Here is a 57,671-nt window from a genome sequence, read left to right as displayed (position 1 = left end):
CGAACTCTAAATCACCCTATGATGGAATGCAACGGTTCCGTTCTATTAGGAGATATCACGATGCATCGCGTCGAGGGTCAGCGACCTCCGGCCGGCGCGGCCGTCCTCAGGCAGTCCGTCACCGCAGCGATCAGCGATGCCGCCTTCGCCGAGCTGGCCGAGGTCGGATACGCCCGCATGTCGATGGACGCGGTAGCGCGCCGGGCGGGGGTGGGCAAGGCCGCGCTCTATCGTCGATGGCGCTCCAAGGAGGCGATGGTCACCGACCTGATCGCCGAGACCATGCGGCGGCACGGGGTTGTATGCCCGGACACCGGCACGCTCATCGGCGACCTGGAGGCCTACATCCGCAGCACGCTCGGCCAGCTCGCCCATCCCCTCGTCGCGCGGATCGTGCCTGACCTCGTCGCCGAGGTGGCCCGCAGCGAGCCGCTGGCCGCCGCCGTACGCGAGTCCGTCGCCACACCGCGCCGCGAAGCCGTCACGGCCATGCTCCAGCGCGCGGTCGAGCGCGCCGAACTACCTGCCGACCTGGACTACCTGCTCGCCTACGACTTTCTCATCGCCCCTCTGAGCTTTCGCCGCCTGCTCATGAACGGCCCCGACGACGAGGAGTACGTCCACCGGCTCGCCGTCGCCACTGCCGCCGCGCTCAAGGCCGCCTGCACGGGCTGACGCGCCGCCCGCCCGCTGGAGGATGACGAACTGGGAACGACTCACGGCTGGCGGTGATGAATGGCGATCAACGCTTCGTAGCCGGCAGCACGTTCCGGCTCTCTGTCACCCCCGGACACCACGACCGTCCCTCGGCTCCTGGTCAGGCATCTTTGCCATGTGCTAAGCCGGGTCGCGTCCGAACCCCTGGCCCGCTCCGGTGACATGCGAAAAGGGTCACACGGTCGCCCGCGTGACCCCCTTCGCCATATACCTAAACGGCCTGGCGCTTGATCCGTCTGCGCTCTCGTTCGGACAGCCCTCCCCAGATGCCGAACCGCTCATCGTGCTCGAGTGCGTATTCGAGACACTCGGCACGGACCTCACAAGATCGGCAGACCTTCTTGGCCTCTCTGGTGGAGCCGCCCTTCTCCGGGAAGAACGCCTCCGGATCCGTCTGCGCGCACAACGCGCGCTCCTGCCAGCCGAGTTCTTCAGCGTCAAGCTGATCCTGTGCGATGACCGGATCGGTCACTGCACACCTCCCTGCCGCCCGCCCGCAATGGAGCCCCCCATGGACGCCTTCCTTATTACCCACCCACCGGAAGGCGTAACAACATGGTTGTAATTACACGCGTGCGCCGTAGCTGACGTCAAGCGGCATGCAGCTATCCGGGGAAAGACCAGAGCTCGCCCCGGTGTGCTTGGCATGTGATGTTCGCACCCGGCCAACACCCTTTGCTCTCGGCGTCGGCAAGGCTCCTTCAACGTGTCAGCGGTCCGAACCGTACCAGGGCGGGATAGACACCCGCCCGTTGCCCCACCTTCTCTCTAGCCGTTCATTGCCGGTCCGTTACCTGCGTGGCTCGTTGGGGGTGTATATGGCTGTTGGGTCGATCGGGTCGTCTCCCGGGCGGGTGCCGAAGTCGCCGCCGAAAGGTGCGGAGTCGAGCCGCATCGTCGCGTCTCCGCCGCCCTCCGTCTGGGGCCAGCCCGGCTGCTGCTGCTGTTGCTGGTGCGTGGGCTGGTACTGGCCCTGCTGGGGCTCGTATCCGCCGGGCGCGGGCTGCTGCGGGTGGCCGAACGGGTCGTCGTACGGCCTGGGCGCCTGGTTGGAGTAGTCGGGCACGTGCAGCTCGGGCTGGGTGCCGACCGTGGAGTGCTGGTACGTCTCGGCCTGCTGGTAGGCGTCCATGAGCTGCTGGGACCGCGGGTCCACGGGCGGTTCCGGCTCCTGGTACGGCGCGGCGTACTCGTGGCCGGAGTAACCGGTGAACGGCTGGCCGCCCTGCGGGTCGAAGGCGTTCTGACCGAAGTGCGGCTGCTGCTCGGCGGCCGGGGGGTAGGGGACGCTCGGAGCGGTGTCGGCCGGCGGCGTCTGGAATGCCTGGCCGGTGAAGGCGTTGGGCGGGGCGTCCGCCGGGGCGTACGGGTTCTGGTGATCCGGGGCCGGCGCGTAGGGGTTCTGGTGGTCGGCGGGCGGCGCGTAGGGGTTCGGCTGGTCCGCGGGGGGAGCGTAGGGGTTCGGCTGGTCCGCGGGGGGAGCGTACGGGTTCAGCTGGTCCGCGGGCGGTGCGTACGGGTTGGGCTGCTCGGCCGCGGGGGGCGCGTAGGGGTTGGGGCTCGGCTGGCCGTAGACGTTCGGCTGGCTGTCCGCGGGCACGTACGGGGCGGGCTGGTACTCGGCGGCCGGCGGGGTGTTGTAGTCCTGGACCGAGGGGGCCGTGTCGGCGGGGGCGTAGGCCGACTGGCCGAAGCTGGTCTGCGGCGAGTACGACTGATCTGGCTGGCCCTGGTCCGAGGGGGCGGCGGGCAGGGCGCCTCTGATCTGCTGCGTCTGGTACGGCTGCTGGGGCTGCGGCTCGGGGTGCTGGGGCTGGGCCGCCTGGGGCGCGGGCTGGCCGCCGAAGCTCGGCGGCTGGTGGCCGTACTGACCGGACGGGGGCTGCTGGCCGAACTGACCCGAATCGGGCTGCTGGCCGAACTGACCCGAATCGGGCTGCTGGCCGTACTGACCTGACTCGGGCTGCTGGCCGAACTGGCCCGACTCGGGCTGCTGGCCGAAACCGGGCTGCGAGACCGGCTGGGGCTGGCCGTACTCACCGGAGGGCTGCTGTGCGTAACCCGGCTGCTGGCCCGAATGAGGCTGCTGGGCGTAAGGGGGCTGGCCGTAGCCCTGCTGGGGCTGCTCGGGCTGGCCGAACTGCGGCTGCTGTCCGAAAAATGGGGGCTGCTGGCCGAACTGCGGCTGCTGGTACGGCTGCGCGGCGGGCCGTTCCGGGAGGACCTGCGGGAGGAGGTAGACGAGCGCGATGGCGGCCAACGCGACGTAGGGCACGCCCAGGAGCACCAGCTGCACCGTCACCCAGCCGCCGATCCCGGCGAAAAGGCCGAGCAGCAGCGACAGCGTGCCGAACAACGAGGCCAGCAGCAGCCCGCCCGCCGACACGTACATCATCAGCTTGGCCTTGGGCGACGGCTCGCCGACCTTGGTGGCCAGCAGCACGGCGCCCAGCAGCAGTGCCGTCACGACGGGGTTCGTCAGGTCCAGGGCGTTCCTGGCGGCGCGAACAGTCAGGGCCAACCCGGACGAGCCGGCCAGGATGTCGCCCATCGTCAGCAGTACGGTCAGCAATCCGGCGACGAGCATGATCCAGGCGGCCGGATCTCTCAGCCGCGCGACGTCAAATTTGCTCACAACTACCCCCAACCGACCCCTTTGGTCCGAAGGGAGTTTGCCACATCACTGACTCGCGCGGCGGGAGTCCCAGGAAGCTCCTACATCCCAATTCGGCCTACACCTGGCATTTCTCTCATAACAGGTCGGGTAAAACGCCACCCGCGAAGGGCCTGTCAGGGGCCGGTGGAAGACTGGTCGGCATGCACATCGTGTCACTCGCGGGCGGCATCGGCGGCGCCCGTTTCCTGCGTGGCCTGCGCGCGGCCGCGCCAGACGCCTCCATCACGGTCATCGGCAACACGGGCGACGACATCACCCTGTTCGGCCTGCGGGTCTGCCCCGACCTCGACACCGTCATGTACACCCTGGGCAACGGCATCGACGAGGAGCAGGGCTGGGGGCGGGCCAAGGAGTCCCACGTCGTCAAGGAGGAGCTGGCCGCGTACGGCGTGGAGCCGCAGTGGTTCGGGCTCGGCGACCGCGACTTCGCCACCCACATCGTGCGCTCGCAGATGCTCGAGGCCGGCTACCCGTTGTCGCAGATCACCGAGGCGCTGTGCGCGCGCTGGCAGCCGGGCGTGCGGCTGCTGCCGATGACCGACGACCGCTGCGAGACCCACGTGGTGATCGAGGACGAGCGCGGCAAGCGCGCCGTCCACTTCCAGGAGTGGTGGGTACGGCTGCGCGCCTCGGTCCCGGCGCAGTCGTTCGCGCTGGTGGGCGTCGACACGGCCAAGCCCGCGCCGGGCGTACTCGAGGCCATCGAGCAGGCCGACGTGGTGATCCTGCCGCCCTCCAACCCGGTCGTGAGCATCGGCACGATCCTGCAGGTCCCGGGCATCCGCGACGCCCTGCTCCCCAAGACCGTGGTCGGCGTCTCGCCGATCATCGGCGGCGCGCCGGTCAGGGGCATGGCCGACGCCTGCCTGACGACCATCGGGGTGGAGACGACGGCGCAGGCCGTCCTCGAGCTGTACGGCTCGGAGCTGATCGACGGGTGGCTGGTGGCGGAGCAGGACGAAGGGGTCGCGCTCGACGGCGTCCGTGTGATCGCCCGGCCGATCCTCATGCACGACGCCGACGCCGCGGCCGACATCGCCCGCACCGCCCTCGACCTCGCCAAGGAGCTCACCCGATGACCGACCAGGACGCCCGGACCCCGTCGCGGCTGGAAGTGATCGCCGTGGCGGGCATCGGCGAGGTGCGGCCGGGGGACGACGTGGCGGCCCTGCTCCAGGACGCCGGCCTGCGCGACGGTGACATCGTGGTCGTCACCTCCAAGATCGTGAGCAAGGCCGAGGGGCGGATCCGCCAGGCGCCCGACCGCGTCCAGGCGATCGAGGACGAGACCGAGCGGGTGGTGGCCAGGCGCGGCGACACCGTGATCTCGCAGACCCGCCACGGGTTCGTCATGGCCGCCGCCGGGGTCGACGCCTCCAACACCGAGCCGGGCACCGTGCTGCTCCTGCCCGAGGACCCCGACGCCTCGGCCAGGCGCATCAGGAAGGGCCTGCCCGTGCGCGCGGGCGTGATCGTCTCCGACACGTTCGGCCGCCCGTGGCGCAACGGGCTCACCGACGTGGCCATCGGGGCGGCGGGCGTGCGCCCGCTCGACGACTTCCGCGGCACGTCCGACGGCTACGGCAACGAGCTCAAGGCCACCGTCACGGCGCTGGCCGACGAGATCGCGGGCGCGGCGGAGCTGGTCAAGGGCAAGCTCGGCGGGGTCCCGGTGGCGATCGTACGCGGGCTGTCCCACCTGGTCACCGAGGACGACGGGCCCGGGGTCAGGCCGCTGGTGCGGGCCGCCGACGACGACCTGTTCCGTTACGGGTCGCGGGATGTCGTGTTCGCCCGCCGTACCATCAGGGAGTTCTCCGACCGGCCTGTCGATCCGGAGAAGGTGCGCAGGGCGGTGGCGGCGGGCATCGCGGCGCCCGCGCCGCACCACACGACGCCGTGGCGGTTCGTGCTGGTCGAGTCGCCGCAGACGCGGACCAAGCTGCTCGACGCCATGCGCGAGGCCTGGATCGAGGACCTGCGCGGCGACGGGTTCAGCGAGCAGTCGATCGCCAAGCGGATCAAGCGGGGCGACGTGCTGCGTAACGCGCCTTATCTGATCGTGCCATGCCTGGTGATGGAGGGCTCCCACACCTACAGGGACGATCGGCGCAACGCGTCGGAGCGGGAGATGTTCGTGGTGGCGACGGGCGCGGGGGTCGAAAACCTCCTCATCCAGCTCGCCGTGGAGGGGCTCGGCTCGGCGTGGGTGTCGTCCACGATGTTCTGCCGCCCGGTCGTCCGCGAGGTGCTCGACCTGCCCGGCTCGTGGGACCCGATGGGCTGCGTGGCCGTCGGGCACGCGGCTGCCCCGCCGCGTGACCGCGCGCCCCGCGACCCGGACGACTTCATCGTCACGCGCTGACGGAGCCGGGAAACCCCTTGTCAGCCGTCCGTTTACTCTTAGGAAAGTTTCCTTTACATTTGGAGCATCCCCCCATGTAAAGGAGCTCTTCAATGAGAAGGACTCTCACGTTAGTCGCCGTGGTGGTGATCGCCCTCGCCACCACGGTGTTCAACACCACACCCGCGTTCGCGCACGGCTACGTGAACTCCCCGCCCAGCCGGCAGGCCAACTGCGCCCAGGGCAAGGTGCCCGACTGCGGCAACATCATCTACGAGCCGCAGAGCGTGGAGGGCCCGAAGGGGCTGCGCAGCTGCCACGCGAACCTGCCGCAGTTCGCCCAGCTCAGCGACGAGAGCAAGCCGTGGCCCGCCGCGCAGGTGGGCACCACGGTGACCTTCACCTGGACGTTCACCGCCAGGCACGCCACGCTCAACTACGAGTACTACATCGGCAACACGCGGGTGGCCGTCTTCAGCGGCAACAACCAGCAGCCGCCCGCCACGGTCTCGCACACCGTCAACCTGTCCGGCTACTCGGGCCGGCAGAAGGTGCTGGCGATCTGGAACATCTCCGACACCACCAACGCCTTCTACTCCTGCATCGACCTGCAGATCGGCGGCGGTGGCGGCAACCCGACACCCACCCCCACCCCGACCGTCACTCCGACGCCCACTCCGACTCCGACGCCCACGCCCACGACGCCTTCGGGCACGTGGAAGGCGGGCACCGCGTACGCGGTCGGCAACGTCGTGACCTACAACGGCGTCACGTACCGCTGCATCCAGGCCCACACCGCGCTGGCCGGCTGGGAGCCGCCCAACGTCCCGGCGCTCTGGCAGAAGGCCTGACCCAAGGGGGCGCCTGAGGGCGCCCCCTTGTCATGGGTTCGGCTCGCAGGTGGGATGGCAGAGCCGGCGGGCCAACGCGGCGAGGAAGACGTCGATGATCTCCCCCGGCTCCTGGGCCTCGTGCAGGGAGCCGTTCGTGAGGGCAGTGATCTGCGACAGGCTGCCGCGATCGATCCCCTTGCCGAAGGCGATGATGATGACCTGTACGGGCTTGTCCGGGTTCCACTCGCGCCGCAGCGTGTCGAGGAGCTCCGGCAGCCTGGTGCCCTTGCCGTCGTCCTTGCCCGCCGTGATCACCAGGAGCGCGTTGTTCATCTCCTCGCGGTAATCGCTGGTGACCTTGCGGAAGCCCCTGAGTATCGCGTCGTAGAGCGAGCTGTCGAGCTTGGGATGGGCGGCGATGCCGCCGGTCGCCTCGACGAGGCGGCTCTTGCGGATCACCTGCCCCGTCTCGGGTTCACTGATCGAGCCGAGCCCGACGCGCTCCCGGTAGTTCTTGACGCCGTCCACCCGATGCGCGAACTCCCACAGGCCCATGTGCGTCGAGTCGGGGAAGAGCTGCAGCCCGATCTTGGCCGCGTCCAGTGCGATCCTGATCCTGGTGCTGCCGTTCAGGCCCTCCGCCATGTGCTTGGAGGTGTCGGCCAGGACGAGGATGTTCGTCGGCGGGGCCAGCCGGCTCCAGGCGCGCAGTGCCTCGTCGATGTCCTGCGGCGACACCGACGACCTGGTCTTCGGCGCCGTCGAGGGGATCTGCGGGCCGGGCGAGATCGGCCCCTGGGTGCCGTCGCCCGACCTGAACCCCGCCCGCCGCACGATCTCCTGCGCCTGCGGGCCCTTCAGCCAGTCGGCGAAGACCGTGGACGCCTCGGCCACCGTGGGGTCGCCGGCGGTGACGACGTACGGGTAGTCGAGGTTGATCGTGCCCTCGCGCGGGTGCAGCGCGACAACCGGGTCGGAGGAGGGGCGCAGGTTGTGGTCCCACACCGACTGCTCGGGGACGATGACGACCGGGCGCTGCCAGAACGTGTGGTCGTCCACGGCCGCCAGCATGCTGCGGTAATCGGGGGCGGAGCCGGCCTGCGCCCACCGGACGAACGCGGTCAGCGCCTTGTCCGCCCCGGGTCCCGTGCCGACGACGTCCCTGGCGGCGGCCACGGTCGCGATGCCTGCCCCGGCCAGTGACGGGTCCGGAACGCGTACGACGTCCGGCTCGTTCGCGTTGGGCCGCAGCCGCCCGCGCACGGTCGGCGGGAAGACCATCCGCCAGTTCATCTCGGTCCTGCCCACGGAGAAGCGCTGGGCCAGCGACGAGCGGGTCGCGAACACCAGCGGCGACGTCGCCACCACGCTCTCACCTGCGGGCAGCGCGTTCGCGCCCTGCTGGCGGGCCAGCCTGATCCACGCCGACGAGTCCGCGATCCACCCGTCCGGCCGCTCGCGCAGCACGCCCGCGCGGTCGCCGATCAGCGTGCGCAGGACGGTGGCCGGCTGCTGCTCGGTCACCTGGACCAGCACGCACCGGCCGCCCACCGCCGTCTTCGTCTCGTTGAAGCGCCCGGCGGCCTCCATGACCGCCGGTGCCACGTCGACTGCGGCCGCCACGCTGACCAGAACGGGCTCTCGCGTGCTGCACAGCACGCCACCGCTGCCGAACACCACGACGAGGCCACCGGCGACGATGGCCACGGCCGTGAGCCCGGCCAGCATCCCGCGCTGCAACGCCTTCCTACGGCGTTGCTCGGGAGCCGGCGCGGCACGGTGTCGACCCAAGCGCACGGTGAACCTCTCTCCAGGGGAGTGACGATTCTCGCAGCGCCTCCCACAGCGGGCGCAAGTCCTACTAGAACATGTTATAGCTACGCCATCGGCAGGACTCTCCTGACGCTCTTGCACACGCCGTCACTGGCCCGGGAGGCGTCCAGCCGCTCCTGGGTGGGAGTGCCGTACTCGGTGGTGCGCTGCCTGACCGGCCTGCCGGTGACCTCGACCATCTCCCGCAGCTCGCTGATGGTCTTGTAGGAGCCGTTCTCCGAGCCCGCCATCCGGCTGATGGTCTCCTCCATGAGGGTGCCGCCGAGGTCGTTCACGCCGCCCTGGAGCACCTGGCGGCACAGGTCGTCGCGGAGCTTCACCCAGGAGCACTGGATGTTCTTGATCGCGCCGTGCAGGAGGATCCTGGCCAGCGCGTGCACCGCCCGGTTCTCCTGCGCCGTGGGGCCTGGCCGGGCGACGCCCGCCAGGTAGATGGGGGCGCTGGTGTGCACGAACGGCAGCAGCACGAACTCGGAGAAGCCGCCGGTCTCCTCCTGGATGCGCCGGATCAGCTTGATGTGCCGCACCCAGTGCAGGTGGTTGTCGACGTGCCCGTACATCATGGTGGACGTCGTCGGAATGCCCACTTTGTGGGCCGTCGTGATGACCTCGACCCACTCCCTCGCGGGCAGCTTCCCCTTGGTCAGCACCCACCGCACGTCGTCGTCCAGGATCTCCGCCGCCGTCCCGGGCAGCGAGTCGACCCCTGCCTCCCTGGCCGCCTCCAGCCAGGCCTGGATGGACATGTCCGTCCGGCTCGCCCCGTTGATGACCTCCATGGGCGAGTACGCGTGCACGTGCATGCCGGGGGTCCTGGCCTTGACCGCCCTGGCCAGGTCGAAGTACGCGGTGCCGGGGAGGTCGGGGTGGATGCCGCCCTGCATGCAGACCTCGGTCGCCCCCGCCTCCCACGCTTCCTGTGCCCTGTCCGCCACCTGGTCGAGGCTCAGGGTGTAGGCGTCGGCGTCCGTCCTTCGCTGGGCGAAGGCGCAGAAGCGGCAGCCGGTGTAGCACACGTTGGTGAAGTTGATGTTCCTGTTGACGACGTACGTGACGTCGTCGCCCACGGTCTGCCTTCTGAGGTCGTCGGCGATGGCGGCGAGCTCGTCCAGCGCGTCTCCGTCGGCTTGGAGCAGCGCCACGGCCTCGGCGTCGGTCAACCCTGCCGGGTCCGCCGCCGCCCGCCTGAGCGCCTCCCGCACGTCACTGGGCGTCCCCGTGCCGGCGGCGGGGGCAGGGGTGAGGCGGTCGCGGAGGGCGTCCCAGTCGCCGTAGACGTGGTCGAAGTCGTCCCGCCGATCGTGGGTGCGCCCCGACGTGTCCACCTCCACGTGCAGGTCGACCCGCCCCGAAGACGCGAACCCCCCGTCCGGCTCCTGCCACGGCAACCCCCGCGGCGCCGCGTCCTCCCGGGCCAGCCCGGTGGCGGGATCCGCCAGAGCAGCCACGTGCGCGGACACCCGGGGATCGAGCCAGGGCTCGCCGGCCAGCACGTACTCGGGATAAATGGTCAGCCGCTCCCGGAGCGCGAACCCGGCCTCGGCGGTACGGGAAGCCAGCAGGGAGATCTGCGGCCAAGGACGCTCAGGGTTCACGTGGTCGGGGGTGAGCGGCGACACGCCGCCCCAGTCGTCGATCCCCGCCCGGATCATCAGCTCGTACTCCGAGTCCACCAGGTTGGGCGGGGCCTGGATGCGTACGCGCGGACCGAGCACGAGGCGCGCCACCGCGATGGTGGCCGCGAGCTCCTCCAGGTCGGCGTCCGGCAACCCCCGCATGGCCGTGTCCGGTTTGGCGCGGAAGTTCTGGACGATGACCTCCTGGATACCGCCGTACTCGCGGGCCACCCGCCGGATGGCGAAGAGCGACTCGGCCCGGTCCTCGACCGTCTCCCCTATGCCGATCAGGATCCCGGTGGTGAAGGGCACGTTCGTGCGGCCCGCGTCCTCCAGGACGCGCAGGCGCACGGCCGGGTCCTTGTCCGGTGACCCGTAATGCGCCTCGCCCTTCTCCTCGAAGAGCCGCCGCGACGTGGTCTCCAGCATCATCCCCATGGACGGCGCGACCGGCTTGAGCCGCTGCAGGTCACGCCAGCTCAGCACCCCCGGGTTGAGGTGTGGCAGCAGCCCCGTCTCCTCCAGCACCCGGATCGCCATGGCGCGCACGTAGGACAGCGTGTCGTCATAACCGTGCGCGTCGAGCCACGAGCGGGCCTGGTGCCAGCGGTCCTCCGGCCGGTCCCCCAGCGTGAACAGCGCCTCCTTGCACCCCATGGCCGCCCCCTGCCGGGCGATCTCCAGCACCTCGTCAGGGCTCAGGAACGGCGCCGGCGACTTGTGCGGCGCGGTGGCAAAGGTGCAATAGCCACAGCGGTCCCGGCAGAGCCGGGTCAACGGGATGAACACCTTCTTGCTGTACGTGATGATCCCCTCGCGGCCGGCCGCCCGTAGGCCGGCGTCACGTACGCGGGAGGCGTGTTCGAGCAGGGCGTCGAGGTGCTCGCCCCGGGCGTGCAGGAGGACGGTCGCCTCCGTGACGTCGAGGGCCTTGCCGTCACGGGCACGCGCGAGGGCGCGGCGGAGCGCGGAATCGCTGACGAGACTCATACGGGCACAGTACGACGGGCTGGGTTCGCCGCTCGCACCCAGGGGCGCGTCTCAGAACGATCTGTAGTCGCGCACCGGCATCCGAGGCCCCCGCGCGGGCGGGCGCAGGCCGGTGAGCCAGACCAGGACCGTGGCGCGATGCCGGTGCCCGTGGTAGGGCTCCAGCAGCCGCAACATCCCGGGATCGTCGGTCTTCTCCCCGGTCAGGGCATAGCCGACGAGCTTGGCCAGATGGAAGTCGCCGACGCTCACGGCGTCCGGGTCGCCGAAGGCACGCTGGCGCACCTCGGCCGACGTCCACACCCCGATCCCCGGCAGCGCGCGCAGCAGCCGGTCGAGCTCCTCGGTGGTGGCGGCGGCCTCCAGCTTGTCGGCGTGCCAGGCGGCGTTCGCGATCGTCCTGGCCCGCACCGCCTCCGCGCCCGCGCGGTGCCAGTGCCAGCTGGGGATCTGCCGCCACACCACGGGCTCGGGCACGACCCGCATGCTCTCGGGCGCGGGTCCGGGCGCGGGCTCGCCGTACCGGCTCAGCAGCCACCGCCAGGCCCGCCACGCCTCCTGCCCGACCACCTTCTGCTCCAGCACGGCCGGGACGAGGGCCTCCATGACCCGCCCGGTACGCCCGATCCGCACGCCCGGATATTTCCTGACAACATCCGCCAGGACCTCATGTTGGACGACAAATCCAGAAGTGTCGTCGAGCGCGCCCAGCAACGCCGGCAAAGCCTCCAGCGCCCACTCCGCGCCCGGCCCCCACGCCTGCCCGTCCACGGACCCGGCCCTGACGCTCACCCTGAGCGTGCAAGGCCCGTCGGGCGTCCTGGACGTCCGCCACACGGCCCCGTCACCGGTCCTGCGCCAGGTGGGATCGCCGCCGCCGCGCCGGTGGGGCTGCAACGCCAGCCCCACGTCCAGCGGCCCCTCAGGCTCCCATCGACGCTCCCTCACCCATCCAGTCTCGCGCGCCCGGCCCCTTGCTCGGACCCGCGAGCCTCACGTGCAGACGTTCTTCTGCTCGGACGCGGTGATGGTGCTGTTGTTGACGCTGTCGGGCAGCTTGGTCACCTTGACCGAGCCGAAGTCCTCGCCCACGACGAGCTGGATCACCGGAGTGCCCTTGGGCGAGGCGTTCGTGACGGGGGTCGCGGGGACGTACGGCTGCGGGTTGGTGGCCGTGACCTTGCCCGCCGCCGGAGCGGGCTTGGGCACGACGGCTCCGGCCAGCGTGTCCGCGTAGTCGGGGGCCGAGGTGATGGTCTTGGCGTAGTGGATCTCGCTCTTGGCCAGGCTCTGGCCGCCCGCGGCCTCGTAGTTGCCCACGCCGACCACGTTGAAGCCCTCCTTGGCCAGCTGGTCGGCGACCTCGCGGGCCTTGCCGAAGGTCTTGGTGCCGTTGAGCACCTGGACCTTCACCTGCTCGGGCTTGAGCGTGACCTTCGGCTTGGCGCTCGCACTGGCGCTCGCGGACGGCTCCGGGGCGGCGGGCTCGGTGTCGGTCTTGATCGAGGTGAACAGTTCGTTGGCGTCGGGCTGCTTCCAGACCACGCGGTTCTTGTCCTCGGGGTCGGGCGTCCACGGGATCGTCGTGAACTTGACGCCCCCGGCCGTCAGCTGCTTGGCGCTCATCGCGATGTTGATGAGCTGCTCGGTGTCGTTGGCCAGCTCGGGGTCCATGGTGACCGACCCTGCCGCGGCCGCGATGAAGTCCCTGAGCTTGCCGATGTCGGTGAGCAGCTCGCTGCTGGTGGCCTTGGCGACGACCTTGCTCAGGAAGATCTGCTGCCGCTTGATGCGCTGGATGTCGCTGCCGTCGCCGTAGTGGCGCAGACGCACGTAGCCCAGGGCCTTCTCGCCGTTGAGCAGGCTCTTGCCGGGCGGCAGGACCAGCTTGGAGGCCCTGTCGTTGACGCCGGACTTCAGGCAGATCTCGATGCCGCCGAGCGCGTCCACGATGTTCTTGAAGCCGCTGAAGTCGACCTCGGCGAAGTGGTTGACGCGGATGCCGGTGAGGGTCTCGATCGTGGAGATCGTGCAGGCGATGCCGCCGGCGTTGTACGCCGAGTTGATCATGTCCCGGCGCGGGGGCATCTCCTGCTTGGTGGTCTCGTTCTTGCACTTGGGGATCTGCACCATCGAGTCACGCGGGAAACTGATCAGGCGTGCCTTGTCCCGGTTGGGAGAGATGTGCATGAGGATGATCGTGTCGGTGCGCTTGCCGCCCGCGTCGGCCGTCCTGGAGAGCTTCTGGCCGTACCTCGCGTTGTCCTTGCCCGCACGGGTGTCGGAGCCGACGAGCAGGACGTTGAGCGCACCGGTCTCCGGGGGCCGCGGGTTGATGATGTCGTTGTTGACGCTCTTCTTCTTGATGTTGCCGAAGGCGTCGCGGTAGACGGTGTAGCCGGTCAGCGCCCCGGCCACCATGAGCGTGGTGACCCCGATGCTGACCCAGGCCAGGATGCGCATCTTGTTCTGGCCGCCGCCACCGCCGTTGCGGTGGCTGCGCGGTGGCCGGTCGTCGGGCGGGGGCGGCGGCGGCGCCGCGGCGGCTGCCGCTCTGCGTGCCATCCTGCTGCCAGGCTGGGTGGGGGCAGACCTGTAGTCCTGCCCGGAGCCGACTACCGGCACGCTCCTGTAGTCAGTCATACGTCCCCTAGCCTCACTTCTCGCGCCTGACGCGCTGGCTTCGTCGCCTCACGCCACGAGACGAGGTCACGTACGGCGTGCCAGGTGTCATGACCGCGGGGAACGGCCGTGACCCGGGCGTGATGTTTCCGCGGCAAAGCATACTCAGAGCCGGACATTGGGTGGAATATCATCGCCAAACTCATTATCGTCTCCGGGCTGTCTCAGCACGTCAGGCCTGGTGCTCAGGGCCGCCGCCAAACAGGCCAGGGGCACGGCCGGCAACACGTACCGGTAGTCGAACTCCGCCGCCGCAGCCGGTGTGACCAGCAGCACGATGGCCGCTGACCAGGGCACCAGCCAGACCGGGGCGCCGGCGAGGCGTCCTGCTCGGCGCCTGCGCGCGACGGCCGCCAGCGGGGGCACCAGCAGGGCCCCCAGGAGCACCAGGCCGGGCAGCCGCGCCATGCCCTGGTAGGCCCTCAGCCATCCGGCGTACGGCTCGACGATCTTTGTGCCGATCGCACCCTGCTCGTAGAGCTTGGCATAATCGGCGCCGACCTGTGCGGGATAGCGGCCAGGTGGTCCGGGCTCCTTCACCGGGAACTGGTAGTAGCCGTAGATCTCGGGATCGGGATAGACCGGGCGGCCCCAGGTGAAGGTGCGGCCCAGCTCGGTCAGCACCGAGGCGGCGTAGTCGAGCGGCTGCCTGGTGATCGCCAGCATCGCGAACCTGCCCGCCAGGCCGTCGTTCGCCTTCGTGAACGTGATGCCGGGCAGCTGCACGAGGGGGGATTCCCTCCCCCAGAGGTACTCCTGGGACGGCGGGCGCCGCTCCGGCGGGCGCGGGTCGCACAGGACCCTGAGGTCGGGCGGCGGCTCCATCTTGGCGCAGTCGGCGAACGACATCGTGCGGGCGTACAGGAAGGCGCCGTTCGCCCCCACGAGGCCGACGCGCTGGTACGTGGCGTAGAACCAGCCGCCGTACGCGACGACCGGCACGAGCGCGGCCGCGACCAGCACCCCGGCCAGTCCCGCCCGCCTGCGCAGCACGAACCACGCGGCGAACAGCACGATGAGAGGCTGGCCGATGGTCCTGGTGAGGGTGGCGGCCGCCAGCAGCAGCCCGATGGCGACCACCGTGGCCCGCCGCTCCGTCACGCACAGCGCCACCGCCGCCACGACCAGGAACATGAACAGCGTGTCGGAGACAAGCAGGTGCTCCAGCTCCACCTGGTACGCGTCGAGCAGCACCGGCACGGCGGCCAGCGTCGCCACCCACCTGGGCGCACGTCTCGCGACCCGGTAGATCAGCACGCCGGTGGCCAGGCCGAGCAGGTGCTGCGCCGCCACGACCATCCCGAAGCTGTGGAACGGCTCGAGCAGCTTGACGAACATGGAGTAGCCGGCCGGTCTGACCAGGTCGGGGCGCGGTCTGAAGACGGTGACGACGTAGGTGTAGGAGTCGGGGAACCACAGGGCCGGCCGGTAGCCCAGCATCGCCAGGGCGCGCAGGGCCGTGCCGAGGGCGAGGACGGCCAGGAACCACCGGTGCCGCTTCCACCAGGACGGATCCGTGACCCGCGCGAGGCCGCCCCAGCGGGGCAGGTCGCGCGGCATGCGGCGCTTGCCGCGGCCGGTCTTCGCGGGCTCATCGGCGCGAGCCTCCGCCATCACCCGCACGTCCTCCCGCTTCACTCCGGCACGTCCCGCGCTGCACAATCCGCTGCCTGCGTACGCTACCCGCGATTGTGTGAAGCCTGTGCCATCGGCGCCGCGCCCGCGCGCTCGTCGAAGTGGCCTCTCCGGTTGGATACGCTCGCTCACCGATGGAACTCGATCGACCCGGACGGGTGCTCTCCGCGCTCTCGGTGGTGCCCGCTCTCGCCGTGGCGGGCTGGCTGCTGGCAGGGCTGCCACTGCTGCTGCTCGGCTGGTTCGCGCCGTTGCCGGCCGGGCTGCTCGGGCTGGCCGCCGCCGCCCTGCTGTGCTGGGCGGGCACGCGGCGGCCGGTCAAGCTGGAGGCCACGTGGCGGCAGGTCGCGGGGGTCGTGGCGGTGGCCGGGGCGTCGGGCGTGTTCAACGTGGTCATGCACGCCGAGCAGGTCATCGTCCGGCGGGATCCGGCGACGTACGCGCAGTACGCGGCCTGGATCGCGCGCCACGGCTCGCTGCCCATCCCGACGCAGGCCGCGGCGTTCGGCGGCGCCGATCCCGCGCTGGTCTTCAGGAGCGTCGGGTTCTACCAGGTGGACGGGGCGGTGGTGCCGCAGTTCATGCCCGGGCCGCCCATGTTGTTCGCGGTGGGCGACTGGCTGGGCGTGCCGTTCGCGGTTCCTGGCGTCCTGGGCGGGCTGGCCGTGCTCGCCGTGGGCGGGGTGGTGGCGCGGCTGGCGGGGGCGCGCTGGGCGGTGCCGGCGTCGGCCGCCTTCGCGGTGAGCATGCCGGTCCTCTACACCTCGCGCAGCACGTTCAGCGAGATCCCGTCGCTGATCCTGCTGTTCGGCGGCCTGGCCCTGGCGCACGACGCGCTCGCCCGGGTGGGCGCAGCGGGCGGGACGGGCCACGGCGGGCTGAGACCTGACAGTTCGGGCTGGGGGCGGGGGCTGCTGGCCGGGCTGGTGTTCGGGCTGGCCGTGCTGGTCAGGGTGGACGGGCTGCGTGACGTGCTGCCGGTGCTGGCGTTCGCGGGGCTGCTGATCGCGATGCGGCGCTTCGCCAGGCCGCAGGGGATGCTGGGGCTGCCGCTGCTGGCCGGGCTCGTCGTGGGCGCCGGCGCCGGCATGCTCGCCGCGTACCTGCTCGCCCGGCCGTACCTGTCCTACCTGTCGGGCTCGGTCAATCCGCTGCTGCTCATCTGCGCCGCCGTCCTCCTGCTCACCCTGGCCGGCACGGCCGCCGCCCCGCTGCTCGCCAGGATCCGCCTGCCGGAGTGGGCCCCCACGGCCGGTGCCGCGCTGGTGGTGCTGCTCATGGTCGGCCTGTACGTCCGCCCGTGGCTGCAGACCGTCACCAGGATTCCCACGACGCTGGACGACCGGCGCACGGAATTGATGATCGAGCAGACCCAGCAGGTCAACGGCCTGCCCATCGACGGCACGCGGCTCTACTTCGAGAACTCCCTGCACTGGGTGATCTGGTACATCGGCCTGCCCGTGGTCGTGCTGGCCACGGTCGCGGCGGCGGTGCTGGTCGGGAGGCTGCTGCGGGACGGCAGGCCGTTCGAGTGGCTGCTGCCGCTCGCGGTCGTCGGCTGGACCACCGTCACCACGCTGGTGCGCCCCGAGATCACCCCCGACCACCCGTGGGCCGCGCGCCGCCTCGTCCCCATCGTGATCCCCGGGCTGATCCTGCTGGCCTCGTACGGGCTGGCCTGGCTGGGCGAGCAGACCCGGCTGCGGGACCTCGCCGTACGGCGCGGTCCCGCCTGGGTGTCCGGCCCCGGGCTCCGGCGCTGGGGGACGGCGCTCGCGGTGCTGGCCGTTGTCGTGCCGCCGGCCGTCACCTCGATCGGGACCGCGTTCGACCCGGTCGAGCGGGGGGAGGCGGCGGCTGTGGCGGCGATGTGCGCGAAGATGCCGCCCAACGCGTCGGTGCTGATCGTGGAGCGGGTCACCAGCGACCGGTTCACCCAGCTCATGCGCGGCATGTGCGACCGCCCGGCGGCGGAGGTGGTGCGGGAGAAGGGATCGGACGTCGCCCCTGAGTCGCAAGTGCGCCGCCTGATCGAGCGCGTGCGCGCAACGGGCCGCGTGCCCGTCGTGCTGGCCGCCGAGGCCGGCCAGGTCTCGCCGTACGGACCCGCGTCCCAGGTGATGGCGCTGGTCAGCCGCCAGGACGAGCGCTCACTCGTGGACGCCCCGAACGGCACCTGGTCGCTGCGGATCAACGCCTGGATGGCCCTGCCCTGACCGCCCGGCGACCCGGGGCGATCTTGGAAGTAGGGGCTCCCACTGGGCGCACGTGGACTCGGCTTTGAGTTGGGCAGAGTAACCTCAAGCCCCGTGAGCACGCTTGAGACCCCCAAGAGTGGACCTGCCGTGGAAGAAGCGCCGTACGTCACCATCGTCCTGCCCTGCTACAACGAGCAGGATCACGTCATCGACGAAGTAGAGCGCATCACGAGGGCCATGGACTCGAGCGGCTACACCTACGAGCTCGTGGCCGTGGACGACTGCTCGACCGACGAGACGCTGGCCAGGCTGCACGAGGCCGCTCCCCGATTCCCCCACCTGCGCATCCGCGCCTTCCACCGCAACGGCGGCGCCGGGACCGTGCGGCGCATCGGGTCGCAGGAGGCCAGGGGCGAGATCGTCGTCTGGACCGACGCCGACATGACCTACCCCAACGAGCGCATCCCCGAGCTGGTGCAGATCCTGGAGAAGGACCGCACGATCGACCAGGTGGTGGGCGCGCGGACCAGCGAGGAGGGCTCGCACAAGTTCCTGCGGGTCCCGGCCAAGTTCGTGATCCGCAAGGTGGCCGAGCAGCTGGCCGGGCAGAAGATCCCCGACCTCAACTCCGGGCTGCGGGCTTTCCGCAGGACGGTGGCCAAGCCCTACCTGCGGCTGCTCCCGCCCGGGTTCTCGTGTGTGACGACGATCACGCTGTCGTTCCTGTCCAACCAGCACGACATCTACTACCTGCCGATCGAGTACGCCAAGCGGGCCGGGAAGTCGAAGTTCAGCTTCGTCTCCGACGCGTACCGCTACATCCTGCAGGTGCTGCGGATGATCATGTACTTCAACCCGCTCAAGGTGCTGATGCCGCCCGCGTTGTGGCTGGTGGGCATCGGGTTCGTGAAGGGGGTGTGGGACATGGTCCAGCACCCGTTCTATTTCCCCGCCAACACCGTCATGATCTTCCTGTCCGGCATGCTGATCGGGTCCGTGGCGCTGCTTGCCGACCTGATCGTGCGGTCGCGGGGAGAGTAGGCGCGTGCGGATCGCGATCGTCGGCCCGAGCTATCCGTACAAGGGGGGCGGGGCTCAGCACACCACCGAGCTGGCGCACCGGCTCGCGGCCCAGGGGCATGACGTGGTGATCGAGTCGTGGCGGGCGCAGTATCCGTCGTTCCTCTACCCGGGGCAGCAGACAATCTCCGCGCCCGAGGGCACGCCCTTTCCGAGCACCGTGCGCAGGCTCGACTGGCGAAGGCCCGACGGGTGGGTTTCCGCGGGCAAGCGGCTGCGGTCGGCGGATCTCGTGGTGCTGGCCGTGCTGAGCCCGGTGCAGGTTCCCGCATATTTGGGGATTTTGTACGGGATAAGGCGAAAAGTCCGGACCATTGCCCTCTGTCACAATGTGCTGCCCCACGAGCGCAAGCCGTACGACGAGCCGCTCATGAAGGCGCTGCTCAAGCGGGTCGGCGGCGTCCTGACCCACTCCGAGCAGCAGGCCGGACTGGCCAGGGGGCTGACGGGCAAGCCGGTCAGCGTGGCGGCGCTGCCGCCGCACCTGCCCTCGACGAATGCCGAAAAATCCACTCAAGTCCATCGTCGGCTGCTGTTCTTCGGCATCGTGCGGCCGTACAAGGGGCTGGATCTGCTGCTCAAGGCGCTGCCCGAGGGGATCGGGCTGACGGTCGCGGGTGAGTTCTGGGGCGGGCTCGACGGGACGAAGGCGCTGATCGAGGAGCTGGGCATCGGCGACCGGGTCGAGCTGCGCCCCGGCTACGTGGCCGCCGCGGACGTGCCGAAGCTGTTCGCCCAGGCGGACGCGCTCGTGCTCCCCTACCGGAACGCCACCGCCAGCCAGAACGTCTGGCTCGGCCACGAGCACGGCGTGCCCGTGATCGCCACCCGCGTCGGCGCGCTCGCCGACCACGTCACCGACGGGGTGGACGGGCTGCTGGTCGAGCCGGGCGACGTGGGGGCGCTCCGCGCGGCGATCGAGCGGTTCTACGCCTCGGGCGAGCCGGAGAGGTTGCGGTCGGGCGTCAAGGCGGTCGATCCGGAGCCGTTCTGGTCGGCGTACACGGGGGCGCTGCTCGGCGCCTGACGGCCGAGCACGAACGAGACGCCCGCGGCGGTCGCGTCGGCCAGCGTGAACGCCAGCCGTGACACGATCGCCACCGCCAGCGCCGCGGGGGCGCCGATGACGGGGCCGAGCACGAGCACCAGCGCGCCCTCCCTGACCCCGACCCCCGCCGGGACCACGACGGTGAGGATGCCCGTCGCCCAGGCGAACGCGTAGGCGCCGGTCGCGACGAGGTAGAGGTCCCACCGTCCGGCGATCAGCCAGATGTGCAGGCCGTACACGAACCAGCCGAGCGCCGTCCACGCGGCGGCGACGTACACCGTGCGGCTGGACAGCACGCTCTCCAGCGGCTCCTTGCGCGCGATGCGCAGCGCCAGGTTGAGACCCCAGGTGAGCACTTTGGGGTGGAGGCACACGACGATCACCGGCACGAGCAGCACCAGGTACCACGCCCGGCGCACCGCCTCCAGCTGGCTCAGCGTGGCCGCCGCGATCATGATCGCGACCCCGAGGTTGATCACCAGCCCCAGCGAGATCGTCGCGAACGTGCGCCGGGGCGGGCTGCCGTGGTCGCGCCCGAGATCCATCATCGCCGCGTACGCCCAGACACCGCCGGGGATGTACTTCCCGAGCTGGCCCACGAACATGATCCGCCCGGCGATCCGCAGCGACACCTGTGTGCCGAGCCCCGCCAGGATCTCCCGCCAGGCCACCAGCATGAAGAACTGGCCGAGCAGCACCGCGGCGAACGCCCCCAGCACCGCCCACGGCGACATCGCGGCGACGGCGCCGATGGTCTCATCCCAGTTCTTCGCCAGCCCGTATCCCAGGAAACCGAGTGCGACGAGGGCGAGGGCGACGCGCAGCAGGCGACGGAGCATTCGCTCAGGCTACGTGCGGGCCGCCAGGTAAAGCCAGACGACAGCGCCGATCAGCACCGAAGCGGCGAGCACCGCGAGCGCGATCTTGACCGCGCTGTACGGCCGGTCGCCCTGGACCTCGCCGTTCGCGCCGTTGATCAGCACCTGGTACGTCTTGCCGCTGAACAGGTAGTTTCCGGCCCAGACCGGCAGCAGAACCAGCTTGAACATGACGTTCGAGTAGTGCGTGTCGACCGAGAAGACGCGCTGCACGTCGCCGCCGATGTCCCTGCGGCAGTCCTTTTCGATGACGTCGCGCATGATGACCTTGGCCTGCTCCAGGCCGACCGGCGGCTCGGTGTCGTAGCGCAGGCTGTGGTGCCCGGCCACGTAGTGCGGGTGGAACGGCACCGCCTGCTTCAGCGGCCAGGGCTGGAGCTCGTTCAGGTCCTCCACGTCCACCTGGGTAGTGGCGGGGACCAGGACGTCGTCGAAGTCACGCGCCACGCGACCGCCGGCCGGGTACCAGCGGGTCCGCCGCTCCCTCCGGGTGCGCCTCTGGCCCTTGCTGTCGGTGTAGGAGGTGGTGATCCAGTAGTGCTCGCCGCGCTGGCCGACGTAGTCGGAGACGGTGCCCGTGTCGAACGTCCAGTGCGGCAGGTACGTGCTCTTCATCGACTCCGCCTCGGTGACCTTCTTGAGGCGGTTGGGGGCGAACCAGCGGCTGCGCACCCAGGTGCGGAGCGCGCTCCTCGCGCCGTCGCGGTCGAGCGCGAAGGGGAGCACGGCCTCGGGGGCGATCTGGCTGTCGTTCGCGGTGTCGGCGACCAGGACCGTGCCGCAGAACTGGCACGTCCGGGAGATCGCGTCGCTCTCCGTGCGGGCGGCGCAGCCGGGGCAGGTGAACTGGTTCGGGGCGAGGGTCTGTATGCGGGGCTTGGCCAGGAACGCCTCGTAGGAGAGCTCGCGTACCTGGCGGGTGGGCGCGGCGATCTGCTGCTCGAGGCCGCAGTACGGGCAGCGCAGGGCGGTGGTGCCGGGGGCGAAGGCCACGCTCGCGCCGCAGCCCGCGCACGGATGGGCGGGGGTCCGGGTGGGGGAGGTCACGTGAGGTCCTTCAGGCGGGCGGGAAGGGGGGTGGCGTGTCGCGCAGGAGTGCCTGCAGCTCGGGGACGTCGCGGGCGGGCGCCCACTGCGGCATCCCGGACTTCCACACCAGCGCGTCCTGGGTGAGCCCGGCGGCCGGCAGCTCCGCCTCGTCGAACGGGCCGCGCCGCTCGCCGTCGACGCCGAGGTACCACCGCTCTGGCTGCGGCAGCGGCGGCGGCCCGCTCTGGTCCTGGCTCAGGGCGGCGGCCATCTGCTGACCCGCCGCGATGCCCATGCCCAGGCCCATGCCCTCGGCCGCCCCGCCCGCGTTCTCCAGGGCCTCGGCTGCCTGGAACCGCGCGTACTCCCCGAGATCCCCGACGACGCCCATCTGCGAGCGCTTGTCCACCGCCTGCTCCACCTCGGGCGGCAGTGAGATGTTCTCGATGGTGAAGTTCGGGATCGCGATGCCCACCGCCGCGAGGTCGGCCGTCAGCGCCTCGGCCAGCCGCCGCCCCATCTCGTGCTGGTTGGCGGCCAGGTCGAGCACCGGCACCCCGGCCGTCCCGAGCGCGTGGGCGAGCCGGCCCACGACCATCTGCCGCAGGTAGCCCTCCACCTCCTCGGTGCGGAACTGCGGGTCCGTGCCGGCCAGCTCCCGCAGCAGGGCGCGGGCGTCGGTCACCCTGGCCGCGTACGCGCCGAACGCCCGCAGCCGCACCGGCCCGAACTCGGGGTCGCGCACCATGACCGGGTTCTGCGTGCCCCACTTGAAGTCGGCGAACTGGCGGCTGCTGACGAAGTACACCTCCGCCTTGAACGGCGACTCGAACCCGTACTTCCAGCCCTTCAGCGTGGACAGGATCGGCAGATTTTCGGTCTCCAGCGTGTACGTCCCCGGCCCGAACGCGTCGGCGATCTGCCCCTCGTTGACGAAGACCGCGACCTGCGACTCGCGGACGATCAGCCGGGCGCCCATCTTGATCTCGTTGTCGTGGCGGGGGAAGCGCCAGACGAGGGTGTCGCGGCTGTCATCCAGCCATTCGACGATGTCGATGAACTCCCCACGGATCTTGTCGAAAATAGTCAATTGGCCCCCGTCCGGGTGGGTTCTGCCAGGTCGGCCACCGTACCAAAGGCCCTTTGGGTACTGTGGGTCCTCGTGGGTAAGCAACGGGTCGCGCAGCTCGAATACTCGGAGTTCCAGTCCGCCATGCTCGACGAGGGCAAGCGGAGACGGAAGGCTGCGAAGATCATCGCGGTGCTCGAGCACTTCCGCGGGCCGCTCGGCGGGCTGACGGTGGGCGACGTGGGCTGCTCCGCGGGTTTCATCGCCGACGAGCTCGCGCAGGCCGGGGCCAAGCACACGCTGGGCATCGACATCGACGTGCCGGGGCTGCGCAAGGCCGCCGACCGGTTCGGCGAGCGGGTGGCGTTCGTCTGCGGCGACGGCACGGCGCTGCCGTTCCCCGACGGGTCGATCGACGTGCTGGTGTTCAACCACATCTACGAGCACGTGGTCGACCCCGACGCGGTGGTGGCCGAGATGCACCGCGTGCTGTCCGACGACGGGGTGCTCTACCTGGGGCTCGGCAACCGGCTCGGCGTCATGGAGCCCCACTACAAGCTGCCGTTCCTGTCCTACCTGCCGCCCGCGCTGGCCGACCGCTACGTGCGGGCGTCCGGGCGGGCCGACCACTACTACGAGCGGTTCAGGACGCGGCGCGGGCTGCGCAAGATGCTGAGGGCCTTCCACGTGTGGGACTACACGTTCCCCGTGCTCGCCACGCCCGGCCGGTTCGCGGGGGGCGAGCTGTTCCCCGGCGCGCTGGGGCGGATCGCGCAGGGCGTGCTGGCCCGCACTCCTCGCGAGGTGCTCCGGCTGCTGCTGCCGCTCGTGCCGACGTACCTGTGGGTGGCCACCAAGACCCCGCGGCGGCCCGCGGGCGCGGCGTTGCCGCAGCCGCCCGAGCGGGTCCGCCCGATATGAGTCAGGGCACTGTGGAGCAGCGTGACAGCACGGAGGCGCCGCCGTCGCGGCCGCTCCTCCGCAGAGTGGTCCGGTACGCGTTCCTCGCGGTCGCGCTGGGCTTCGGCGGCTACGCCGTGGCGAAGCAGTGGGACGCCGTGGTGGCCGGGTTCGCCCGGTTGTCGCCGGTCGCGCTGGCCGGGTCGCTGGCCGCGGTGGTCGCCGCGCTGCTCGGGGCCATGTTCACCTGGCGCACTCTCCTGGCCGACCTCGGCTCCCCGCTGCCGCTGAGGCCCGCCGCCAAGGTCTTCTTCGTGGGCCAGCTCGGGAAGTACATCCCCGGCGCCGTCTGGCCGGTGATCGCCCAGATGGAGATGGGCCGCGACCTCGGCGTGCCGCGCTCGCGCAGCGCGGCGGCGTTCTTCCTGATGATGCCCATCCAGCTCGCCACCGGCCTGCTGGTCACGCTGGTCACGCTCGGCTGGGACAAGTACGGCTGGCTGCTGCTGTTCATCCCGTTGCTCCTGGTCCTGCTCGAGCCCAAGGTCATCAACGGCCTGATCGGGTACGCCCTGCGCAGGCTCAAGCGGGAGCCCCTCGAACGCCCGCTCACCAGGCGCGGCATGCTCACCGCGCTCGGCTGGGCGCTGGCCGGCTGGCTCTCCTACGGCGTGCACCTCTACTTCGTCGCCCCCCAGGGCGGCCTGCTCTTCGCCGTCGGCGCCTTCGCGCTGTCGTGGTGCCTGGGCATCCTGACCTTCGTCGTCCCGGCGGGCGCCGGGGTGCGGGAGGTCGCGATGGTCGCCGTACTTGCGCCCCAATTGGACAGCGGTGCCGCTATTGCGGTGGCGCTTTCGTCCCGCATTGTCATTGTTGTGGGGGATCTGATCTGCGCCGGCTTGGCGGGAATCGCGGCGCGGCGCGACTCGGTGTGATTTGGCCCACGATTTAGGGGAGGCTGGTCATAAGCTGAACTTGAGAGGGGGACGACCAGTCCCACGTGGATCTTGAGGGGAGAAGATCTTCGTAATGCCTCGAGTGCTCGTCGACGCGGCGGCGGTCCCCGCGGACCGTGGCGCGTTGATCAGATATGTGGACGGGCTCGTGGCCGCGCTCCACCGGGCCGGCGCAGACCTCGCAGTGGTCTGCCAGCGCTCCGAAGCTGAACGGTACCGGCGCCTCGCGCCCTCGGCCCTGGTCATTCCTGGACCCGTCGCGATCTCTAACAGGGCCGCCAGGCTCGCCTGGGAGCAGACCGGACTGCCGCTGCTCGCCCGCCAGGCGGGGGCGGACGTGATCCACGCTCCTTACTACTCCATCCCGCTCCGCTCGGGCCTGCCGACCGTGGTGACGATCCACGACGCCACCTGGTTCACCGAGCCCGACCAGCACGGCTCGCGGTCCTCGTTCTTCCGCTCCGCCACGCGCATGGCAGTGCGCCACGCCCAGCGGGTGATCGTGCCGTCGAAGGCGACCAGGGACGAGCTCGTCCGCGTGCTCTCCGCCGATCCCACCCGCATCGACGTCGCCTACCACGGGGTCGATCTGGCGCAGTTCCACCCGCCGAGCGAGGAGGAGATCCGCCGGGTCGCCTTGAGGTGCGGGCTGCACGGCCAGCCTTATGTGGCGTTCCTGGGCGCCCTCGACCCCCGCAAGAACGTTCCCAACCTCATCCGCGGCTTCGCCACCGCCGTGAAGCAGCTGCCCGAGCCGCCCGCGCTGGTGATCGGCGGCGGCGTGCACGAGGACGACGTCGACGCCGCCTGCCGCGAGGTGGAGGCCACGGTCAGGGTCATCCGGCCCGGCTACCTGCGCGCGCCCGACCTGCCCGGGTTCCTGGGCGGAGCGCTCGTGGTCGCCTTCCCCTCACGCGGGGAGGGGTTCGGGCTGCCGGTGCTGGAGGCCATGGCCTGCGGCGCCCCCGTCCTGACGACACACCGCACCTCGTTGCCCGAGGTCGGCGGCGACGCGGTGGCCTACACCGAGCCCGACGCCGACAGCATCGCCTCGGCGCTGGGGGACCTGCTCGGCTCCTCCGCCCGCAGGCGGCAACTGCGGGAGGCGGGGCTGGCAAGAGCACGCGAATTCACCTGGGACGCCTCGGCAGAGGCACATCTCAGCTCCTATCAACGCGCGATCGAATAGTTCGGTAACCTCACGGAGTGATGGAGAGCTCGTTGCCAGACCTCGAGGCGATTCTCCTGGTCGGGGGGCAGGGCACCCGCCTGCGTCCGCTGACACTGGGCACGCCGAAGCCGCTGCTGCCGACCGCCGGGGTTCCGTTCCTGGCACACCAACTCGCCCGCGCGCGCGCTTTCGGCGTGCGCCGGATCGTGTTCGCGACCTCGTACAAGGCCTCGATGTTCGAGCCCGCCTTCGGCGACGGGTCGGCGTTCGGGCTCTCGCTGGAATACATCACGGAGGAGACGCCGCTGGGCACCGGCGGCGCCATCCGCAACGCGGCCGAGGCGCTCACGTCCGGGCCCGACGACCCGGTGCTCATCCTGAACGGCGACATCCTCTCCGGTCATGACATCGGCGAGCAGGTGCGCACTCACCTCGCACGGCAGGCCGCTGTAACGCTCCATTTGACAGAAGTGGACGATCCCTCGCGATTCGGGTGCGTGCCCACCGACGAGACGGGGCGGGTGACCGCGTTCCTGGAGAAGACGCCCAACCCGGTGACGAATCGGATCAACGCCGGCTGCTACGTCTTCAGCCGGTCGGTGATCGACTCGATCCCCCGGGACGAGGTCGTGTCGGTGGAGCGGGAGACGTTCCCCGGGCTGATCGAGTCGGGCGAGCTGGTGCTGGGCTTCGCGGACCGCACGTACTGGCTCGACGTCGGCACTCCGGCGGCGTTCGTGCAGGGGTCGCGCGACCTGGTGCTGGGGCGCGTGTCGTCGCCCGCGCTGCCCGGGCCGACGGGCGAATACCTGGCGCTGGAGGGCGCTCGGGTCTCGCCGGAGGCCAAGGTGCAGGGCGGCACCGCGGTCGGCGCGCGAGTCGTCATCGAGGCGGGGGCCACGGTGGTGGGCTCGGTGCTGACCGACGACTGCGTCATCGAGGCGGGCGCCTGCGTGACGGACTCCGTGGTGGGCAGAGGGGCGCGGGTCTGCGCGGGCACGGTGGTGAGCGACGCGGTGATCGGCGACGGCGCCATCGTGGGGCCGGGCAACGAGCTGCAGAACGGCGTGCGCATCTGGCCGGGCGTCGAGCTGCCCGAACGCGCGATGCGTTACTCGAGCGACGTCTGACGCCCCGACCCGCCCTGAGCGGCGAGGTGCGGAAACCCGAACAGGCAATCCCAAGACGCTCCAAGTTCCCTGTGGAATCGCTCCTTCTCCGCCCGCGCGAGGGACAGGAGCCGTGCGGGCGGGATAGTCTGTTGCGGGTCGGCGACGCAGCGCGACACGGAGCCGAGAGGCCATCCGTTGATCGTGCTGTCGTCGTGTTCCCCGGCCCCGAGCGAAGCTGAGCGACTCCCCTGTGTCTGACACCAGATTCTCCCCACCGGTCACGACTCCGCGGAGCCCCGAGGAGGAGGCCGGCGGCCCCGCCCAGACGGGAGCCCGCTGGCCGCTGCCGGAGGAGGCGTTCTGGAGCGAGGCGGCCGATCCCCACGGGATCGCGCCAGGTGAGCTCACCGAGCCTCAGCCCGTGGTGAAGGTCGACGAGCCGCGGCAGGCGGCGCACGAGCGCCCTGAGCCGCAGCTGCGGACGGCGACGCAGGACCGGCCCCAGCAGCAGCCGGTCGAGCGCCCTCGGCAGCAGCAGAAGACGGTCGAGCGTCCCCGGCAGCAGCCGCAGGAGGCGGTCGAGCGCTCCCGGCGGCAGCCGCGGACGACGGTGGGCGACACGCCTAAGCAGCAGCCGCAGCCGCAGCTGGAGCCCCAGCAGCCCAAGCGCAGGCGCGACCCGTTCCTCGACAACGTCAAGTTCGTGCTGATCGCGCTGGTGGTCATCGGCCACTCGCTGGTGCCGACGCTCTCCGCCGACTCCGCCAGGGCCCTCTACATCTTCATCTACACGTTCCACATGCCGCTGTTCGTGCTGATCAGCGGCTACCTGTCGCGAAACTTCTGGAACTCCAACGCGAAGACCAACAAGCTGGTCGACACGTTCCTCGTTCCCTACGTGATCGTCGAGGTCGGCTACGCCCTGCTCCGCGTCTCCGTGGGCCAGAAGTGGAGCCTGACGATCATCGACCCGGCGTGGCTCAACTGGTACCTGCTGGCGCTGCTGTTCTGGCGCCTGTCCACGCCGGTGTGGAAGCGGATGAAATATCCCGTGCCGGTCGCGATCGCGATCTACCTCTTCGCGGGGTTCTCGCAGATCGAGGGCGACTTCAGCATGGACCGCTTCTTCGGCCTCATGCCGTTCTTCGTGATCGGCCTGGTGATGCAGCCCGAGCACTTCGAGATGCTCAACCGGCGCTGGCTCAAGGTCGTGTCGGTCTTCACGATGCTCGGCGCGGCGGCGGTGGCGATCTACGTCGCGCCGAAGGCGCCGCTCGACCCGTTCTACTTCAAGGCCAGCTTCCAGGACCTCGACCTGTCCTGGTACATGGGCCTCGGCCTGCGCGCCGGGCTGCTGGTGTGCGCGCTGGCCATGTGCTTCGCCGTCCTGGCGCTGGTGCCCAGGGGGGAGACGTGGTTCTCCGACCTCGGCACCCGCACGCTCTACTGCTACCTGCTCCACGGCATCCCCGTGCTGGTCGCCAAGGAGATGGGCTGGCTCGAGCTGCCGTGGCTGTTCGGGCCGCTCGGCGTGCTGGCGATCGCCTCCAGCGCCTTCGCGCTGGCCATCGTGCTGTGCCTGCCGGAGACCCGTACGATCTTCAAGTGGGTGCTTGAGCCCCGCCTGACCTGGCTCTATCGCCGCCCCTCACGAAGTTAAGCGACCGTTTCACCTGCATTTACGCCTTTGACCTGGTAAGCGCGGAGCATCGACACATGCGCGCATGTGTCGCCACGACCGTCCATCATCCCGAGGACGCCCGGATCATGCACCGGCAGATCAGGGCGCTGCTCGACGCGGGCCACGAGGTCACCTACGTCGCGCCGTTCACGTACTTCAACGTGACCCCCGCCATGGGGCTCACCGCGATCGACGTGGCGCGGCACGCCTCGTACGGCAGGGCGCGCGCGGCGCTCAGACGCGGCGTGAAGGACGCGGACCTGCTGATCGTCCACGAGCAACGGCTGCTGCACGCGCTGCCCTACAGACGCCCGCCGGTGGTCTGGGACGTACGCGAGCAGATCACTCCCAAGCAGTTCGCCCGGGCCGGGAGACGGCACCAGGTGATCACTCCCGTGGAGGTGCCCGAGGCGACCCTGGTGTCCTCCAGCCCGCCTCCTCCCGGCGACACCAGGGTCGTGCACATCGGCCGCCTCTCGGCCGAGCGCGGCGTGTCGGAGCTGATCGGGCTCGCCGAGCGGCTGATCCCGCACGGCATCAGGCTCGACCTCATCGGCGCCGCCGCCCACGACGTCCGGCCACTCCTGCGTGACGCGCAGCGGGTGGGGCTGCTCGACTGGTTCGGGTACGTGCCCAACCGGCACGCGCTGCGGATGGCCGAGGGGGCGCTGGCCGGTCTGTCGCTGGCCGACGACACGGTGCGGACGTTGCCCACCAAGATCATGGACTACATGGGACGCGGGCTGCCGGTGATCACGACGCCCCAGGGGGCCGCGCTGGTCGAGGCCACCGGGTGCGGGCTCGTGGTGCCGCGGGACGTGGATGCCGTGCTGAACGCCGTACTGGACCTGAAGGACGACTCGGCACGGCGGGTCCGGCTGGGCGCGCTCGGCCACGTGGAGGCCCGTCTGCGCCACCACTGGCCGGACCACGCGGCCGCCTTCGTACGCCGCGCCGAATCCTGGGCCGGCCTCCCCGCCCACGCCCTGGCGGTCTGACCACCGCCCCACGGAAGGACATCGGGGGCGTGAATGGCGACAGGACCGACGGGTTGATGTACTGGGAAGCATGGCAACGCATCTCATCCAGGGCCGCACGGTGGCCATGCCGGTGCGGGTGCGGGACGCTGAGGTCTGCAGCGCCTCCTACGCGGTACGCGCCGACGCCGCCAGGGCGGTGATCGCATATTCCGGACTCGACGTGGCCGAGGTCATGCCCGGCAAGGCCGTCTGCGTGCTGCTGTTCGTGGACTACCGCGACGGAGACCTCGACCCCTACCACGAGTTCGGCATGGCGTTCCTGGTGCGCCCTCCAGGCGTTTCAGGGACCCGCGGGCTGCGGGACCTGCGGCATGCCGGGGTGTTCGTGCACTGGCTGCCCGTGGACCAGCCGTTCACGCTGGAGGCCGGGCGGACGCTGTGGGGGTTCCCGAAGGAGCTGGCGGACATCGAGCTGCGGCTCGGCTCGGCGTACAAACGGTGCACCCTGCGCAGGGACGGCAGGCTGGTGCTGGACCTGCTGATCAAGCCGGGCATGCCCGCGCCGGGCGCCACGGTCATGGCGCCGCTGGACGCCTACACGCACCGCGACGGGATCACGCGGCGCATCCCCTGGTCCGTACGTGCCCGCGGCGCCAGGATCCGCCCCAGCGGCGCGCTGATCCGCCTGGGCAACCATCCCATCGCCAAGGAGCTGAGCGAGCTGGGGCTGCCCAAGCGGGCGATGTTCACCAGCACGATCGCGCGGGCCGCGATGTCCTTCGGGGAAGCCGTGGAAGTCTGAGTCAGACGATCGGCGGGCGGCCGAGCTTGACCATGCGCCAGGCGGTGCGCCAGGCCATGGGCCGCCGCTCCCCCGCCGGAGTGCGCAGCCCCTCGAAGAACCCGGCGAACCACGCCTTGAGCGCCTCGCCCGAGCCGCGCTCGCGCAGGAGGGTGAGCACGACCCAGTTGGTCAGGTAGAGGAACGCCAGCGGCCACGGCAGGTTGCGCCGCGCCAGCCAGACCCGGTTGCGCGCGTTGAGCCGGTAGAACTGGGCGTGCCGCGTCGGCGGGACCTGCGGGTGGTACATCACCGTCTCGGCGTCGTACTCGATGCGGTAGCCCTCGCCCAGCAGCCGCCAGGCCAGGTCGGTCTCCTCGTGGGCGTAGAAGAACCGCTCGGGCAGTCCGCCCACCTGGAGGAACGCCGAGCGCCTGATGGCCGAGGCGCCCCCGAGGAACGTCGTGACCGGCGAGGAGCGCTGCGGGTCGCCCGCCCGCAGGCGCGGGACGTGGCGCCGCTGGCCGATGCCGCCGTCGGGGTCCATCACCCGGAAGGAGATCACGGCGAGGTCCGGCTCGGTGGCGAAGCGGTCGCGAACGTGCGCGACGACCTTCTGGCTGGCATACCAGCCGTCGTCGTCGAGGAACAGCACGACGTCTCCGGAGCACTCCTCCACACCCCGGTTACGGCCTGCGGGAATGCCCGTGTTCCGGTCGAGCCGGATCGCTTTCACGACCGCGGCCGACCCCTCGGGTGGCGTCGCCGACAGTTCGGGCACGTCGGCGCCGTTGCCCACGATCACCACCTCGACGTCGCCGTCGATCTGGTTGAGCGCGGACTCGACTGCCCGGTTCAGCTCCGCGACCCGGTTGCCCATGGTGAGGATGACGCACGAGATCTTCAACGAATCACTGTCCTGACGCGCTGAGAACACGGGCGGAGCATTCTTTCATGATCACCGAGTCTGCTGGTCTGCATGTAATGGAAAGGCTGGAGCTAAGCGTATCGGAACCGGCAGTGAACCCCCACCGAACGGCGGACGTCCGATCAATACGACGGACGGGGACCTCTTCCGGTTCCGACATGAGATCACGCCAGCCGCTTCGAGGCGAGGATGCTTACCAAATGCAGGACAACCTGTAGGCATGCCGCGACGAAACAGGCGACGACCAGCACCCGCGTCGCCGTCAGGCCGTCGGTGAACGGGTCGATGACCGCGGCGGCCAGCGCGAGCAAAGACAGCTCGATCGGCTGCACGATCCGGTGGAACTTCGTCGCGGACAACACCCGCCTGCCCAGCCCCAGCAGCCCGGAGCGGAACTGCCCCACGGACGCCTCGGTCGCGGCCGACAGACCGCCCTTGGCCCGCGCCACCTCCACCAGGTCGGTCTCGGCCTTGATGAGGATCGCGCCGAGCGCGCCGGCGAAGCCCAGCACGGTGTACCAGTCGGGCAGGACGGCCGACGCCCGCCAGCCCAGGCCGACGAGCACCGCGGCCTCGGCGAAGTAGGCGCCGACGCGGTCGAGGTAGACGCCCACCAGCGAGGTCCGCCCCGTCCAGCGGGCCAGCTCGCCGTCGGAGCAGTCGAGCAGCAGGTAGATCTGGATCAGCAGGGCGGCGGCCACGGCGGCCCACAGCCCCGGCAGGGCGAGCACGACCCCGCCCGCGATCCCGGCCACCGTCATCACCCAGGTGAGCTGGTTGGGGGTGACGGACGTCTTGGTCATGAGCCAGGTGACGTAGATGGACAGCTGGCGCATGTAGAGCACGCCCGCCCAGTGCTCGCCGTTCCTGCGCTCGAGGTGGCCGGCGGGCTGGGCGACCCGCCGCAGCTCAGCTACCGAAGGCCCGGACATAGTCCCCCACCCGATCGTGGATCTCGGAGTCCTGCATGCGCAGGTGCTCCAGGATCGTGTAGCGGCCGGGACGGGTGCTCGGCGCCAGCGCGACCGCCTCGGCGAACTGCTCGCCGCTCAGCCCGATGTCGGCGGGCACGACGGGCAGCTCGTGCCGGCGCAGGCAGTCGACGACCTGCGCGACCCGGGCCTCGTCCTCCCTCAGGAAGAAGCAGAAGGCGGCACCGATCCCGGCGAGCTCGCCGTGGTTGGAGGTGCCGGGGAAAAGCTGATCCACGGCATGAAGGATCTCATGATCTCCACCGCTCGCGGGCCGGGAGGAGCCCGCGATCACCATGGACATGCCGGACAGGATCAGGGATTCGGCCAGCACGGTCAGGAACGCGTCGGACTCGATGGAGTCGCTGCGGCCGATGAGCGCCTCGGCGGCGGTGCGGGCCATCGAGCAGGCCAGCCCGTCGATGGGCTCGCCGCGCTCGATGTTGCCGAGCTGCCAGTCCTCGATGGCCGACAGGTTGCTCACCACGTCGCCCACGCCCGCTCTGACCAGTGACTGCGGCGCGTTGTGCACGAAGTCGAGGTCGACCAGGATCGCCAGCGGCATCGGCACCCCGAACGTGCCCTTGCCCCCCTCGTAGATCAGGGAGGCCGTGGGAGAGCAGATGCCGTCGTGGGAGAGGTTGGTGGCCACCGCGACCATCGGGATGCCGGCCAGAGAGGCGGCGTATTTGGTGGCGTCGATCGTCTTGCCGCCCCCGACGCCGATCACCACCTCGTAGGCGCCCTTGCGCAGGTCGGCGCCGAGCGAGACGGCCGCGTCGACCGAGCCGTCGGCCACCCTGAACACCTCGGCCTCGTCCAGCTGGGGCGCGATCAGGCTCTCGATGTGGTCGCCCTGCCCGGGGCCGACGGCCACGGCGACCCGGCCCGAGGTCGCCACGCGGCTGTCGGCCAGCAGGGCGCCGAGCTCCGCCACCGCGCCCCGCCTGACCTGCATGGTCAGCGGTGCCGGCAGCATCCTCGCTAGAAGCGGCATCCGCGCCCCCTCAGTAGCGAACGGCTATGGTGCGAGCCTTGGCCAGGTCGTCGTGGTTGTCCACCTCGACCCAGTCGACCTCGCCGATGGGCGCGGTGTGGATCACTTCGCCGCGCTCGACCATCTCCTGGTAGCCGTCCTCGTAGTAGAGCTGGGGGTCGCGCTCGAAGGTGGCCTGCAGCGCGTCGGCCAGCCGCTCGGCCGCGCCGGGCCTGATGAGGGTGGCGCCGATGTACTCGCCGTACGCCTCGGCCGGGTCCATCAGCTTGGTGATGCGCCGCAGCGCGCCCTCGGGCGAGAGCGTGACCTTCATCTCCTCGTCGGCCAGCTTCTTCACGTTGTCGACGGCCAGCAGGATGTCGCTCGTCTCGGGAGCGGACAGCAGCGTCTTCTCGACCGAGACCGGGTGCACGGTGTCACCGTTGACCAGTAGCGCGCCCTGGGAGAAGTAGTCGCGGGCGCACCACAGGGAGTAGGCGTTGTTCCACTCCTCGGCCTTGTCGTTGTGGACGAGGGTGAGCTTGACGCCGTGCCGCCGCTCGAGGGCCTCCTTGCGCTCGTGGACGGCCTGCGCCGCGTAACCGACGACGACCACGACCTCCCGCAGGTCCACCTCGGCGAGGTTGCGCAGCGAGATGTCCATGATCGTGGTTTCGCCGTCGACCGGCACGAGCGCCTTGGGCAGCGTGTCGGTGTACGGCCGCAGGCGTCGTCCGGCTCCAGCGGCCAGAACCATTCCCAGCAACGTGCACTCCTAGGTCGAGCATGACTTCGTGGGTCCAAAGAGTATTCGTCTTTTGACCCTCTGCGGGTAATCCGGGGTTAGTCTTGCGTTCCCGCCTCGGCCGCTTCCACCCCGGACCGGGGCGCGGCCAGCCAGCACGTCAGGCTCTCCCAGCCGAAAAGCGCCCACAGGTAGAGCGCGAGCAGCACGTAGCCGGCCGTCAGCCAGCCGGACAGGGCGATCAGCGAGACCGCCATCATCCGCCCGTCCCAGCCGAGGCCGAACGTGGCCAGCCACGGCGGCGGGTAGACGCGCTGCCGCAGCCGATAAACAAGATCATAGTGGTGGAACGCCAGCGCGCCGAGCACCAGGAAGATCAGCACGGGGTGCAGCCCGTGCGCGAACCCGCACGCCGCGACGAAGCTGTACTCGATCAGCCGCAGGATCGGCGGCACGAGCCAGTCGAACCTGCCGTCGTGCGCGTGCGTGCTGCCCGGCCCGGCCAGCAGCAGCGTCACCGCGGGCGCGAACACCGCGAGCCCGTCCGTGCCCGCCACGCCCAGCATCAGCAGCACCCCGGTGACGAACGTGCCCGCGATCACCGGCGGCAGCGGCGGCAGCTGCCCCGCCACGAGCAGGCCCATGGCGCGAGAGAGGGGACCGTCGTCGCGGTAGGCCACGACCGTGCCGCTGGGGACGGGGTTCATGTGGGTCGAGGTCACCGTGCCGACCTCGCGATCCGCCCGCCGAGCTGGTAGAGGACCGCCACGCCGCCCCAGCAGAGCAGGGACAGGAACGTGACCCTGGCGTTCCAGATCGCGGCGGTGACCGCGATCAGGGCCGTCCGCTCACCGATGGGCAACACGATGATCTTCTTGAGCCAGCGGACGACCGTGTCACGCTCCATTCTCTGGGCGAACCGGAGCACGCCCTTGGCCCGCCCGCCGTCGGCCGGCTCCAGCAGGGAGCGCGCGGGACGGCCCCACAGCGCGCCGACGCGGGCCGCGTCGGCGGCGGCCCCCGCGTACGCGAAGTAGACGGCGTGCCGGACGACCTGGAGGACCATGGCGGCCACGGCGAGGTGCCAGATGCCGGCGCCGCCGAAGCCGAAGGCCAGGCCGACGTAGACGACGTATTCCTTCAGCCGGTCGGCCATGCCGTCGGCCCAGGCACCGAGCGGCGAGAACGTGCGCGTGTAGCGGGCGAGCTGCCCGTCGAGGCAGTCGAGTGCGAACGACAGGCAGAGCAGCAGCGCCCCCGCCAGCCGGCCGCCCTGCGTGCCCGCCGAGAACCACACGGCGGCCAGCCCGGCCAGGCCGATCGAGGCGCCGGTGACGGTGTTGGGGACGACCTTGAGCCGGACCGCCGGCCTGATCAGGTGGCGCGTCCAGGTGGAGACGAGGAAGGTGGCGAAGAAGCCGTCGTTCTCCTTGACCGAGAGGTCGAGCCTGACCCTGGCCTCGTCCACCTCGGCCAGCCTGGTGACGGCGGCGTCGGCGGCGTTCTGGCCGGCCACCCGGTCGGCGTGCAGCGGCCCGAGCCCGGCCGCGCGTACCGCCACGCCCGACCTGACCAGCCCGACCAGCAGCAGGTCGACCGCCTCGACGGGGGTGACCGGGCCGAGCTTGCCCGTGTCGGCCAGCTCGGCCAGCTCCTCCGCGATGTCGGCCAGCGAGGCCAGGTCGGACTCGCCCGCCTGCAGCACGCCTCTGAACGTGGCGTTCGCCTCTGGGACGACGTGGAACGAGCTGCCCGCGGCGACGATCCTGCCGCCTTCCACGCGTACGGGCGGCCGCATGGGCGCCGCGGTCGCGTCGTGGGAGACCAGGGCCGCGGTGTTCCGGGCGGGATGGTCGAGCAGCAGCGCCAGCGCCTCGGTGTGGGCCACCAGGTCGGCGGGGAGCACGGCCACGGTGCCGGCGGAGATGCGGGCGATCTTGGCGATGCCCCGGAGGTCGGCTCCGAGGCCGCCGCCAGGGGTGACCACCTGGATCTCGTGTACGGGCAGCGTGGCGAGCTGGTCAGTGACGCGGTCGAGCAGCGTGCCGCCGGCACAGGAGAGCTTGCATGCCGGGGTCGTGGCGAGCAGGACGGCCGACGTGGCCGCGCTCTCGCGGGTCAATGAGTCGGGCAAAGCGCAGGTCTCCTCCCGGTCGCACGGGAGCCGCGTGGCTTGGGGGTGCGTGCGTAGGCACAGCGTAGCGACAGGTCAAGCCGATATCACGGAACGAGACCGTTACGCGTAAGAGTGGCGCGGCGGCCGGGGTTCGCCTGCGGGGCCGGAGCTTCAGGAGGTGCGCTCGAGCCGGCCGACTCCGCCGAAGAGGGAGGTGGTGCGGGGGGAGCCGTCATCCTCCGGGTGCCAGTCGCACGGGCGGACCAGACCGGGTTCGACGAGCTCGTAACCGTCGAATATGCGGTGGATCTCCTTCTCGCTCCTCAGCACGAGGGGCACCGTCGCACCGGCGAACCCGGCATGCCACCCCTCCTGCTCCTTCTGCGACATGCCGTCGGTGGTCAGGTGGGAGATCGCCACGTACGAACCCGGCGCCTGCCGTTCGCGGAAGGCCGCCACGATCCTGGAGGGGTCCTCTGCCGGGGTGACGAAGTGGAACACCGCGACGAACAGCACCGCGATCGGCTCGCCGAAGTCGAGGAACCCGTTGACCCGGGGGTTGTCCAGGATGGTCTCGGGCTTGCGCATGTCCGCGGTGACGATCCTGGTGGAGTCGTCGGCCAGCAGCGCCCTGCCGTGCACGGCGACGATCGGATCGATGTCGACGTAGACGACCCGCGAATGGGGGTCGGCCTCCTTGGCGATCTGGTGGGTGTTACGTGCGGTCGGCAGCCCCGAGCCGACATCGAGGAACTGGCGGATGCCGCACTCCTTCGACAGGTACCGCACCGCGCGTCCGAGGAACCGGCGGTTCTCCAGGGCGGTGGAGCGCACCCGGTCTTCGCCGATCACCTGGTAGAGCTTCGCGTTGGCCGCCCTGTCCACCTCGAAGTGATCCTTGCCGCCCAGCGCCTCGTCGTACATGCGCGCGGCGGTGGGGACACCAAGCGGGATGTTCGGGGTGCTTTCGGTCGTCATACGATCTCCTCGGCGCGGCCGCACAAATCCAAGATCACGATAGCAAACCGGACAGCGCCCGTTGACTCTTGCCCGGCCGACCTGGCTTACGCTGCCGATATGGATTCACGGTTGCGGTCGGTCGGGGTGCTTCTCGCGGGCGGCGTGGGGCAGCGGATCGGGCTGGACAAGCCCAAGCAGCTCATCGAGGTCGCGGGGAAGACGATCATCGAGCACTCGCTGGCGGTGTTCCAGGAGGCGCCGGAGATCGACGAGATCGTGGTGCTGATGACGCCGGGTCACACCGACCGGATCCGCGAGATCGTGACCAGGGGCGGATACGACAAGGTCAGCAAGGTCGTGGACGGGGGCGCGAGCCGTACCGAGAGCACGTGGCTGGCACTCCAGGCGCTGGGCACCGAGGAGTGCAACGTGCTGCTGCACGACGCCGTACGCCCCCTCGTGGAGCCCAGAATCATCACCGAGTGCGTCAAGGCGCTGGAGACGCACCAGGCGGTCAACGTGGCGATCCCCAGCTCCGACACGGTCCTGGTCGCCGTCCCCACACCCGACGGCGAGGTGATCGGCGAGGTGCTGGACAGGGCGGTGCTGCGGCGCAGCCAGACGCCGCAGTGCTTCCGGCTCTCGGTGATCCGCGAGGCGTACGAACGCGCGCTCGCCGACCCTGACTTCGCCGCCCGCCCGGCCACCGACGACTGCGGCGTGGTGCTGCGTTACCTGCCCGGCGTGCCGATCCACCTCGTGCCCGGCAGCGAGCACAACATCAAGGTCACCCACCCCGTCGACCTGCGGATCGCCGAGCTCCTCTTCCGGCTCACCTCAACTCCGTCGATCTCCGACTTGCCCTGATACGTCGCAGACGTTCGCGTGGACGGCGCTTGACCCGCCGATTGTTACCGTGCGATCACATGAGGAGACTCATCGCGATCGCGGCCCTGCTCGGCGGCTACCCCGTGCTGCTGGTGTCGGCACTCTGGCCGGCGCCGGCAGTGTTCGGGGTGGTCGCCGCGCTCTCCTATGTCGTGGAGTACGTGGCCGCGCGCGCCGCCAGGCCGCTGCCCGACGTGCTCGACCGGCTCCATCTGGGGGTCACGCCGCGCTTCGCGGCCAGGGAGACCATGGCCCTGCTGCTGGTGGCGCGGACCGCGGGAGTGGACTCGCCGTGGTTCGTGGCGCTGGCGGCCGGGATGTTCGCGATCCACGTGGTGCGGGCCGGGCACACCGGGCTGGCCCTGCGGCTCAAGGGCCTGCTCAGCAGGATGCCGGTGACCACCCGCAACCTCGACGTCTCGGCGCTGCGCATCCCGAAGATGCCGCCCCCGTCGCTGCGCGACAGCCGCAGCATGCGCTTCCTCTACCTGGACGCCCTCCCGGTGCTCGGCGCGGCCTCCGGCGCCGAGCCCGCCGCGATCGGGGCCGCTCTGGCGCTCGTGCTGGGCACCGCCGGGGTGCTCGCGCTCCTCCCGTACGTGCGGCGCGCCGCCCCGCTCACCGACAAGGCCAGGGTGCTGGCGGTCGTCGGCGAGCAGGTCGAGAGGTACCGACCCGAGGTCATCCTGTACTTCTCCGGCGCCACCGCGGCCGCCTACCAGGCCAGGATGTGGCTGCCCACGCTCGAGCGCATCAGCCGGCGCGCCATCGTCGTGCTGCGCGAGCGCGGCATGGCCAGCCACCTCGACGCGACCACGCTGCCGATGGTGTGCATCCCGTCGTCGGCCGACCTGATGAGTTTCCGCGCCCTGTCCAGCGCCAAGCTCTGCCTGTACGTCTCCAACGTCGGCAGGAACGTCCACATGCTGCGCATCCCCAACTTGCGCAGCGCGTTCCTCAACCATGGCGACAGCGACAAGGAGGCCTCGTTCAACCCGTTCTCGCGGGTGTACGACGAGGTGTGGGTGGCCGGGCCCGCGGGCCGCGACCGCTACCGCCGGGCCAGGGTGGGCGTCAGGGACGAGAACGTCCACGAGGTCGGCCGGCCGCAGCTGGAGGGCATCTCGACGCGGGGGCCCGGGCTGCCGTACCGCACCGTCCTGTACGCCCCCACCTGGGAGGGCTGGAACGACGACCTGTTCCACACGTCGCTGATCACCATGGGCCCGCGCATCGTGCGGGCGCTGCTCGACCACCGGCCGCGGCTGCGCGTGATCTACAAGCCGCACCCGCTGACCGGCCATCGCGACAAGCGCGCGACCCGCGCGCACAAGAAGATCGTGGCCATGATCGAGGCCGCCGAGCTGGCCCAGTCGAAGGACAGGCACCCGTCGCGGGCGTCCGGGGAGGCGCCGCGGATCGAGCATCTGATCGTCGCAGGGCCCGAGCCGCACCTGTACGACTGCTTCAACCAGTGCGACCTGCTGATCAGCGACATCTCCAGCGTCGTGGCCGACTTCCTGGCCAGCGGGAAGCCGTACGCGGTGACGAACGTCGCGGGCCTGCCCGAGCCGGCCTTCCACGAGCGTTACCCGAGCAGCGAGGCGGGCGTGCTGCTCGGGAAGGACCTGGCCGGGCTCGCGGACTTCCTCGACGGGGAGGACACGCTGGCCCGGGCCAGGGTCAAGCTGAGGAGCTATCTGCTCGGCCCGGAGTCCCCGGACGCGCTGACCCGCTTCAACGCCGCCGTGGAGCGGGTGTTCGCGGGGTCATGAGCCGGGCGGCCTGGCCAGCTTCTTCGGGCTCGTGAGGAAGCCCCAGCCCCAGGAGCAGTGCATGGTCGCGTACACGACGGGCAGCCGCAGCAACGCTCCCGCGGGCAGCCCGCCGCCGGTCAGCACCGAGCCCGCCGCTATGGCGGCCACGTAGCCTCCCGGGACGATGAGCGACCAGGGGAAGAACGGCGCGACGACCAGCCCGAGCAGCATGGCCAGCACCGCGGCGGGGGGCGCGAGGTAGCGCAGGTTGATCGTGCCCTCGTGGGTGCGCGAGACCACCCGCCGCCACCGGCCGTAGTGGAAGTACTGCTTGGCCAGCGCCTTGGCGTTGGGCCGGGGCCGGTAGGAGACCCGCATGCGCGGCTGGAACCAGACCAGGCCGCCGCTCTGGCGGATGCGGTGGTTCATCTCCCAGTCCTGGGCACGCTGGAAGTGCTCGTCGTAGCCGCCCACCCGGTCGAGCGCCGAGCGGCGGAAGACGCCGAGGTAGACGGTGTCGGCGGGGCCGGGGGTGCCGCCCACGTGGAAGGCGGCGGCGCCCACGCCGATCTTGGAGGTCATGGCGCAGGCGACGGCCTGCTCGAACGGCGTGATGCCCTCGGCCGCCATGATGCCGCCGACGTTGTCGGCGCCCGTCTCCTCCAGCGTCTCGACCGCGACGCGCAGGTAGTCGGGTGGCAGCATGGCGTGGCCGTCCACCCTGGCCACGATGCCGTTGCGCGAGGCGCCGATGGCGGCGTTGAGCGCGTTGGGCGTGCGGCCGGTCGGGTTGGGCACCACGATCACCCGGGGGTCGGCCGCCGCGATGGCGTCGGCGACCTCCTGGGTTCGGTCTTGGGACGGACCCACGGCGAGCACGACTTCTATCTCACCTGGGTAGCTCTGGGCGAGTACCTGGTCGACGGCCTCGCGGAGGTGCCGCTCCTCATTGAGGACCGGCATGACGACGGAGATGGGGGGCCAGGCGCGCGTTGTCTCCGCGGGCGCCTGCGGCGAGTCGGGGAACTGCTTCATGGCGGGGCTCACGCTACTGTACGACCAGGGGAGGAGGGCAATCGAAAGCCCGATCCTCCGGGTGACAAGAGGGGGACGGCATGCGCGAAGGGGGAGGGCAGGTAACGGGCGAGGAGGACGCCGGTGTGCTCGTGGGCGGCGACGCCTACGGCGGCGTCAGACTCCCGCCCACCCGCCCCCGCAAGCCGCTGAGGAGCGCCAAGGCCCGCCGGCGCAACGTGCTCGTCGCCGGTTTCCTGTCCACCGGGATCCTGGTCACCACCGGCGTGGTGTGGGCGACTCCGCGGCAGATCGGCACCGTCGACGCGGGCGTGTCCGCGCCCTCTGCCCGCGGCGCCGAGAACATCCTGCTGGTCGGCATCGACAAGCGCGACGACCTCACCCGCCAGCAGCAGAACCAGCTCAAGCTGGGCCGCGAGTCCGGCCAGCGCACCGACACCATGATGGTCATCCACCTGTCGGAGGACCACAAGCGGGTCACCGTGGTGAGCCTGCCGCGCGACACCTGGACGACGATCCCCGGCAAGGGCGACCACAAGATCAATTCGGCGTACCAGCTCGGCGGGCCCAAGCTCACCAAGCAGACCGTCGAGGCCGCCACCGGGCTGCAGATCAACCGCTACATCGAGGTGAACATCCTCGGCTTCATCGACGTAGTCGACTCCCTCGGCGGCGTCACCGTCTGCACACCCGTGCCGATCAACGACCCCAAGGCCGGCCTCAACCTGCCCGCGGGCACCCACCAGCTCCAGGGCGTGCAGGCTCTCGGCTACGCCCGCACCCGCGCCACCGCCCGCTCCGACCTCGACCGCATCGACCGGCAGCAGCAGGTCATCTCGGCCCTGCTCAACCGGGCGCTCAGCGCCGACACGCTGGCCAACCCGGCCAAGCTGGCCGCGTTCGTCAACTCCACGCTGAGCACGGTCAAGGTCGATCCCGACGACGGGCTGCTCGGCCTGGCGACCCAGCTCAGGGACGTCTCGCTCGAAGACGTGAAGTTCGCCGACGTGCCGCTGACCAACGTCGACTTCAAGGCGCCCACGGGCGAGTCGGCGGTGCTGTGGGACAAGCAGGCCGCCCGCGACATGTTCACCAGGATCAACGCGGACCAGGACCTGGCCAAGCCAGCCACCCCTTCGCCCTCCCCCAAGCCGACGAACACCGCCATCGCGCCGAAGAGCGTCACGCTCAAGGTCAAGAACGGCACGCTCATCACAGGTCTCGGCGCCCGCACCAAGGCGGCGCTGGTCGCGTACGGCTTCAAGGTCCCCGGCGAGCCGGGCAACACGACCAAGAAGGACTACAAGAAGACGATCATCCGGTACGCCGCGGAGCGTGAGGACGCCGCGAAGCTCGTGGCCGCCGCCATCCCGGGGGCGAAGCTAGAGAAGGCGGACATCCAAGGCATCGAGGTGATCATCGGCAGCGACCAGCCGAAAATCGCCAAACCGAAGACGACCTCCATACCATCCCCCAAGCCGAGTGTTACAAGTACGACCAAGACGGCAATGGAGAACATATGTAAGCAATAACTATAACGATCGGCGTTTCGGGCAGGTGACGGCCCATGGTGGTCAGGTCGTGGCGGGAAGACCCCTGTACGGTGCTGCACGTGGTGGGGGACCTAGATGTGGCGGGGGCGCCCCGATTGCGGGCCGAGCTCGACCAGGCCATGGCGGCCGCCGACCCGCTCAACCTCGTCGTCGATCTGACCGAGGTCCCGTTCTGCGACTCCGTGGGCCTCGGCGTGCTGGTGGCCACGCTCAACCACGTCCAGCGCGTGAAGGGCCGTCTGATCCTCGTGCTCGCCCCCGGCATGATCCGTCACCTGCTGACGATCACCAACCTCGACCGGCACTTCGAGACGAGCGAATCCCTCGGAGAGGCCCGCTCGGCCTTCGGCAACGCGGCCTGAGCCTGGCGGGGCGGCCCGGCTGACCGGAGCTGTGCGAGAACATGGTCATGTCATCGTGGGCACCCCTCGCACGGCCGCATGAAGTCGTGGGAGCGCCCCCTCAGGTGCGGAGGCTTTCACGTTGTTCGACCAGTTCCCCGAGCCAGGGCGCTCCCAGCTCGCGGCCGCCTTCGACGAGGGCAGGACCCGGCCTGAGTGGTGCTTCGTGGAAGGGCAGGCCCGCCTCGCGTTCTGGGCGCCCTTCGCCGGCTCGGAGCCGGTGATCATCTGGCAGTTCGATCCGGGCCCCGACCCGGCCGCCGCGGCCGAGCTGCTGCGCCGGAGCCTGCGGACGATGGGGCTGAGCAAGATGATCCACGACATCGCGCTCAAGCCGGGCCTCGATCCTGTCGTCGATCGCGCCGTCGAGCACGAGGCCCTGACGCTGGCCGGGTTCGCCATGGAGGTCGAGCGGCTCATGCTGGAATGGGTGGCAGGCAGCGACATCCCGCCCGACCCCGGCCGCCTGACGTACCACCCGGCGCGCCGCATGGACAGGGCCGAGGTGATCGACATCCTCGTCCGCATCTCCGAGGGCTCGCTCGACTACGACACGCGGATCGAGGTGGCCACGGCGGGCGCCGAGCGGGAAGCCCGATGGATGTACGACGACCTGATCAGCCGGAAGGCCAAGCCCGACTGGTTCGTCATCGGTTATCTGGGCGACTCCCCCGTCGGCCTGGTGGCCCCCGACGACCACTCGATCGCCTACATCGGCGTCGTGCCCGAGCATCGCGGCCACGGCTACGTCAACGACCTCCTGGCCAGGGGCACCCGCACCCTCGCCGAGGCCGGCCTGCAGCGCATCGTCGCCGCCACGGACGTCGCCAACGTCCCCACTGCCGACGCGTTCCTGCGTGCTGGATACTCGGAGGTCGGCCGGTTGTTCCGCTACTACTGGAGGGCATCGTGAGACTTGGAGTCATGTTCGACCGGGACCTGCCGCCCGAGCAGCTGATCCCCTTCGCCAAGGCGCTCGACGAGACGTCCGTGGACGACCTCTGGGTGGTGGAGGACCTCGGGTGGACCGGCGGCATCTCGGCGGCCGCCACCGCGCTCGCCGTCACCTCCCGGCTGCGCGTCGGCATCGGCATCACGCCCGCCCCCCTGCGCAACCCGATGCTGCTGGCGATGGAGCTGGCCAACCTGGCCCGGGTACATCCCGGCCGGCTGGCCGCCGGGATCGGGCACGGCGTGGGCGACTGGATGCGCCAGGTGGGGGCCGCCCCGCCGTCGCCCCTGGCCCTCCTGGAGGAGACCATCACAGCCGTACGCGCGCTGCTGCGCGGCGAGACGGTAACCCTGCACGGGAAGTCCGTGCATCTGGACGGCGTGTCCCTGGTGCACCCGCCTGCCGTGCCGCCGCCCGTGCTGGCCGGGGTGAAGGGGCCGCGCTCGCTCGCGCTGTCGGGCCGGGTCGCCCAGGGCACGATCGTGCCGGAGGGCGTCGGACCCGCGCACCTGCCGGGGATCCTCGACCAGATCGGCGCGGATTCCGACCACGAGCTGGTGGTCTTCACGTTCCTGCACACCGGGGCCGACTTCGAGGAGGTCACCCGTCCGATGGTGGCGGGGCAGGCGGGCTTCCTCGGGGTCGCGCCCGAGGAGGTGGTGATGGCCGCGGGCTCTGCCGAGGCGGCGGCCGAGCAGGTCAAGGCGCTCTGGGCGGCCGGAGCCGGCACGGTGGCGGTCCGGCCGCTCGGCTCGGACCCGCTCCAGCACGTCACGGCGCTGCTCGCGGCCCTCTGAGAGCCCTCGGCCGCCCTCCAATGGCCGAATGGCCGAGGGCGGGCGGCCGGCGCTCGGCCGGATGGTCGATGGCGAGCCGCCGGTGCTCGGCGACGATCGTCCCCATGAGACGAATCGTGGTAGCACTCGCTGTTGCGTTGGCGGCCACCGGATGCGCGGTGGACCTGGAGGCAGAGGAGGTCCACTCCGCCCAGTCGTTCGCCTTGACCGGCACCGCTCTCAAGATCAGGTCCGCCCTGGGCGGCGTGCGCGTCCTCCCTGGCACCGCGGGCCGGGTCGAGGTGGAGCGCTGGGTACGCGGCAAAGCCGCCGACGACGGCAACGCCACCTGGTCCCTGCGCGACGACACCCTCCGTCTGGGCGCCGACTGCACCATGGTCTTCGGCGACTGCGGCGCCCGTTACCACGTCAAGGTCCCGCCCGGCGTGCGGCTGTCGATCGACGCGGCGGACGGCGTCATCCTGAACGGCCTCACCCAGGAGGTGGACGTGTCCAGCCGGGACCGCATCCAGGTCTCGGGCACCACGGGAAAGCTGCGGCTGCGGAGCGAGGGCCCGGTGACCGGCGAGGGGCTGAAGTCGCCGGACGTCAGGTGCCAGACGTCGGACGGAGCGATCGACCTGACGTTCGCCGGCCAGCCCACCGCCCTCGACCTGCGATCCCAGGAGGGCAGAGTGACGGCCACCGTGCCCGAGGCCTCCTACGCGATAAGTGCCCGCAGCAAGGAGGGCACCGAACGTTCCGAGCTCAAGCACGACGCCAAGAGCCCCAACACCATCACGGCCCGCAGCAACTCGGGAGACGTCCGGATCCTCGTGGCCAAGTGAACCGCGTGCCGCCCCCTACTCCCAGATGGCGGCGTAACGCCCGTTCTCCGCGTTCACCTGGACCGGGGACAGCCCCTTGGCCTTGAGGTCGTCGAACCGCTTCTGGAAGCCGGCGGAGGTCATGTCGATGTAGTGGGCCCAGGACCTGTCGCCGTCCCTGCGCCACACCGCCGTGTACGTGCCGTCAGGCGCCACGGCCACCTTGACCGGCCGGAACCCCTGCTTCTTCTGGGCGTAGAAGGCGGCCTCGTGCTGCTCCCTGGTCCTGCCGTAGGTGCAGTACCAGGCCCCGCGCCGGTTGGCCGTCCACACGCCCACGTACCGCAGGTCGTCCGAAGTGCCGTACACGTCGACGGAGGTCAGCGTGAGCCCCTGGTCGGCGGCCTGCTTGTTGGCGGCGCCGAACTGATCGGGGGTCAGGTTGGACCTGGCGACGAACTTCCCGCTCCTCTTCTCGAAGACGGCCGTGTACACCGGCGAGTCGGCCGGCCCGGTGGCGGAGACGGAAGTCGGCTGCACCCCTTCCCGCAGCCCCTTGTCGAACTGCTGCTGGAACTCGTCGGCCGACATGCCCTGCCAGACGCCCCAATTGGACGGAGAGCCACCCTTGACCCAAACGGCCGCATATCGCTCACCGTCGGAAACGTTTACCGTAATCGGGCGGAAGCCCTGATCCCTGAGCTGACGGACCCGATCCACGCTCTGGGCGGCCGTCAGGCCGTGATAGGCGACCCAGGCCGGACGCGCCTGCGCGTCGGCCGCGGGCGCCACCACCGTCATCGGAGCGGCGAGCCCGATCAGCAAGGTGACGGTCTTCCTCGTGGCCCGCATGACCCTCCCACACAGAATTGGCTTTGCTCGTTCGCGAGGACGAGACCGCTTTGCTCGTTCGCGAGGCCCGACCCTAACAGCCATGACTGCCGGTCCGCTGGCAGCCCGTCGAGCGCGCGGCAACTGTCCCTTCTGCGGCAAATCTGAGGTCACCCGGGCTCAAGAGCCGTGCCTCCGGAGGCGGCTCGCCGCCCCCGGAGGTCCTCAGCCCCAGCCTCAGCCGACCTTCTCGAACGGGGTCGGCGTCTGCCCCGTCCAGCGGTAGAGCTGCGCCTGCCCGGTGTACTTCTTGACCCCGTTGTCGGTGACCGTCCCGGACTTGGAGACGTAGTAGCGGCCTCCGCCCAGCGAGATCAGGCCGTACTCGCCGGTGAACTCCCATCCCCTGACGCCGGAGGCGTCGTGCTGGAGCCCGCCGGGCGCCAGCGTGAGCAGCCGGCCCCGCTCGGGCTGCGGCTGCCCGACGATGTCCCCCTCAGCGGGCCGCGCGCCGCCGTCCACCATGAAGAAGGAGTAGTTGGGGAACTGCGGCTTCTTCCCCTTGTAGACGGCCATCATCCAGTTGCCGGTGTGCTCGTCCCACTCGAGGTTCTGCACGCCGTACGTGGTGTTGCCGGTGTAGGCGAAGTACTTGCCGTCCGTCTGCTCGGGGCCGCTCTTGTGCGGGTCGCTCTCGGTGAGCGGCTTCTCGTACTTCCTCCACTGCTGGATGTCGTACTGGAGGACGACCTGGTAGTCGTTGTCCTGCCTGCTGACGTTCGAGTAGATGCCGTACGCGACGGTGAGCAGCTGCTTGCCGTGCTTCTTGCCGAACTCCGGCCCGAAGGACACGCCGTCGATGCCGCTGCACCCGTACCGGTGATCGGGGGTGTTGCCGACGTTCCCGTCGAACTTGCCGTCCCCGTTCATGTCGGCCGTGTAGTCGGCGACGACCTCCTTCAGGTAGACCGTCTTGACCACGCCGGTGGTCTGGGCGTCCATGTTCGGGCTGGTGATGCGGTCGACGTCGAAGATCGCGATGTAGAACGACTCCTGCTCCTTGTACTCCAGGGAGCCGTACACGCGGCCGTCCTTGGCGTTGAAGTCGAGATCGCCGAGGTGCCCGGTGAAGCCCGTCACCGACCCGATGAGGTTGCCCTTGAGGTCGGTCTTGACGAGGACGTTGGTGAACGAGAAGTACATGAACCCCTTGCGCCGGTCGATGGCGATGCCCTGGACGTGCCCTTCGGTCCAGGCGCCCCCGTTGATCTCGGTCGGCAGCTCCAGGGGGCGGTCATCGGCGGTGGCTGGGGCGGCTAGCAAGCCGAGCGAGGCGGTGGCGACCACGGCGAGCGTCAGGACTTTGCGCATGTTGCGGTACCCGTCTTCGGTTAAGGAACAGACCGAAACCAGACGTTATACCGATCGAATGCCGCTGTCTGACATATGAGTGAACCAGCAGTGAAACACCCCCAAACTGCTCATCCAGGCCACCTATGGGCGATACAACCGCTCGAGCCCCACCAGAGCCACACGAGGATCATCGCCGGCCGTCGCGCTCAACCCGTCGCTGAATCCCGATCCTCCAAAGCAGGCGAGCACGGTGTCGCGGGTGTCGTATCCCTTTGCGCCCAGCAACTCGCGCGCCCTCGCGAGCCGTTCGAGGTGATGGCGGCCCATCACCTCACCCCACTTGACCTCGCCGAGCGACAGGATCCGCCGCGGCTTCCCCGGCTCCTGAGCGGCCAGTGCCACCACGTCGACCTCGATCTGGCTCCTGGTTGCCGTATCAGGCACGACACCTGCCCCGATCTCCGCCGGGAACTCGCCGAAAACCGAATCTCCCGCGTCCAGCGCGAAGTCACGGCACAGCGACTCGAAGTGCGGCCCCACCACCTGGGCGAGAAACGTCTGCCTGACCGACTGCCATACGGCTTCGGCCCGGTGGATCTCCAGCTCCGGCCAGCGACGCCGCATGATCGCCTCATAGAACGTGATCAACGGCTCCACGATGCGATAGCGGGCGCGCCCCGAGCGGAACAGGTCCGGCTCGCGCCTGACCAGCGCACAATCCTCCAGCACGGTGAGCGGATGAGTGATCTGATCGGACCTGCGCCCCACATAGTTGGCGATCCCCCCGTTGGTCGAGTTCCCGCTCGCGATCGCTGCCAGCACCGAGTGATAGAGCCCCGGATCCCGAATCTCCGGCTCTTCCGCAAGCAGATACCGCGCCTCGCGAAAAAGCGGCATCTGTGGATTGAGCACGGTGCGGGCAACCCAGGAATCGAAATCGTGGAGGCTCTCGGGCACGTCACCTTGCGTGAACTCGTACCGGTAGGCAGGCGTTCCACCGACGATCGCGTGCAGCATTACGGCCAGCCGAGGATCCGTGATCCCCCAGAACTCCGCCGCGTCCCGATAGCGAAACGGATGAATCATGAGTTCGAGGCCGGACCGTCCGCGCAGGGGTGCCTGCCCGGAAAGAAGCCCGCCCATCACGGACATGGCTGATCCGCAGAGAATCAGCCGTGCGGCGCTCTCCCGCGCGCTGCCGCCAGGCCCGAGCTCGCGCTGAACGATCGACGGCAGTGCGGGCGAAGCCCTGAACAGGAACGGAAACTCGTCGATGATCAGCGGCACCGCCCGGCCGCTGAAGGTGCGGAACATGTAGGGGATGGCGTCGTTCCAGTCCCGGAAAGGGATCTCCACAACCTGCCGGGTGAATCGCGTGAGAGCTTCGGTGAAGAGCCGCAGCGATTCCGCCTCCGTCGCCTCGGTGGCAGCGAAATACAGCCCATCGGTCGCTTCCGCCAAGGCCTGCAGCAGGAAGCTCTTTCCCTGCCGGCGTCGCCCGCTGACGACCCCAAGCGTCGCACCGGGCATCGCGACCGCTCGGTGTTGCGGTGCCGCGAAGCCTGCCAGGCCCTGCCACTCCCTCACACGGCCGAAGACGCGCTCAGGCTTCCGGATCAAGACCCCTCCAACTGCGAAGCGAAGACATTACAGAAGCATACTTCTCAGAAGTACAGCTCTGTGAATTTCAACACTCGCGCACAGGATCGTTCGCAGCTCGTCGCTCGAGGCCGGCAACCTCCAGGCATTGACGGTTTCGCTGGCGTGTCAGCGGCTACCAGTTCGACCTCGAACCCGTCCTTGTCCTCCAGGTAGGCGGCATAGTGCCGCCCCCCGCCGGCGCGCGGGTGGCGGTCGGGAACATCAGCGTCCAGCCCTTCGCGGGCGCCTGCTCCAGCCCCCAACGCGCACCTGCCCCACCTCGAACCCCCCGGCCGAAATCAGTGGCCGGATGCGGACAACGTCGGTCGCCAACCCCTGAATGACAGCAATCGTCCCATTGATGTCACGTTCCATCCCGAGTCTTTTGGAGCCCGCAGTGCTCAAGCATCTACTCGCGGCGAGCGGCGTCGCAGCCGCACTCCTGCCGTTCGCCTCCACGTCCGCCATGGCCGCGACCCCAGTCGTTCAGATCACCAAGGTGTACTACGACTCGCCGGGGTCCGACCGGGGCGGCAACGCCTCACTCAATGGCGAATACGTGGTGCTGCGCAACACGTCCAAGAAGAGCATCCAGCTCGAGAAGTGGATCCTGCGGGACGAGACCGGCTACAAGTACCGGTTCCCGAGATTCATCCTCAAGCCCGGCAAGTCGGTGACCGTGCGCTCAGGCCAGGGGTACACCAGCTCGACGACCTTGTACTGGGGGCGCAAGTGGTACGTCTGGAACAACGACGGGGACACGGCAAGCCTCTATCGAGGCAGCGACCTCAAGAAGATCGACACCTGTAGCTGGGGGCGCGGCGGCATCTCCACCCGCTGCCAGTAGGCCGGCACGCCGCTGAACACCGTTCCCACAGAATCGGGCGTTTGCCGGGGACCCGACCGCGCACCGGCAGCCTGGCCCCGGCGGCGATCTAAGCGCACAGCTTCTGCTCGACGTCACACAGTTTGACCTCGGGGTAGCGCGTTGACGGCTTGTCCAGCAGGGGCTGGGGCTTGTGGCGCAGGTGCAGGTCGAAGAAGGCTCGAACGTGGCCGCGAGTGATCTCGAGGGCGCGCTCTCCAGACAGGCCGGGATTGCGGTGGATACCGAGCTGCTCCACCAGCAGCGCGGTGTCGGTGAAGGAGGCATGCTCTGCCCCGGCCACCACGAGCCAGCGCTTCCACCCCGTCAGATGTGCCCAGTCCCGTTCCCACGTGGCGTCCTTGCCTCCCGGGCTGTGCATGGCCTGCGCGCCCAGGAAGAGGAACGGCCGCGACAGTCCGCTGTTCGGGATCGGGGCGAACGTGGTGCCGTCCATGTCGATCCCAGCACGTACCCGGGGGTCCTTCAGCATGGCGGCGATGGCGCTCGCGCCTCCTGCCGAGTGCCCGGCCATCGCGATCCTGGACGGGGCGATCAGCGAGGCGCCCTTCCACATGGGGTGCGCGCCGGTCAGCTCGTCGAGCACGAAGGAGACGTCGGCCGCTCGGCTATGGCCCACCTTGTTCCAGAACTCCTGGCTCTTGTCCGCCTCGCATGCGACGCACGTGGTGACCCGGCCGTCGGGAAAGGTCGTGGCCAGGCTCTCATAGGTGTGGTCGATGCCGGCCACCACATAGCCTCTGCTCGCCAGTTCCTCGGCCAGCGCGGTGAGCGAGCTGCGGGGCTCGGTGAAGCCCGGGGAGAGCACCACCAGGGGCAGGCTGTGTTCGCGTCCGGCCGGTTTGGCGTCGCTGAAGGCGTTGGTCCGCGTTCTGCTCAACGCGTCGTACGGCACGCCGGGGATCTCTTCACCTTTCAGGATGAGCTCCGACTCCTTCGCCGTCATGTACGGGGCCCGCTTCCCGCTGCGGGATTTCGTCGGGTACCACAGAGAGATCATGAGTTCTCTCGCCTTCACGCCGGCGACCCAGGGATCGGCGCGGGAGGTGTCCTTGAGGTACAGGGACGTGGTGCCGACCGGCTGGGATCCGGTCGGTTCGGGCAGGTACGGCGTGCCGATCCGGGTGGACGACGGATCGGCGGCGACGGATGCGGTGGAGCTGGGCGACGGTTTGCGTGAGGGGGCGTCGGACACGACCGAACCGAACGCGGAGGCACAGGGGGTGGCGACCGCGAAGGCGAGCAGGACCGCGACGGTGGTGGCGCCTCGGCGGATCCGGCGGGGCGGCGTCGGTTTCCCGGCGCTGGTGCCGTGCCCTGAGGCTGGGCTGTGCGTACTATTCCTCTCCATCACATAACCCAATGAACTGTCCTTCCTGAGGGGGCCGCCTCGACGGGACCTGTGCCGGCGGCCGGTGGCGACGACGACGCTAGAGGCCGGCGAGATCCGTCCGCGTCGGCTGTCATGCCGAAATCGAGCCCTTCTCAGGGAGGAGCCCTCGGCGGTGTCATCCTTGCGATGTACTCCCGGCGGAGGGCGGACCCGGTCACTGGGGCTGACGCGGGACGTGCCGGGCAGCCGGAACAATGCATCAGTGACAGCAAGCAACCGACGTAGATGGTGGCAGTTCGGCCTGGATGCGCTACGACCTGTGCGCAAACCCACCCGGCCCTCGCGCCGGTCGCTCCTCGCCGACCTGCTGCTCGCGATCGTCTTGACCGTTGTCGCAGTGGCCGCGACGGCGGCGACCACAGAAAGTACCCATCGCGTCGACAGACAGCCGCCTGCCCTGTTGGAGTCCTTGCAACTGCGGCCCCCTCCCCAGACACGAAGCGGCGATGCCGTGCCTGACCGCCTGTACCGGCCCGTCCCTCCCGCCGACGACCAGGAGGATTCGGGCCCGCTTCCGCTCCTGGTGGTTCTGACGGCGCTGCCGCTGGCGGTGCGGCGGCTGTACCCACTGATCACCTTCTGGACGGTGCTGGCCGCGGCGTTGGCCACCCGGGACGACGCGACATGGATCACCGTGCTGACGTTTGCCATCGCCGCCTATGGCGCCGTGGCCAAGAGCCATCACCGGGTGCCCGCCATCGGCGGACTCGTCCTCGCCACCGTGCTGGCAGGCATCGCTTTCCAGGACTCCGTCCCGGCGTTGCCCAGCTGGCTGGGGCCGTTCGTGGTGCTGCTGAGCGCCGGAGTCACGGCCGGTTTCGTCCGCTCCTGGCGGCAACAGCTCGACGTCGGCCGCCGTCGATTCTCTGAACTACAGCGCGCGCAGGAGGAGGCCATGCGCAAGGCCGTCCAGGAAGAGCGCTCTCGGATCGCCGCGGAACTCCACGACGTCGTCACCCACAATGTGAACGTGATGGTGATCCAGGCCGGAGCGGCACGCAAGGTGATGGACACGACCCCGGCCCAGTCGAAGCAGGCCATGCTGGCGGTCGAAGCCAGTGGCCGAGCTGCCATGGCCGAACTGCGCCACGTCATGGGCCTGCTCGCCGGGCCGGAGAGCGAAGGGGCGGAAGGCAGCGCCAACGGGCTCGAACCGCAACCGGGACTCGACCAGCTCGACTCCTTGATCCAACGGGTTCGCGCAGCCGGAGTGCCGGTCAGCGTCGAGATCTCTCCGCCGCCCGGCCCAGTGCCGCCCGGGGTGGACCTGGCCGTCTACCGCGTCGTTCAGGAGGCCCTGACCAACACGATCAAGCACGCGGCCGGTGCGGCGGCGTCCGTCACGATCGGCCACCGCGGCGACTGGCTGGAGATCGAGATCACCGACACCGGCGGCAGACAGACGACACGCGCCGGAGACGGCCAAGGCCGGGGCCTGATCGGACTGCGGGAGCGGCTCGCCCTCTACGGCGGCGCCCTGCAGGCCGGGCCGCAGACCGACGGCGGCTACCGGATCAAGGCGCGGGTTCCGTGGACCACCACGTGAACAGGCCTATGCGCGTGGTCATCGCCGACGACCAGGCGCTGGTACGCAGCGGGTTCGGGATGATCCTCGCCGCCGACGGCATCGAGGTGACGGCCGAGGCGGCCAACGGAGCGGAAGCCGTCGCCGCCGTCCGACGTACTCGACCCGACGTCGTGCTCATGGACATCCGGATGCCGCAGATGGACGGCCTCGAAGCCACCCGGCAGATCATGGCAGAAGGCGCGAACGAGACCCGCGTCCTCATTCTGACCACGTACGACCTCGACCACTACGTCTACGCCGCGCTCGCTGCGGGAGCCAGCGGCTTCCTGCTCAAGGACGTCACCCCCGAGCACCTGGTGGCCGCGGTACGCCTGGTGCGCGCAGGGGACGCACTTCTCGCACCGACGATCACCCGCCGCCTGGTCGAGCGGTTCGCCCGCCGCGACGAGGCCAAAGCAGCCGTACACCGGGACCTGTCGGAGCTGACGCCCCGGGAACTGGAGGTGTTGCGCCTGCTCGCCACCGGTCTGAGCAACGCCGAGCTCGCTGACCGGCTGAGCCTCAGCCCGACGACGGTGAAGACTCATGTCGCGCGCATCCTGTCCAAGCTCGGCCTCAGGGACCGGGTTCAGGCGGTCGTACTCGCCTACGAGACCGGGTTGATCGCCCCAGGCTCGCCAGCCGGCCGGCCGCCAGGGAGTATGCCTGGGCGGTGAAAGCCGGCCGCTTTAGTCCGTCTCCTGCTCCGTGAACGTCGGCGGGCACGTCCCCCTGCTCGCCGTGACCGCCGGTCTCCGCGCTCGGCGGGCCGAGCGCGCCTTGGGGCAGTCCTGCCGTGGCCTCTCCTGCTGATCGGTAGCCTGCAAGCCACATGTAAGCCTGCAACTCTAGACATGCACATGTGAACCGAGACGCCGGAAATTCACACCAAGATGGCGTTCTGTCGATCATCGCCGTGAACAGGTCCGGCCATCTCGTTAGGATGCCGACTCCGTTGAAGGAGGAGAGCGCGCTCCTCATGGCGCTGGAGATCAGATTTCTCGGTCCGTGGCAGGTCCTGGCCGGTGACGAACCGGTCCGGCTCGCTGGACAACGACGAATCGGCGTGCTGGCCAGACTCGCCCTGGACACCGGGCAGAACGTACACGCCGAGCGAATCCTCACCGACATCTGGGGGCACAGCTCCGCGGCGACCGCCGCCAAACAACTCCACATCGTGATCTCCAAACTCCGTGAAACCCTCGGAGCCCACACCACCGAAGAGATCATTCAGACCATGCCCGGCGGCTACCGGCTCGCGCTCGAACCAGACCACATCGACGCCCACCGGTTCACCCGCCTGGCCAAACGCGCCCGCACCGCCCAAGCGCAGGGGGCCACGGCCGCCGCGGACGCCCTGTTCCGCACAGCCCTGCAGCTGTGGCGAGGCGGACCGCTGGCCGAACTGACCGCCCCCTGGGCACGAATCGAAGCCACCCGTCTGGAACAAGAACACCTCACCGTCCTGGAAGACCACGCCGATCTCCGCCTCGCCGCCGGCGACCACCACGCGCTGGCCGCCGACCTGGCCGTACACGCGCGGGCCCACCCACTACGCGAACGCCCCGCCGCCCAGCTCATGCTCGCCCTGCACCGCGCCGGCCGCCCATCCGAAGCGCTCGCCGTCTACCAGAACACCCGCCGGATCATGGTCTCCGAACTCGGCATCGAACCCGGCGCCCAACTACGCCGCCTGCACCAGGCCGTCCTGGTCAAGGACCCCGCCCTCGACCTGACCACCCCGGCGCAACAGATCACGGTCAGCGAGCCGTACATCCCGGCCGAACTGCCCGCCGACACCCACGCCTTCACCGCCCGCGCCACCGAGATCCAGCGCCTGCGCACCGCACTAGGCTCCGCCGACGGACCCCCACACGGGCCCGCCATCACCGTGATCGACGGACCCGGCGGCATCGGCAAATCCGCCCTGGCCGTCCACGTCGCCCACGCCATGGCCGCCCGGTTCACCGACGGCGTCGTCTACCTCAACCTGCACGGATCCACCCCCGGACTCGACCCGCTGACCCCGACCCAAGCCCTGCGCCACCTGCTGCGCTCCCTCGGCCTGGACGGCGCCGCCGTCCCTGCTGAGGCGGGCGAGGCCGCCGCCCGCTACCGCTCCCTGACCGCCACCTGCAACCTGCTGGTCATCCTGGACAACGCCCGCGACGTCCGCCAGATCCGCCCGCTCATCCCCGCCGGCCCCGGCTGCCGGATCCTGATCACCAGCCGGGATCCGCTGGTCACCCTGGACAACGCCCGCCACCTCCACCTGGGCACCCTGAATGCCGCCGACGCCGCCGCGCTACTGTCCCGCCTGGCCGGACCCGACCGGGTACGCGCCGAACCGCAGGCGACCCAGCGGCTCGTCCACCTGTGCGGCGGCTCCCCCCTCGCCCTGCGCATCGTCGGCTCCCGCCTGGCCGCCCGCCCCGACTGGACCCTGTCCGACCTGGAAGTACGGCTGGCCGACGCCACCCGCCGCCTGGACATGCTGGAGTACGCCGACCTGACCGTCCGCGCCAGCATCGCGGTCAGCCACCGCCACCTCCACGAAGAACCCACCGGCCGCGACGCCGCCCGCCTGCTGCCCCTGCTCGGCCTGCTCGACCTCCCCACCCACACCCCCGCTGCCGCCGCCGCCCTGACCGGCTGGCCCCACCACCGCGCCGAAGCCGCCCTGGAACGCCTACAGGACGCCCGCCTCCTCGAACCCGCCGGACCCGACCGCTACCAGTTCCACGACCTGGTCGGCCTTTATGCCCGCGAACGGGCACACCAGGACCTGTCCGAGGAGGAACGCACCACCGCCGTTCGGCGTGCGCTCCACCACTACCTGACCACCCTCTGGCTGGCCAGCCCCATGCTGGGCCGCGATGCCGTACCGCGATGCCCTGTCGAATTGCCCGACACCCCCTTCAAGGACCTGGCGGAGGCGGGACGATGGATCCAGGACGAGCGGGAAAACCTGCTCGCCGCCGCGCAGCAGGCGTTGGACGGCCCCGACCCGGCGAGCGGCATCGGCCTGGCCATCGGACTCCACTGGCCCTTCTGCTACCAGGGCTGGCACACGCAACTGGCCGACATCTACGCGCACGCCATCGAGGTGGCCGATCGCATCGGGGCATGGGAGGACAAGGCCCAGCTCCGCAGCTTCCTCGGCTGGGTTTACCGGGACCAGGGCCGATACGACGCCGCGATCGCGCAGCTGAAGACAGCTCTCACCGACTGGGACCGCGCGGGCCTGCCCCAAAGGAAGGCCGGAGCCCTCAACAACCTCGGTGTCATCAACACGATCGTGGGCCGTCTCGACGACGCGCTCGGCTACCTGGAGTCCGCCGTCATGCTCAACGACGACGCCGAACGCCCTGTGGGATCGGTCGTGATCCGCAACAACCGGGTGCACGTCTACTACCGTCAGGGGCGCTTCGATGAGGCGATCGCGGAAGCACGCCAGGTGGTGGAGCTGTGGCCGAAGGCGGACCCACTCGCCGGTTCGGGCACGGCACAGGATTCGCTGGGCGACGCCTACCGCCACGCCGGCCGGCTGACCGAGGCGGTGGAGAGCTACACGGAGGCCGTGCGGCTGCTCCGCGAGTCCGGACACCGCCTGAAGGAAGCCGTGTCACGCTGGTGGCTCGGCACCACCCTGCACCGTCTGGAACGGCACGGCGAAGCACGCAAACAGTGGGAGGAGTCCGTCAGCCTCCTGCGCGACGGCTGCCTGCTCACGCCCGGGGAGGCGACCGAGATCCTCGCCCAGACCGTGCCCGAAGCACCCCAGCCGATCAAGAACATGCTCTGACTCCGCCGGCGGAGCCGCTGCACAACCTCCCGCAAGGAGGGCCTGCACCAGCTCCGCCACTACAACGCCGGCGTCATGCCGGCCGGCGGCGTCTCAGTCAAGGAACTCGCCGCGTGTCCCGGACACGGCTGACCCCACGAGCTCATGCGAGATTTACGCAGGTCAGGAACCTACTTGAGGAGCTGGCGGGCCATCACCATGCGCTGGATCTGGTTGGTGCCCTCGTAGATCTGGGTGTTCTCCGATGCTCTCCGTGGCCACCTGCGGAAACCTACCGATCACGAGCCTGGCCAGGGGTTACTGTTGCGGCTGGCTCTCGTCGTTTCTCGCTGTTCTCGACCATCCCACGGAACAGCGACGGAACAGGGCAGGAGGTTGCTCATGGCGATCCCGAAGAAGGGCTCGCGGCCCATCCCTGTCGACGGCACCGTATTCCGCTGGTGCGTCCGTCGTAAGCCCACGTATGGCCAGGGGAACAGTTGAGCTCGATGACGTTCGCGGTGGAGCTAGCCGACGCGTCGGGTCGCGTCCTTCTGGTGTCTGTCGCTTCCCTTCTCGCGGCCGGACGCATGGTGGGGAGAACGGACGATGGCCATACGGCCGGCGCTCGTGACGGCGACCATACGCATGGCCCTCGTTCACGGCTGGGATCCGCGGCAAGCAGGCAACGCCTTCGACCTTGCACTCACTGATGGGGCCCTGGCCGAGTTAATGAACAGCCAACCGCCTGCCTACGACACCCCTTTCATGCGGAGATAACTTCCTCCTCGACCAGCACGACCGTCCGCTTCAGGCGGAGCAATCACCCTGCTCTGCTGCGCGAAACCGTGGTCAGGCGCGTGTGTATGGGGTGCAGGTGCGTCGGCATATGGGGACGTTGCTGTCAATATTGCTGTCACCTCAGCCATGGTCGCCCGGTGGCAAGGTCCGACGGAGGAGGGCCTTGCCGGCGATCGCCCCAGCCCGTAAGACAGGTACCGAAGTCCGCGATCGTCACGGCCTCAGCCCTCTGTGCCAAGCTCAAGTGAGACAGATGGGACTAAAATTCCTTAACTGACACGAGTAGGGCGAGAACGGGTATCCACCGCAGTGACCATGAC

The 57,671-nt window shown here is 70.0% G+C and carries 47 protein-coding genes; 25 read left to right on the top strand and 22 right to left on the bottom strand.

The window, feature by feature from the left end; genetic code table 11:
• Positions 1-60 precede the first annotated feature (60 nt).
• The gene (locus ACIBVN_RS53495) at positions 61-675 is read left to right on the top strand and encodes a TetR/AcrR family transcriptional regulator (protein ID WP_397149409.1); all 615 of its coding nucleotides are present in this window, start codon (positions 61-63) and stop codon (positions 673-675) included.
• A 253-nt stretch (positions 676-928) separates the two neighbouring features.
• Here the strand turns inward: ACIBVN_RS53495 and ACIBVN_RS53490 are convergent, their stop codons facing one another.
• Positions 929-1,189 carry a WhiB family transcriptional regulator gene (locus tag ACIBVN_RS53490; protein WP_020546325.1) on the bottom strand — a complete coding sequence of 87 codons (261 nt, stop codon included), beginning with the start codon at positions 1,187-1,189 and terminating at the stop codon, positions 929-931.
• Between the two features lie 318 nt (positions 1,190-1,507).
• Positions 1,508-3,352 (bottom strand): hypothetical protein, encoded by a 1,845-nt coding sequence (locus ACIBVN_RS53485; RefSeq protein ID WP_397149407.1) that lies wholly within the window; start codon positions 3,350-3,352, stop codon positions 1,508-1,510.
• A gap of 182 nt (positions 3,353-3,534) precedes the next feature.
• Between ACIBVN_RS53485 and cofD the strand changes: the two genes are divergently transcribed.
• From cofD to ACIBVN_RS53470, 3 genes are all read left to right on the top strand, one after another.
• Positions 3,535-4,473 (top strand): 2-phospho-L-lactate transferase, encoded by a 939-nt coding sequence (cofD, locus tag ACIBVN_RS53480; RefSeq protein WP_397149405.1) that lies wholly within the window; start codon positions 3,535-3,537, stop codon positions 4,471-4,473.
• The gene (locus tag ACIBVN_RS53475) at positions 4,470-5,759 is read left to right on the top strand and encodes a coenzyme F420-0:L-glutamate ligase (RefSeq protein WP_397149403.1); all 1,290 of its coding nucleotides are present in this window, start codon (positions 4,470-4,472) and stop codon (positions 5,757-5,759) included. The genes cofD and ACIBVN_RS53475 overlap by 4 nt, the downstream gene beginning before the upstream one ends.
• Before the next feature lie 92 nt (positions 5,760-5,851).
• Positions 5,852-6,589 carry a lytic polysaccharide monooxygenase gene (locus ACIBVN_RS53470; protein ID WP_397149401.1) on the top strand — a complete coding sequence of 246 codons (738 nt, stop codon included), beginning with the start codon at positions 5,852-5,854 and terminating at the stop codon, positions 6,587-6,589.
• A gap of 30 nt (positions 6,590-6,619) precedes the next feature.
• Here ACIBVN_RS53470 and ACIBVN_RS53465 read toward each other — a convergent pair whose 3' ends face one another.
• From ACIBVN_RS53465 to ACIBVN_RS53445, 5 genes are all read right to left on the bottom strand, one after another.
• The gene (locus ACIBVN_RS53465) at positions 6,620-8,362 is read right to left on the bottom strand and encodes a substrate-binding and VWA domain-containing protein (RefSeq protein ID WP_397149399.1); all 1,743 of its coding nucleotides are present in this window, start codon (positions 8,360-8,362) and stop codon (positions 6,620-6,622) included.
• An 86-nt stretch (positions 8,363-8,448) separates the two neighbouring features.
• Positions 8,449-11,010: a bifunctional FO biosynthesis protein CofGH gene (locus ACIBVN_RS53460; RefSeq protein ID WP_397149397.1), complete on the bottom strand. Its 2,562-nt coding sequence runs from the start codon at positions 11,008-11,010 to the stop codon at positions 8,449-8,451.
• Between the two features lie 51 nt (positions 11,011-11,061).
• Positions 11,062-11,958 (bottom strand): DNA-3-methyladenine glycosylase family protein, encoded by an 897-nt coding sequence (locus ACIBVN_RS53455; RefSeq protein ID WP_397149395.1) that lies wholly within the window; start codon positions 11,956-11,958, stop codon positions 11,062-11,064.
• Between the two features lie 45 nt (positions 11,959-12,003).
• Positions 12,004-13,653, bottom strand: coding sequence for an LCP family protein (locus ACIBVN_RS53450; protein ID WP_397149393.1), 1,650 nt, complete (start codon positions 13,651-13,653; stop codon positions 12,004-12,006).
• Between the two features lie 144 nt (positions 13,654-13,797).
• Positions 13,798-15,330: a hypothetical protein gene (locus tag ACIBVN_RS53445; protein ID WP_397149391.1), complete on the bottom strand. Its 1,533-nt coding sequence runs from the start codon at positions 15,328-15,330 to the stop codon at positions 13,798-13,800.
• A 131-nt stretch (positions 15,331-15,461) separates the two neighbouring features.
• On the opposite strand from ACIBVN_RS53445, the gene ACIBVN_RS53440 reads away from it, so the two are divergent.
• From ACIBVN_RS53440 to ACIBVN_RS53430, 3 genes are all read left to right on the top strand, one after another.
• Positions 15,462-17,543 carry a hypothetical protein gene (locus tag ACIBVN_RS53440; RefSeq protein ID WP_397149389.1) on the top strand — a complete coding sequence of 694 codons (2,082 nt, stop codon included), beginning with the start codon at positions 15,462-15,464 and terminating at the stop codon, positions 17,541-17,543.
• 93 nt (positions 17,544-17,636) lie between these two features.
• A complete protein-coding gene (locus ACIBVN_RS53435) occupies positions 17,637-18,566 on the top strand; it encodes a glycosyltransferase family 2 protein (RefSeq protein ID WP_397149387.1) in 930 nt (309 codons plus the stop codon).
• A gap of 4 nt (positions 18,567-18,570) precedes the next feature.
• Positions 18,571-19,632, top strand: coding sequence for a glycosyltransferase family 4 protein (locus ACIBVN_RS53430; RefSeq protein WP_397149386.1), 1,062 nt, complete (start codon positions 18,571-18,573; stop codon positions 19,630-19,632).
• Here ACIBVN_RS53430 and ACIBVN_RS53425 read toward each other — a convergent pair.
• From ACIBVN_RS53425 to ACIBVN_RS53415, 3 genes are read right to left on the bottom strand one after another with little or no spacing between them, the layout of a single operon-like run.
• Positions 19,533-20,492, bottom strand: coding sequence for a lysylphosphatidylglycerol synthase domain-containing protein (locus ACIBVN_RS53425; protein WP_397149384.1), 960 nt, complete (start codon positions 20,490-20,492; stop codon positions 19,533-19,535). The two genes, ACIBVN_RS53430 and ACIBVN_RS53425, sit on opposite strands and share 100 nt — an antisense overlap.
• Before the next feature lie 9 nt (positions 20,493-20,501).
• Positions 20,502-21,578 carry a hypothetical protein gene (locus tag ACIBVN_RS53420; protein ID WP_397149382.1) on the bottom strand — a complete coding sequence of 359 codons (1,077 nt, stop codon included), beginning with the start codon at positions 21,576-21,578 and terminating at the stop codon, positions 20,502-20,504.
• A 10-nt stretch (positions 21,579-21,588) separates the two neighbouring features.
• Positions 21,589-22,650 (bottom strand): SPFH domain-containing protein, encoded by a 1,062-nt coding sequence (locus ACIBVN_RS53415; protein ID WP_397149380.1) that lies wholly within the window; start codon positions 22,648-22,650, stop codon positions 21,589-21,591.
• A 72-nt stretch (positions 22,651-22,722) separates the two neighbouring features.
• On the opposite strand from ACIBVN_RS53415, the gene ACIBVN_RS53410 reads away from it, so the two are divergent.
• The 7 genes from ACIBVN_RS53410 to ACIBVN_RS53380 all read left to right on the top strand — a co-directional run bounded on the left by ACIBVN_RS53410 (position 22,723) and on the right by ACIBVN_RS53380 (position 30,231).
• On the top strand, positions 22,723-23,550 hold the full coding sequence (locus tag ACIBVN_RS53410) for a methyltransferase domain-containing protein (RefSeq protein WP_397149378.1): 828 nt from the start codon (positions 22,723-22,725) through the stop codon (positions 23,548-23,550).
• Entirely contained in the window at positions 23,547-24,464 is a 918-nt protein-coding gene (locus ACIBVN_RS53405; protein WP_397149376.1) for a lysylphosphatidylglycerol synthase domain-containing protein, read from the top strand. The genes ACIBVN_RS53410 and ACIBVN_RS53405 overlap by 4 nt, the downstream gene beginning before the upstream one ends.
• A 94-nt stretch (positions 24,465-24,558) precedes the next feature.
• Positions 24,559-25,674, top strand: a complete 1,116-nt coding sequence (locus tag ACIBVN_RS53400; protein ID WP_397149374.1) for a glycosyltransferase family 4 protein — start codon at positions 24,559-24,561, stop codon at positions 25,672-25,674.
• 20 nt (positions 25,675-25,694) lie between these two features.
• Positions 25,695-26,786, top strand: a complete 1,092-nt coding sequence (locus tag ACIBVN_RS53395; protein WP_397149372.1) for a sugar phosphate nucleotidyltransferase — start codon at positions 25,695-25,697, stop codon at positions 26,784-26,786.
• Positions 26,787-27,018: 232 nt separating this feature from the next.
• Entirely contained in the window at positions 27,019-28,428 is a 1,410-nt protein-coding gene (locus ACIBVN_RS53390) for an acyltransferase family protein (RefSeq protein WP_397149370.1), read from the top strand.
• A gap of 56 nt (positions 28,429-28,484) precedes the next feature.
• Positions 28,485-29,447: a glycosyltransferase gene (locus ACIBVN_RS53385; RefSeq protein WP_397149368.1), complete on the top strand. Its 963-nt coding sequence runs from the start codon at positions 28,485-28,487 to the stop codon at positions 29,445-29,447.
• A gap of 70 nt (positions 29,448-29,517) precedes the next feature.
• Positions 29,518-30,231, top strand: coding sequence for an acetoacetate decarboxylase family protein (locus ACIBVN_RS53380; RefSeq protein ID WP_397149366.1), 714 nt, complete (start codon positions 29,518-29,520; stop codon positions 30,229-30,231).
• 1 nt (position 30,232) lies between these two features.
• On the opposite strand, the gene ACIBVN_RS53375 is transcribed toward ACIBVN_RS53380, so the two are convergent.
• The 7 genes from ACIBVN_RS53375 to ACIBVN_RS53345 form a co-directional block, all read right to left on the bottom strand.
• Complete coding sequence (locus ACIBVN_RS53375) at positions 30,233-31,117, bottom strand: glycosyltransferase family 2 protein (protein WP_397149364.1); 885 nt, start codon at positions 31,115-31,117, stop codon at positions 30,233-30,235.
• Positions 31,118-31,302: 185 nt separating this feature from the next.
• Positions 31,303-32,070, bottom strand: coding sequence for a CDP-alcohol phosphatidyltransferase family protein (locus ACIBVN_RS53370; protein WP_397149362.1), 768 nt, complete (start codon positions 32,068-32,070; stop codon positions 31,303-31,305).
• Positions 32,048-33,088, bottom strand: coding sequence for an iron-containing alcohol dehydrogenase family protein (locus ACIBVN_RS53365; RefSeq protein ID WP_349447179.1), 1,041 nt, complete (start codon positions 33,086-33,088; stop codon positions 32,048-32,050). Before ACIBVN_RS53365 ends, ACIBVN_RS53370 begins: the two co-directional genes overlap by 23 nt.
• A 28-nt stretch (positions 33,089-33,116) precedes the next feature.
• On the bottom strand, positions 33,117-33,851 hold the full coding sequence (locus ACIBVN_RS53360; RefSeq protein WP_397149360.1) for a sugar phosphate nucleotidyltransferase: 735 nt from the start codon (positions 33,849-33,851) through the stop codon (positions 33,117-33,119).
• 77 nt (positions 33,852-33,928) lie between these two features.
• Positions 33,929-34,552 (bottom strand): DUF5941 domain-containing protein, encoded by a 624-nt coding sequence (locus ACIBVN_RS53355; RefSeq protein WP_397149358.1) that lies wholly within the window; start codon positions 34,550-34,552, stop codon positions 33,929-33,931.
• On the bottom strand, positions 34,549-35,964 hold the full coding sequence (locus ACIBVN_RS53350; protein WP_397149356.1) for a CDP-alcohol phosphatidyltransferase family protein: 1,416 nt from the start codon (positions 35,962-35,964) through the stop codon (positions 34,549-34,551). Before ACIBVN_RS53350 ends, ACIBVN_RS53355 begins: the two co-directional genes overlap by 4 nt.
• Before the next feature lie 153 nt (positions 35,965-36,117).
• Entirely contained in the window at positions 36,118-36,924 is an 807-nt protein-coding gene (locus ACIBVN_RS53345; RefSeq protein WP_397149354.1) for an SAM-dependent methyltransferase, read from the bottom strand.
• Positions 36,925-37,023: 99 nt separating this feature from the next.
• On the opposite strand from ACIBVN_RS53345, the gene ACIBVN_RS53340 reads away from it, so the two are divergent.
• Positions 37,024-37,773: a 2-C-methyl-D-erythritol 4-phosphate cytidylyltransferase gene (locus ACIBVN_RS53340; protein ID WP_397149352.1), complete on the top strand. Its 750-nt coding sequence runs from the start codon at positions 37,024-37,026 to the stop codon at positions 37,771-37,773.
• 59 nt (positions 37,774-37,832) lie between these two features.
• Entirely contained in the window at positions 37,833-39,569 is a 1,737-nt protein-coding gene (locus tag ACIBVN_RS53335; protein ID WP_397149350.1) for a CDP-glycerol glycerophosphotransferase family protein, read from the top strand.
• Here ACIBVN_RS53335 and ACIBVN_RS53330 read toward each other — a convergent pair.
• Positions 39,564-40,586: a glycosyltransferase family 2 protein gene (locus ACIBVN_RS53330; RefSeq protein ID WP_397149348.1), complete on the bottom strand. Its 1,023-nt coding sequence runs from the start codon at positions 40,584-40,586 to the stop codon at positions 39,564-39,566. The genes ACIBVN_RS53335 and ACIBVN_RS53330 overlap by 6 nt on opposite strands.
• An 80-nt stretch (positions 40,587-40,666) precedes the next feature.
• On the opposite strand from ACIBVN_RS53330, the gene ACIBVN_RS53325 reads away from it, so the two are divergent.
• The 5 genes from ACIBVN_RS53325 (at position 40,667) to ACIBVN_RS53305 (ending at position 45,116) form a co-directional block, all read left to right on the top strand.
• Complete coding sequence (locus ACIBVN_RS53325) at positions 40,667-42,118, top strand: LCP family protein (protein ID WP_397149346.1); 1,452 nt, start codon at positions 40,667-40,669, stop codon at positions 42,116-42,118.
• A gap of 35 nt (positions 42,119-42,153) precedes the next feature.
• Positions 42,154-42,501, top strand: coding sequence for an STAS domain-containing protein (locus tag ACIBVN_RS53320; protein ID WP_397149344.1), 348 nt, complete (start codon positions 42,154-42,156; stop codon positions 42,499-42,501).
• 121 nt (positions 42,502-42,622) lie between these two features.
• Entirely contained in the window at positions 42,623-43,453 is an 831-nt protein-coding gene (locus ACIBVN_RS53315; protein ID WP_397149342.1) for a GNAT family N-acetyltransferase, read from the top strand.
• Complete coding sequence (locus ACIBVN_RS53310; protein WP_397149340.1) at positions 43,450-44,289, top strand: LLM class flavin-dependent oxidoreductase; 840 nt, start codon at positions 43,450-43,452, stop codon at positions 44,287-44,289. Before ACIBVN_RS53315 ends, ACIBVN_RS53310 begins: the two co-directional genes overlap by 4 nt.
• A gap of 104 nt (positions 44,290-44,393) precedes the next feature.
• On the top strand, positions 44,394-45,116 hold the full coding sequence (locus tag ACIBVN_RS53305) for a hypothetical protein (protein WP_397149338.1): 723 nt from the start codon (positions 44,394-44,396) through the stop codon (positions 45,114-45,116).
• A gap of 15 nt (positions 45,117-45,131) precedes the next feature.
• Here ACIBVN_RS53305 and ACIBVN_RS53300 read toward each other — a convergent pair whose 3' ends face one another.
• The 3 genes from ACIBVN_RS53300 to ACIBVN_RS53290 all read right to left on the bottom strand — a co-directional run bounded on the left by ACIBVN_RS53300 (position 45,132) and on the right by ACIBVN_RS53290 (position 48,899).
• Complete coding sequence (locus tag ACIBVN_RS53300) at positions 45,132-45,947, bottom strand: hypothetical protein (RefSeq protein ID WP_397149337.1); 816 nt, start codon at positions 45,945-45,947, stop codon at positions 45,132-45,134.
• Between the two features lie 216 nt (positions 45,948-46,163).
• Positions 46,164-47,297: a hypothetical protein gene (locus ACIBVN_RS53295; protein ID WP_397149335.1), complete on the bottom strand. Its 1,134-nt coding sequence runs from the start codon at positions 47,295-47,297 to the stop codon at positions 46,164-46,166.
• Positions 47,298-47,420: 123 nt separating this feature from the next.
• The gene (locus tag ACIBVN_RS53290; RefSeq protein WP_397149333.1) at positions 47,421-48,899 is read right to left on the bottom strand and encodes an ATP-binding protein; all 1,479 of its coding nucleotides are present in this window, start codon (positions 48,897-48,899) and stop codon (positions 47,421-47,423) included.
• Positions 48,900-49,317: 418 nt separating this feature from the next.
• Here ACIBVN_RS53290 and ACIBVN_RS53285 point away from each other — a divergent pair, with 418 nt between their 5' ends.
• Positions 49,318-49,767 (top strand): lamin tail domain-containing protein, encoded by a 450-nt coding sequence (locus ACIBVN_RS53285; RefSeq protein ID WP_397149331.1) that lies wholly within the window; start codon positions 49,318-49,320, stop codon positions 49,765-49,767.
• An 88-nt stretch (positions 49,768-49,855) separates the two neighbouring features.
• On the opposite strand, the gene ACIBVN_RS53280 is transcribed toward ACIBVN_RS53285, so the two are convergent.
• Positions 49,856-51,157 carry an alpha/beta hydrolase family protein gene (locus ACIBVN_RS53280; protein ID WP_397149329.1) on the bottom strand — a complete coding sequence of 434 codons (1,302 nt, stop codon included), beginning with the start codon at positions 51,155-51,157 and terminating at the stop codon, positions 49,856-49,858.
• A gap of 493 nt (positions 51,158-51,650) precedes the next feature.
• On the opposite strand from ACIBVN_RS53280, the gene ACIBVN_RS53275 reads away from it, so the two are divergent.
• The 3 genes from ACIBVN_RS53275 (at position 51,651) to ACIBVN_RS53265 (ending at position 56,571) form a co-directional block, all read left to right on the top strand.
• Positions 51,651-52,745 carry a sensor histidine kinase gene (locus ACIBVN_RS53275; RefSeq protein WP_397149327.1) on the top strand — a complete coding sequence of 365 codons (1,095 nt, stop codon included), beginning with the start codon at positions 51,651-51,653 and terminating at the stop codon, positions 52,743-52,745.
• Positions 52,746-52,753: 8 nt separating this feature from the next.
• Positions 52,754-53,443 (top strand): response regulator, encoded by a 690-nt coding sequence (locus tag ACIBVN_RS53270; protein WP_397149413.1) that lies wholly within the window; start codon positions 52,754-52,756, stop codon positions 53,441-53,443.
• Between the two features lie 266 nt (positions 53,444-53,709).
• Positions 53,710-56,571 (top strand): BTAD domain-containing putative transcriptional regulator, encoded by a 2,862-nt coding sequence (locus ACIBVN_RS53265; protein ID WP_397149325.1) that lies wholly within the window; start codon positions 53,710-53,712, stop codon positions 56,569-56,571.
• The last annotated feature ends 1,100 nt before the right edge of the window (positions 56,572-57,671 follow it).

The organism is Nonomuraea sp. NPDC049400, from assembly GCF_044466425.1.
GTDB lineage: Bacteria > Actinomycetota > Actinomycetes > Streptosporangiales > Streptosporangiaceae > Nonomuraea.
Note: the sequence above shows the minus strand (reverse complement) of the source record. Positions and strands in the feature narration are given on the sequence as shown.

Bases quoted from the DNA above. Each gene is read 5' to 3' on its own strand.
- ACIBVN_RS53495 (WP_397149409.1), top strand. From the start codon at position 61: ATGCATCGCGTCGAGGGTCAGCGACCTCCGGCCGGCGCGGCCGTCCTC.
- cofD (WP_397149405.1), top strand. From the start codon at position 3,535: ATGCACATCGTGTCACTCGCGGGCGGCATCGGCGGCGCCCGTTTCCTG.
- ACIBVN_RS53475 (WP_397149403.1), top strand. From the start codon at position 4,470: ATGACCGACCAGGACGCCCGGACCCCGTCGCGGCTGGAAGTGATCGCC.
- ACIBVN_RS53470 (WP_397149401.1), top strand. From the start codon at position 5,852: ATGAGAAGGACTCTCACGTTAGTCGCCGTGGTGGTGATCGCCCTCGCC.
- ACIBVN_RS53460 (WP_397149397.1), bottom strand. From the start codon at position 11,010: ATGAGTCTCGTCAGCGATTCCGCGCTCCGCCGCGCCCTCGCGCGTGCC.
- ACIBVN_RS53450 (WP_397149393.1), bottom strand. From the start codon at position 13,653: ATGACTGACTACAGGAGCGTGCCGGTAGTCGGCTCCGGGCAGGACTAC.
- ACIBVN_RS53440 (WP_397149389.1), top strand. From the start codon at position 15,462: ATGGAACTCGATCGACCCGGACGGGTGCTCTCCGCGCTCTCGGTGGTG.
- ACIBVN_RS53425 (WP_397149384.1), bottom strand. From the start codon at position 20,492: ATGCTCCGTCGCCTGCTGCGCGTCGCCCTCGCCCTCGTCGCACTCGGT.
- ACIBVN_RS53405 (WP_397149376.1), top strand. From the start codon at position 23,547: ATGAGTCAGGGCACTGTGGAGCAGCGTGACAGCACGGAGGCGCCGCCG.
- ACIBVN_RS53400 (WP_397149374.1), top strand. From the start codon at position 24,559: ATGCCTCGAGTGCTCGTCGACGCGGCGGCGGTCCCCGCGGACCGTGGC.
- ACIBVN_RS53395 (WP_397149372.1), top strand. From the start codon at position 25,695: ATGGAGAGCTCGTTGCCAGACCTCGAGGCGATTCTCCTGGTCGGGGGG.
- ACIBVN_RS53385 (WP_397149368.1), top strand. From the start codon at position 28,485: ATGCGCGCATGTGTCGCCACGACCGTCCATCATCCCGAGGACGCCCGG.
- ACIBVN_RS53380 (WP_397149366.1), top strand. From the start codon at position 29,518: ATGGCAACGCATCTCATCCAGGGCCGCACGGTGGCCATGCCGGTGCGG.
- ACIBVN_RS53370 (WP_397149362.1), bottom strand. From the start codon at position 32,070: ATGTCCGGGCCTTCGGTAGCTGAGCTGCGGCGGGTCGCCCAGCCCGCC.
- ACIBVN_RS53365 (WP_349447179.1), bottom strand. From the start codon at position 33,088: ATGCTGCCGGCACCGCTGACCATGCAGGTCAGGCGGGGCGCGGTGGCG.
- ACIBVN_RS53345 (WP_397149354.1), bottom strand. From the start codon at position 36,924: ATGACGACCGAAAGCACCCCGAACATCCCGCTTGGTGTCCCCACCGCC.
- ACIBVN_RS53340 (WP_397149352.1), top strand. From the start codon at position 37,024: ATGGATTCACGGTTGCGGTCGGTCGGGGTGCTTCTCGCGGGCGGCGTG.
- ACIBVN_RS53335 (WP_397149350.1), top strand. From the start codon at position 37,833: ATGAGGAGACTCATCGCGATCGCGGCCCTGCTCGGCGGCTACCCCGTG.
- ACIBVN_RS53330 (WP_397149348.1), bottom strand. From the start codon at position 40,586: ATGAAGCAGTTCCCCGACTCGCCGCAGGCGCCCGCGGAGACAACGCGC.
- ACIBVN_RS53325 (WP_397149346.1), top strand. From the start codon at position 40,667: ATGCGCGAAGGGGGAGGGCAGGTAACGGGCGAGGAGGACGCCGGTGTG.
- ACIBVN_RS53320 (WP_397149344.1), top strand. From the start codon at position 42,154: ATGGTGGTCAGGTCGTGGCGGGAAGACCCCTGTACGGTGCTGCACGTG.
- ACIBVN_RS53305 (WP_397149338.1), top strand. From the start codon at position 44,394: ATGAGACGAATCGTGGTAGCACTCGCTGTTGCGTTGGCGGCCACCGGA.
- ACIBVN_RS53300 (WP_397149337.1), bottom strand. From the start codon at position 45,947: ATGCGGGCCACGAGGAAGACCGTCACCTTGCTGATCGGGCTCGCCGCT.
- ACIBVN_RS53295 (WP_397149335.1), bottom strand. From the start codon at position 47,297: ATGCGCAAAGTCCTGACGCTCGCCGTGGTCGCCACCGCCTCGCTCGGC.
- ACIBVN_RS53280 (WP_397149329.1), bottom strand. From the start codon at position 51,157: ATGGAGAGGAATAGTACGCACAGCCCAGCCTCAGGGCACGGCACCAGC.
- ACIBVN_RS53270 (WP_397149413.1), top strand. From the start codon at position 52,754: ATGCGCGTGGTCATCGCCGACGACCAGGCGCTGGTACGCAGCGGGTTC.
- ACIBVN_RS53265 (WP_397149325.1), top strand. From the start codon at position 53,710: ATGCCGACTCCGTTGAAGGAGGAGAGCGCGCTCCTCATGGCGCTGGAG.